The sequence below is a fragment of the Sphingomonas liriopis genome, from assembly GCF_024211255.1.
Taxonomy (GTDB): domain Bacteria; phylum Pseudomonadota; class Alphaproteobacteria; order Sphingomonadales; family Sphingomonadaceae; genus Sphingomonas; species Sphingomonas liriopis.
Map to the genome: position 1 here is coordinate 1 of NZ_JAMLDY010000012.1, position 53721 is coordinate 53721.

A 53721-nucleotide genomic window follows, 5' to 3' on the forward strand; every position below is an offset into this window, starting at 1 on the left:
GGGAACCGGACGAACCCGATCCGACAGCCGGCCGCCGGGGTGGGGGTGGCCACCCCCACCCCGGCTCCGCATCCTACGCGGCAAACCAACTCTACGTCATTCCACTAAGACGAGGGCGAACGGTGTGGGTGGGGGCGATCCGCGGAGCGGAACCCGGGCGCGACAGGAAGCACCGCCGATCCGGCAAGCACAACACCTCTGCGTCCTCCGCGCCTCCGCGCGCAAAAACCCTTTGTTTCTTCGCGGCTTCGCGGCTTCGCGCGAAAACCCCTTATGCCCCGGAATCGAGCGAATAGCCCGCCGAGCGCACCGTGCGGATCAGGTCGGGGCGGTCGCCGATGTTGATCGCCTTCCGCAAACGGCGGATGTGGACGTCGACGGTGCGGCTCTCGATGTCGCTGTCGTGGCCCCAGACCGCGTCGAGCAGGCGTTCGCGGCTGAACACCCAGCCGGGATGCTCTAGGAAATGCTTGAGCAGGCGGAATTCGGTCGGTCCCAGCGGCACGACCTCGCCCGAGCGGCGGACCTTGTGCCCCACCGTGTCCATCTCGATGTCGTCATAGGTCAGCGCCTCGCCGGCCAATGCAGGCCGGACGCGGCGCAGGACGGCGCTGACGCGGGCGACGAGTTCGCGCGGCGAGAAGGGCTTGGTGACGTAATCGTCGGCGCCCGTTTCCAGCCCGCGGATGCGATCCTCCTCCTCGCCGCGCGCGGTGAGCATGATGATCGGCACGTTCTGCGTCTCGGTCATCCGGCGCAGGCGGCGGCAGACCTCGATCCCCGAAAGTCCCTCTACCATCCAGTCGAGCAGGACGATGTCGGGCGCCTTTTCCTTGGCGAGCAGCAGCGCCTCCTCGCCATCGGGGGTGTGCGCGACCTCGAAATCCTCGCGCTTGAAATGATAGATCAGCAGTTCGGCGAGGGCGGCATCGTCCTCGACCAGCAGCATCGATGCGCGGGCCATCAGCGTGTTTCCTTGTCCGGGCCGCCGCGATCGCGGTCGGCCATCTGGGTTCCGGTCGCGGCGAAATAGACCATCTCGGCGACGTTGGTGGCGTGGTCGCCGATCCGCTCGAGGTTCTTGGCGACGAACAGCAGGTGCGCGACCTGGCTGATCGTGCGCGGGTTCTCGACCATATAGGTCACCAGCGTGCGGAAGATGCTGTCGTAGAAATCGTCGAGCGCAGCGTCGCTTTCGACCACGCGCACCGCCGCCTCCGCATCGCGCGCGGCGAAGGCGTCGAGCGCGTGGCGGACCATGTCGCTCGCCATCCGCGCCATCGCCGGCAGCAGCGAGATCGGCTCGATCCGGTGTTCGCCGTCGATGGAGGGCACGCGCTTGGCGATGTTCTTGGCATAGTCGCCGATGCGTTCGACGACGGCGGCGATCTTGAGCGCGGCGACCACCTCGCGCAGGTCGACCGCCATCGGCGCGCGCAGCGCGATGATCCGCACCGCGAGCCGCTCGACCTCCGCCTCGATCGCGTCGATCGCCTTGTCGTCGGCGCGCACCCGCGCGGCAAGTTCGGGGTCGGGGCGGGCGAGCGCCTGCATCGCCTGGCCGATCGCATCCTCGGCGAGGCCGCCCATCTGCGAGATCATGCCGCGCAGCTGCCCGATATCGGCGTCGAACGCCTTGACCGTATGGTCTGCCATTATCCGTACCGTCCGGTGATGTAATCGCGGGTGCGTTCCTCCCGCGGGTTGGTGAAGATGTCGCCCGTCCGCCCGAACTCGACCAGCTGGCCGAGGTGGAAGAAGGCGGTCTGCTGCGAGACGCGCGCCGCCTGCTGCATGTTGTGCGTGACGATCACGATCGCGTAGCGGCCCTTCAGCTCGTGGATCAGCTCCTCGATCTTGGCGGTCGCGATCGGGTCCAATGCGCTGCACGGTTCGTCCATCAGGATGACCTCGGGATCGACCGCGATCGCGCGCGCGATGCACAATCGCTGCTGCTGGCCGCCCGACAAAGCGGTGCCGCTGTCGGTCAGGCGATCCTTGACCTCGTCCCATAAACCGGCGCGGCGCAGCGACTGTTCGACCAGCGCGTCGAGGTCGGCGCGTGCGGTGGCGAGGCCGTGGATGCGCGGGCCGTAGGCGACGTTTTCGTAGATCGATTTCGGGAAGGGATTGGGCTTCTGGAACACCATGCCGACGCGCGCGCGCAGCTGCACCACGTCCATGCCGCTGGCGTAGATGTCCTCGCCGTCGAGCAGGATCTCGCCCGACACGCGCGCGGATGCGACGGTGTCGTTCATGCGGTTCAATGTGCGCAGGAAGGTCGACTTGCCGCAGCCCGAGGGTCCGATGAAGGCGAGGACATTGTCCTGGTCGACGTCGATCGAGACGTGGTCGATCGCCTGTTTGGCGCCGTAGAAGACGCTGACGTCGCGCGCGGAAATCTTGGGGGTCACCAGCGGGTCTCGAATCGGTTGCGGAAATAGATGGCGAGGCCGTTCATCGCGAGCAGCACGACGAGCAGCACGATGATCGCCGCCGAGGTCTTCTCGACGAAGCCGCGATCGACCTCGTCCGACCACAGGAAGATCTGCACCGGCAGCACCGTGGCGGGATCGGTGAGGCGCGACGGCGGTGCGGCGATGAAGGCGCGCATGCCGATCATCAGTAGCGGCGCGGTCTCGCCCAATGCACGCGCCATGCCGATGATCGTGCCGGTCAGGATGCCGGGCAGCGCGAGGGGGAGGACATGGTCGAACACGACCTGCACCGGCGACGCGCCGACCGCGAGCGCGGCATCGCGCACCGACGGGGGGACCGCCTTGATCGCGTTCCTGCCGGCGATGACGATCACCGGCATCGTCATCAGCGCGAGCGTCAGCCCGCCGACCAGCGGCGCCGATCGGGGGAGGTGGAAGGTGCCGAGGAAGACCGCCAGCCCGAGCAATCCGAAGATGATCGACGGCACCGCGGCGAGGTTGTTGATCGATACCTCGATCAGGTCGGTCCAGCGGTTCCGCGGTGCATATTCCTCGAGGTAGAGCGCGGCCAGCACGCCGATCGGGAAGGCGAGGCCGATCGTCACCGCCATCGTCAGCAGCGACCCCTTGAGCGCGCCCCAGATGCCGACCCGCGTCGGATCGGTCGCATCGGCGGTGGTGAGGAAGCCGCGGCTCCATCCGGTCGACAGGACTCCGCGCGCCTGCAGTCGCGCGACCTGCGCCTCGGCGTCGGGGTTGCCGTCGTGCTTGGCGGCGACGTCGATCGCGCTCGCCACCGGCACCGCCAGCGTCGCGCGGCGGTCCAGCAGCGTCGGGTCGCGCTTGATCGCATCGCGTACCGCGAGCCATGCGCCGTCGGACAGCAATGCGGCGCCGTTCGAACCGTAGGCCCGCGTCGCGGCGCGATCGACCGCGGCTTCCAGTCCGGCACCCGCCAGCGCGAGGTCGGCGCCGCGACCCTTCACCTGCGCCGGCGTCACCGCGAGATTCGCCTGCGCGACGTCGATCGGCAACGCGATCCGCGTCTCGCGGAAGCCGCTCGTCCCCTGCCACAGCATGCTGGCGAGCAGGAAGGCGAGGAACCCCGCCGACAGCCACACCGCGGCGAGGCCCGTCAGCCGGAACCGCCGTTCCGCCGCATAGCGCCGCCGCGTGCGGCGATGCACCTCCGCGGCCGTCCAGTCGGTGGGCTGGCGGGGCTCAGTCATACGCTTCCCGATACCGCTTCACGACGGTCAGCGCGACGATGTTGAGCGCCAGCGTGATGACGAACAGGGTGAGGCCCAGCGCGAAGGCGGCGAGCGTCTTGGCGCTGTCGAACTCCGCCTCGCCGGTCAGCAGGTCGACGATCTGCTTGGTGACCGTGGTGGTGCTGGCGAAGGGATTGGCGGTCAGCGTCGCGACGCCGCTCGCCGCCATGACGACGATCATCGTCTCGCCGATGGCGCGGCTGACCGCGAGCAGGATGCCGCCGACGACGCCGGGGAGGGCGGCGGGCAGGATCACCCGCCGGATCGTCTCCGATTGCGTCGCGCCCATCGCGAGGCTGCCGTCGCGCATCGATGCGGGGACCGCGGCGATCGAATCGTCGGCCATCGACGAGACGAACGGGATAATCATGATCCCCATCACCGCGCCCGCCGCCAGCGCGCTTTCCGACGAGGCATTGGCGATGCCGAGCGCGACGCCCAGCTGCCGCACCGCCGGCGCGACGGTCAGCGCGGCGAAATAGCCGTAGACGACGGTCGGCACGCCGGCGAGCATCTCCAGCACCGGCTTCATCCAGCGGCGGGTGGCGGGATGGGCATATTGCGTCAGGTAGATCGCGCTCATCAGCCCGAACGGGATGGCGACCGCCATCGCGATCACCGCGCCGATGAAGAACGTGCCCCAGAACAGCGGCACCGCGCCCAGGCTCGCGCCGGGATCGCTTGGCGAGATCACCTGCGGGCTCCAGTGCGTGCCGAACAGGAAATCGCCGATCGGCACGATTCCGAAGAAGCGCGCGGATTCGTACAGGAGCGACGCGACGATGCCGACCGTGGTCAGGATCGCGATCAACGAAGCGGCGAGCAGCAGCAGCATGACGACGCGCTCGACCTGCGTCCGCGCCGCGAAGGCGGGCCGCACCCGCGTGAAGGCGAGTGCGCCGCATACGCAGGCGAGCAGCAGCGCCACCGCGGTCGCGATCCCGTCGTAGCGTGCCTGCGCCGCGGCGTAGGCGGGGGCGAGCGTCGCGGACAGATCGTGGAACGCGCCATGGCTGCGTCCGGCGGCGAGCGCGCGCGCCTCCGACAGGATCGACGCGCGTTCGAAGCCGGGCGGCGGCAGCGCGGCGGCGGCGGGAGTGGCGATCACCGCATCGGTGACCAGCGCCGGCGCGGTGAGGCTCCATACGGCGAGGAAGATCAGCGGCGGCACCAGCGCACAGATGCCGACGAAATAGCCGTAATGGACGGGCAGCGCCGTGAACCGCGCGACGCCCGGCTTGCGGAACGTCGCCGCCCGCATCCGCGCGGCGAGCCAGCCGATAAGGGCAAGGCCGAATACGACGAAGACGATGGCGAGGTTGCTCATGCGGCGACGCTCGCCAAGAATACCCCGTCACCCCGGACGTGTTCCGGGGTCCACCGGGCCGCAGGCGCCGGACAAGAGGCTCCAGCCGTATGCCCCGCCGCGGAGTGGACCCCGGAACAAGTCCGGGGTGACGGGGAAATTGGGGTGACCGTTCGGCTCACAACGACAACTCCGCCGGATCGAGCGGCGTCTGCCGCGCGATCACCGCCGTCGCCTTCGCGCGCACCGCCGCCGGCGCCGCGATCAGCCCGCGGCGGACCAGCGGCCCATCCGGTCCCCAAGCCCCGGCGTAGAGCTTCAGGAACGTCGCCAGCCCGGGGATCGCGTGCAGGTGCGCCACCTTGACGTAGACGTACAGCGGCCGCGACCCCGGATAGCGGCCGTCGGCGATCGTCGCATAGGTCGGCTTGACCCCGTCGATCGCGACGCCGACGACGCTGCGCGCATTCTGTTCGAGGTAGGAATAGCCGAACACGCCGATCGCATCGGGATTGGCGGCGAGCTTCTGGACGATCAGATTGTCGTTCTCGCCCGCGTCGATATAGGCGCCGTCCTCGCGCACCCGCGTGCATAGCGCCTTGTGCGCGTCGGGATCCGTCGTCGCCAGCGCCTTTGCGTGTGGGTCTACCGCCTCGCACCCGCGGGTCAGGATCAGTTCGGCGAGGGCGTCGCGCGTCCCGCTGGTCGCGGGCGGGCCATAGACCTGGATCGGCGTCGCGGGCAGCGTGGGATCGACGTCGCGCCAGACCTTCGCGGTATTGGGCCGCCCCAGCGGCCGCGCCGCCAGCGCGCGGTACAGGATCGCCGGGGTCAGCATCATGCCCCGCCCGTTCTTCGACTCGGCAAATGCGATGCCGTCGATGCCGATCTGCACCTCCATCACCGCGCCGACGCCGTTGCGCTGGCAGGCGGCATATTCGCCGCGCTTCATCCGGCGCGAGGCGTCCTCGATATCGGGATGGCCCGCGCCGACGCCGGCGCAGAACAGCTTCATGCCGGCGCCCGTGCCGGTCGATTCGATCACCGGCGCGCGCGCATCGGGATTGTCGGCGACGAAGCGTTCGGCGACGAGCGTGGTGAAGGGATAGACGGTCGACGATCCGACCACGGTGATCTGGTCGCGCGTGCCGCCGCCGCCGCCGTTCGCCTGGTCCCGGCAGCCCGCGAGGCACAGCGCCCCGCCGAACAGGAAGCCTAGGAAAAGAGCGCGCATCGGGTCCCCAACGGCGACTCGGGCGTCGCCACGGTCCGCCTGTGTGACGGTTCCGTTACCCTTTGATGACAGCAGCTCCGGCAAGCGCGTCGGCGGGAGGAATCGCGACGGTGACCGTGGTGCCGACGCCGACCTTGCTGGCGATATCGAGCCGGCCGCGATGCCGCTCGACGATATGCTTGACGATCGCGAGGCCGAGGCCCGTGCCGCCGACGCTGCGGCTGCGCCCGGCATCGACGCGGTAGAAACGCTCGGTCAGTCGCGGGATGTGCTGCGGCGCGATGCCCTCGCCCTCGTCGGTGACCGCGAGCTGGAGCAGCCCCGACCGGTTGAGCCCCAGGGTCACCGTCACCGGCGTCCCCGGCCGGCCGTATTTCATCGCATTGCCGATGAGATTGTGGAGCAGCTGCGACAATTGCGCCTCGTCGCCGACGATGGCCGGCAGGGCGGGATCGATGGTGATGCCGACCTCCCCCGCCCGGGGTCCGCGCGCCGCCGCGATCTCCGCCGCGACGTCCTCGAGCAATTCACCGAAGTCGAGCCGTTCGCCGGGCAGCCGGTATTTCTCCGCCTCGATCCGGGAGAGCGAGATGAGATCCTCGACCAGCCGCTGCATCCGCTGTGCCTCGTCGAACATCACCTTCAGGAACCGCGCACGCAGCGCGGGGTCCTCGCCCGCCTCCTCGTTCAGCGTCTCGAGAAAGCCGAGGATCGAGGCGAGCGGCGTGCGCAGTTCGTGGCTGGCGTTGGCGACGAAATCGACGCGCATCTTTTCGGCGGCGTAATTGCCGCTACGGTCGACCAGATGGACGATGCGCGCGCCGTCGCCGGTCTCGCCGGTGCGCATCTCCCAGCGCTGGTCGGGGGTGCCGAGGCCGACCAGCTCGACCGGCCGACCGGGCAGCGGCGCCGCCGATCCCAGCCGGTCGGCGGCGGCGGGGTGGCGGATCGCGACGCGCACGTCTTCGCCGACGATATGACGGCCCAGCACCGCCTTCGCCGCGGCATTGGCGCAGGTGACGATGCCGGCGCGCACCAGCAGCACCGGTTCGGCGATGACGTCGAGCACCTCGCCGAGCAGCAGATTGGCGTCGGGTCCGCTGTGTCCGGCCGCCGCCTGCTCCTGATCGCCGCGTCCCATCGCCGCCAGCGCCGCCGCGACCGCGCCGACGAAGGCGACCGCCGCACCATCGGCTCGCCCGTCGACCAGATACACGCCGACCCCCACGCCAAGTGCGATGCCCAGTGCACCGCTGAACCGTTGGGCGAATCGGGATATCATGCGGCCATGGCTAGCCGAGGATGGGGCGGGCGGGGAGGGGCTTGCTGATTCCGTTGATAGGCCAGGCTGTCATCCAGGTTCGGGTGGTGGGCTGACCGTGCACCACTACCTCGTCACCCCGGACTTGTTCCGGGGTCCACCGGGCCGCTAGCGCATCGCTCGAACTCAAGCCGTTCGCCTCGCCGCACAGTGGACCCCGGAACAAGTCCGGGGTGACGAAGGAAGCGGGAAACCGCCGTGCCAGCCAACAGAGTCCCGCATCGGCACGGCCCGCGCGCTTGCCAGTGGTTAGCGAATATGAAAGGCAGATCGCGCTAGCAGGGGTGCCATGAGCGACGAACCGCCGATCGACGGCCACGACCAGATACCGGCGGACGCCGCGCCCGTGGCGAACCGCCGCCGCGTGCTGATGCTCGGTGCGGTCACCGCGGGCGCGGTCGTGTCGATCCGCCCGGCGCTGGCGCAGACCGCGGGATCGGTGATGAACTGCGAGATACCGGTGCCCGAGCCGGGGCGCGGCGGCTTCATCGATGCGGCGGGCAACATCGTCCCTTCCGGCACCAAGGGTGCCTTCCCGGCGGCCTCGCGTCCGTTCAAGGGCGAAGAGGTCAAGCGCGCACTCGCCGGCGGGCAGCTGCCGGGCACGACCTACGAAAGCAACCGCGCCTACGTCAGCTATATCCGCCGGTTGCAGCGCGGACAGGGTGGCTTCACCTGCTTCGCCTCGTTGCAGATGCCGCGCGGCTGACGCCGGTGCGCTATCGCGCGCCGCCGCCGGAGGCATTGCTGACCGCCGATCTCGACGCCTTCGCCGCGGTGTTCCATCGCCCGTCGGGGATTACCCATCTGCTCGCCAGCCCCGCGCGCGAAATCCTCGCCGCGCTCGTCGACGCGCCGCTCGACCTCGATGGCGTGCTCGCCGCGCTCTCCGATCGGTTCGACATCGCGGACGCGTCGCGCGCGGCGCTGGCGGCGCGGCTCGACGAACTCGTGGGCGTGGGGCTCGTCGAAGCCGCATGAGGCACGTCTTCTGCGTGCGGATCGGCCCGATCGGCTTTCGGGTGGGCAGCGACTGGCGCGCGCCCATCGATGCGCTGTCCGACCTGTATCGCTACTACCCCGCGCCCAACCTGCCCGATTTCACCGTCCGGCTGGAGGCGACGCGGCCGTGGCGGCGCTGGATCCGCCCGTCGATCGCCATCGCGGGCGACTATACGCTGCCCGAAGCGGCACCGCTGCCGCTCGCGCAGGGGCTGCTCGCCGCGGAGATGGCGATGAACCTGCAGCTGGCGCTGGGCGGGCGGCGCTACCTGCTGCTCCACGCCTCCTGCGTCGAGCGCGACGGGCAGGCGGTGCTGATGACCGGCGAATCGGGCGCGGGCAAATCGACGCTGGCGACGCTGCTCGCGGCGAAGGGCTGGCGGTTCATGGGCGACGAATTCGCGCTGATCGATCCCGACACCGGCCTCGTCCACGCCTTCCCGCGGCTCATCAGCCTCAAGAACGCCGGCATCGCCGCCGCGCTCGCTGCGCGGCCCGACGCGCGGTTCGGCCCCTTGCTTAAGGATACGCCAAAGGGCGACATCCGCCACATGGTGCCCGATGCGCTCAGCGTCGGCGCGATGGACGAACCGGCGCGGCCGGCGCTGCTGCTCTACCCGCACTACGGCGCCGCGAGCGAGACGCGCGGCGTGCCGGCGTCCGAATCGTTCGTCCGCCTGACCCAGGCATCGACCAATTACGTCGCGATGGGCGAGGCGGGGTTCGGCGCGCTCGCCCGGCTGGTGCGCGAGACGCCCGCGCACGCGATCGACTATCCCGACGGTGCCGCCGCGGTCGCGCAGGTGGAGGCTTTGTGGCGGACGCGCTGATCCTCGCCCGCGCGCTCGCCGATCCCCAGTCGCTCGCGCTCGACACCGACTGGACCGGCCTCGTCACGATGGCGCGCGCCGAGCAGTTGCTGGGGACGCTGGCGTGGCGGCTCGACGGGCTGCCGCTGCCCGAGGATGTCGCCGTGCTGCTCGCCGATGCGCGCGCCGCGGCGGAGAACGGGCGCCGCGCCGCGTTGTGGGAAGCCGAGATGGCGCGCCGCGCGCTGGCGCCGCTCGGCTGCCCGGTCGTGCTGCTGAAAGGCACCGCCTTCGCCGCCGCCGGCCTGTCGGCGGCCAGGGGGCGGTCGATCGGCGACCTCGACATTTTGGTGCCGCGCGCGTCGCTCGACGCGGTCGAGGCGGCGCTGCTCGCCGCGGGGTGGGAATGGGTGAAGCCCGATCCCTATGACGACGCCTATTACCGCCGCTGGATGCACGAGCTGCCGCCGCTGATCCACCGCGACCGCGACCGGATGATCGACGTCCACCACACGATCCTGCCGCTCACCGCGCGGGTGACGCCCGACGCCGCCGCGCTGCTGGCGGACGCGCGGGCCCTCGGCAACGGGCTGTCGGTGCTGTCGCCGGAGGGCATGATCGTCCACGCCGCCGCGCATCTGTTCGCCGACGGCGATTTGGCGGGGGGCCTGCGCAACCTGTGGGATATCCACTGCCTGCTGTGCGAGGGACTGGAGGACGACCCCGATTTCGCCTTGTCCGTGATCGAAGAGGCGGCGCGCCACCAACTCGATGCGGCGACCGCGCTTGCCCTGCGGCTGACGCACCAGATGTTCGGCACTCCGGTGAAGTCTTATACGCATCCCGCCCGGCTGGACCTGAAGCCCCGGCCGCTCGATCGCCTCTACCGTCGCCGTTTGCTCGCGCGCGACGACTGGGGCCGCCCGACGCGGCCCTTTACCCGGTTCGCCTTCTACGTCCGCTCGCACTGGCTGCGCATGCCGCCCGCGATGCTCGCGCGGCACCTTTGGACCAAGTGGCGGCGCGGGTAGCCCCACACCCTCCGTCACCCCGGACGTCTTCGAGGCCTCTGCGAAACCCTATCCGTGCTCCCGCGCAGGCGGGAGCCCAGGAGCCCCGAGCCCTATAAGCCGTTGCTTTGCTTGGCTCTGGGCTCCCGCTTGCGCGGGAGCACTGGAGGGGGTGCGGACTTCTGCAGAAATCTCGACGTGTTCCGGGGTCCATCCCGCGGCGAGGCGCATGGCCAGAGGCGTGAGCGCAACGCCGGCAGCCCGGTGGACCCCGGAACAAGTCCGGGGTGACGGTTGGCCTTATCGCTCCGCCAACCGTTCCAGCGTCGGGATCAGTTCATCATAGCCGTCGATGACCGCATCGGCCCCCAGTCCCGCCACCGGCTGCATCAGGAAGCCGAACGAACACGCCACCGTCGGCAGCCCCGCCGCCTTGCCCGCCTCGATATCGAAGATCGAATCGCCGATGAACGCCGCCGTCCCGCCGCCGCAGCGCGCCAGCATCTCGTAGATCGGCTTGGGGCTGGGCTTGGCGTTGCCCGGCCCCATCGTGTCGCCGCCGATGATGCAGTCGAACCGCGCCGTCAGGTCGAGCGCGCCCAGCACCTTCCTCGCCAGCCCCTCCAGCTTGTTGGTCACCACCGCCAGCCGCGCGCCCCGCGCCGCCAGCACATCCAGCGCGTCGAGCACGCCCGGATAGGGGCGCGTCAGCACCGCGATATGCTCTTCGTAATAGCCGAGCAGCCGCCGGTGCAGCATGTCGAGCGTCGCCTCGTCGCAGCCGCCGGTCGCCGCCATCCCCTGCGCCAGCATGTGCCGCGCGCCGCCGCCGATCATCGGCTTGACCTGTTCGACGGTCAGCAACGGCCGTCCGACCGATCCCAGCGCATGGTTGACCGCCGCGGCCAGATCGCCGCTGGTGTCGAGCAGCGTCCCGTCGAGGTCGAACCCGACGATGTCGAAGGGCGCGGGCACGGATGAATTCGTCGTCATAGACCCGCGGCGGTGACCGCTCGCTCTGGAAATGGCAAGCCTTCCATGGCAGGCGGCGTTCCCATGACCACTCCTCTCGCCGTCATCATCCTCGCCGCGGGCAAGGGCACGCGGATGAAATCCGACCTGCACAAGGTGCTGCATCCGATCGCCGGCCGGCCGATGCTGCTCCACCTGATCGACAGCCTGAACCGGGCGGGCGCCAGCCGCCGCGTCGTCGTGGTGGGCGCGTCGGGCGAACAGGTCGAGGCGGCGGTGGCGGCGACCGGCGTCGAGATCGCCTGGCAGCGCGAACAGCTCGGCACCGCGCATGCCGCGTTGCAGGCGAAGGAGGCACTGGCCGATTTCGATGGCATCGCGATCGTATGCTTCGGCGACACGCCGCTGCTCGCCACCGACACCGTCGCACGGCTCGCGGCGCGGCTGGAGGCGGCGGATGCGCCAACGGTAGCGGTGCTCGGCTTCCGCCCCGCCGATACGCGCGCGTACGGCCGCGTCATCGCCGACGCCGATGGCACGATCCGCAAGATGGTCGAATACAAGGACGCCGGCGCCGACGAGCGCGCGGTCGACCTGTGCAATTCGGGCGTCACCGCGGTGCGCACGCGCGACCTGTGGCGATTGCTCGAGGCGGTCGGCAACGACAATGCCGCGGGCGAATATTACTTGCCCGACGTGGTGACGCTGGCGATCGCCGGGGGCGGCCGCGCGGTGGCGATCGAGACGGGCGAGGACGAAGTCGCCGGCATCAACAGCCGCGGCGAACTGGCCGCGGTCGAGGCGGGCTGGCAGGCGGCGCGCCGCGCCCGCGCGATGGCCGACGGCGCGACGCTGATCGCACCCGACACCGTGTGGTTCAGCCACGACACGGTGCTCGGCCGCGATGTGGTGATCGAGCCCAACGTCGTTTTCGGTCCCGGCGTGTCGGTCGCCGACGGCGTCGTCATCCATGCCTTCAGCCATATCGAAGGCGCGACGATCGGCGCGCATGCGGAGGTCGGCCCCTACGCCCGCCTGCGCCCCGGCGCGACGCTCGGCACGAAATCGAAGGTCGGCAATTTCGTCGAGATCAAGAAGGCGGTGCTGGGCGAAGGTGCCAAGGTCAACCACCTGTCCTACATCGGCGATGCCGAGGTCGGCGCGAAGGCCAATATCGGTGCCGGCACGATCACCTGCAATTACGACGGCTTCTTCAAATACCGGACGCAGATCGGCGCGGGCGCGTTCATCGGCTCCAACTCCGCGCTCGTCGCGCCGGTATCGGTCGGCGACGGCGCGATCGTCGCGGCGGGATCGGTGCTGACCAAGGACGTCGAAGCGGGCGCTCTGGCGCTCGTCCGCCCGCCGCAGGTCGCCAAGCCCGGCTGGGCGATCCGTTTCCGCGAGACGATGGCGGCGCGTAAACGACAACATTGACATGATATCGCCATATGATATCGCAATATCATGCGAACGTTGATCGACCTTCCTGAAGACGACATGAAGTGGCTCGATCAGCGTGCCGCTGAGCAGGGAAAGTCGCGCGCTGCACTGGTGCGTGAGGCTGTCACGCAATATCGCGCCGAAACGCCCCAGTCCAAGGACATGAGCTGGCTGGACGATGCTTTCGGCATATGGAAGGATCGCACCGATATCGGCGATGCGGTGGAATGGCAGCGCCGCGAGCGCGCGTCGTGGACACGGCCATGGGATGACGATTACGAGGACGTGAAAGCCGAATTTCCCGACCTGTTCGATGCCGAGGACGACCGGCAGCGGCAGATTTATCTTGATATGAAGAGCGGACGTTTGTGACGGCGTTTTCGTTCGACAGCAATATTCTGATCGATGCGCTGAATGGTCACGAAGGGGCGCGCGCGGAAATCGCACGCGCGACGCAACGGCACATCAGTCGGGTAACCTGGATCGAGGTGCTGTCGAAAGTCGAAGATGGCCGATTACCCGTGGTGAGCCGGTTCCTCGATCGTTTTCAGATCGATGAGCTGGATGCCGTCATCGCCCGCCGTGCCGCGGCGTTGCGACGCGAGCGGCAGCGATTGAAGCTCGCCGACTCGGTCATCCTTGCGTCGGCGCAAGAACACGGTCGTATCCTCATAACCCGCAATACCAAGGATTTTCCGGTCGCCATGCCGGGAATCCGTGTCCCCTACACCCTCTGAAGGCAGTCCCAGTCTATGTGTGGAATCGTTGGAATCGTCGGGACGGAAGACGTCGCGGATCGCCTGCTCGACGGGCTCAAGCGCCTCGAATATCGCGGCTATGATTCGGCGGGCATCGCCACCGATCATGACGGCGCGATCGAGCGTCGTCGCGCCAGTGGCAAGCTCGTCAACCTCGCCAGAGAACTCGCCGCACATCCGCTGCCCGGCACCACCGGTATCGCGCATACGCGCTGGGCAACGCACGGCGGCCCGACGACCAACAATGCCCACCCGCATGCGACCGAGGAAGTCGCGGTCGTCCACAACGGCATCATCGAGAATTTCAAACCCTTGCGGGACGAACTGATCGCGCGCGGCCGCGTCTTCACCAGCGAGACCGACACCGAAGTCGTCGCACACCTCATCAGCGAGAAGGTCGAGGCGGGGATCGAACCCGCCGCCGCGGTGCGCGAGGTACTGCCGCGGCTGCACGGCGCGTTCGCGCTCGCGATCCTGTTCCGCAAGCATCCCGAACTGCTGATCGGCGCGCGGCTCGGCTCGCCGCTGGTCGTCGGCCATGGCGACGGTGAGACCTATCTCGGTTCCGACGCGCTCGCGCTCGCGCCGCTGACCCAGCGCATCGCCTATCTGGAAGAGGGCGACTGGGTCGTCTGCACGAAGGACGGCGCGCAGGTCTACGATCGCGACAACCAGGCGGTCGAGCGGCCGGTCACCATCTCCGGCGTCACCGGCGACCTCGTCAGCAAGGGCAATCACCGCCATTACATGCTGAAGGAGATCTACGAACAGCCGATCGTCGTCGCGCAGACGTTGCGTTCGTACCTGCAGCGGATGGAGGAGCGCGTCACGCTGCCGATCCCCGACTTCGACCTCGCCGGGATCAAGCGCGTGACGATCGTCGCCTGCGGCACCAGCTTCTATGCCGGCATGGTCGCCAAATACTGGTTCGAACAATTCGCGCGCGTGCCCGTCGACCTCGATGTCGCATCCGAATTCCGCTACCGCGCGCCGGTGATGGAGCCGGGCGGCCTGATGATCGTCATCAGCCAGTCGGGCGAGACCGCCGACACGCTCGCCGCGCTGCGCCACGCCAAGGCGGAAGGGCAGACGATCGCCGCGGTGGTCAACGTTCCGACCAGCAGCATGGCGCGCGAGGCGGACCTGCTGCTTCCAACCCACGCCGGGCCGGAGATCGGCGTCGCCAGCACCAAGGCGTTCACCTGCCAGCTTGCGGTGCTCGCCGCGCTCGCCGCCAACCTCGCCCGTGCCAAGGGCAAATTGTCGCCAGCCGACGAACGCGCGCTGGTCAAGCATCTGGCCGAGGCGCCCGCCGCGATCAACGGCGCGCTGGCCTATGACGAGGCGATCGAGGCGATGGCGGGCGTCGTCGCCTCGGCGCGCGACGTCCTGTACCTCGGCCGCGGCACCGATTACCCGCTGGCGCTGGAAGGCGCGCTGAAGCTCAAGGAGATCAGCTACATCCACGCCGAAGGCTATGCCGCCGGCGAGATGAAGCACGGCCCCATCGCGCTGATCGACGAGAACGTCCCCGTCATCGTCATCGCCCCCTCCGGTCCGCTGTTCGACAAGACGGTCAGCAACATGCAGGAGGTGCAGGCGCGCGGTGGCAAGGTCGTGCTCATCAGCGATTACGACGGCATCCAGGCGGCGGGCGAGGGCTGTATCGCGACGATCACCATGCCCAAGGTCCACCCGCTGATCGCGCCGCTGGTCTATGCGGTGCCGGTGCAGCTGCTCGCCTATCATGTCGCCGTCGCCAAGGGCACCGACGTCGATCAGCCGCGCAACCTCGCGAAATCGGTGACCGTCGAATAGCCACGCTGCGCACCATCGCGGTCGCCGGCTGCGGGCCGGCAGGGCTCGCGGCGGCGCTGCTGCTCGCGCGCGACGGGCATCGCGTCACCATCGTCGAGCGGTTCGATGCACCGGCGCCGATCGGTTCGGGGCTGATGATCCAGCCGACCGGGCTGGCGGTGCTGCGCGCGCTCGGGCTGGAGGCGACGCTGGTCGCGCGCAGCGCGCGAATCGACCGGTTGTTCGGACAGGCGAACGGCCGCACCGTGCTCGACGTCGCCTATGCGACGCTGGGGCAGGCCGGGCTGTGCGGCTTCGGCGTGCACCGCGCGACTTTGTTCGCGGTGCTGCACGACGCGGTGACCGCGGCGGGCATCCCGATCGAGACGGGGCGGGCGATCGCCGGCAGCGACATGACGAGCGGCAACCGCCGCTGCCTCGTCTTCGCCGACGGCGCGCGCTCCGCGCCGTTCGACCTGATCGTCGATGCGCTCGGCACCCGCACGCCGCTGGCGCCGCCTTGCGGTCGCGAACTCGGTTACGGCGCCGTGTGGGCCAGCCTGCGCGCGGTGCCCGGTTTCGCGGGCGATGCGCTCGAACAGCGCTACCGGCGCGCGAGCACGATGGCGGGGGTGCTGCCGATCGGCCGGTCGCCGGGGGCGGAGGCGGATCAGGCCGCGTTCTTCTGGTCGATCCGCGCGGATCGCGTCGCCGCGTGGCGCGACGCCGGGCTGGATGCGTGGAAGGACGAGGTCCGCGCGCTGTGGCCGGCGACCACGCCGCTGCTCGACCAGATCGCCGAGCGCGATCAGCTGACCTTCGCGCGCTACGCGCACCGCACGCTGCCGACACCGGTCGGACCCGCGATGATCCACATCGGCGATGCCTGGCATTCGGCCAGTCCACAGCTGGGGCAGGGGGCCAATATGGCGTTGCTCGATGCCTATGCGCTGGCCAAGGGACTGCGCGAGAGCGACGACGTTGCGGCCGGCCTCGCCGCCGCGGTCGCGCTGCGCCGCCGCCACGTCCGCCTGTATCAGGCGCTGACCGCATTGTTCACCCCGGTCTATCAGTCCGACAGCCGCCTGCTGCCGTTCGTCCGCGACCGGCTGGTCGGGCCGCTGTCGGGACTGTGGCCGGCGAACCGCATCCAGGCGGCGATGGTCAGCGGCCTGATCGGATCGCCGCTCGCGCCGCTCGCTCTCGCTTCGTCCGGTTTTGTCCGCTAACCACCGTTTTCGAAGGAGAAGACAATCGTGGTCAGCGTCCCCCCTCTCGTCGCCGGGATCGAACTGGGCGGGACCAAGATCGTCTGCCTGCTCGCGCGCGGGCCGGATGATATCGAGGATCGAGTCCAGCTGCCCACGACGCGCCCCGACGAGACGCTCGCCGCCATCGAGACCGTGCTCGACGGCTGGGGCCGCTTCGATGCGCTCGGCATCGCCAGCTTCGGGCCGATCTCGATCGACCATGCGTCCGCCGACTATGGCCATGTCACCTCGACGCCCAAGCCGCATTGGGCGGGGACCGATGTCGCGAAACGCCTCGCCGCGCGCTACGAGGTGCCGACCGGCTTCCACACCGACGTCGTCGGCGCCGCGCTCGCCGAGGCGCGCTGGGGCGCCGCCAAGGGATTGAAGGACGTCGCCTACGCCACCGTCGGCACCGGCATCGGCGTCGGGCTGATCGCCGGCGGCGTGCCGGTCGACGGCCTCACCCACAGCGAATTCGGCCATCTCCGCCCGCAGCGGCTCTCGGGCGACGACTGGATGGGCATCTGTCCCTTCCACGGCAGTTGCCTGGAGGGGCTCGCTGCCGGCCCGGCGATCGGCGCGCGCGCCGGCTGCAGGGGCGAGGAGATCGGCGCCGACGATCCGGTCTGGGATCCGATCGCGCACGTCCTCGGTCAGCTGTGCCACACGCTCGTCCTCACCGGCGTGCCGCGGCGGATCGTGATGGGCGGCGGCGTGATGGTCGGCAACGACCACCTCTTCCCGCGCATCCGCGCCGCGATGGTGCAGAGCCTCGCCGGCTATATCGCGCTTCCCGAGATCGCCGAGCCCGGCTTCGTCGTGCCGCCCGCGCTCGGCGGCAATGCCGGGCCACTCGGCGCGATCGTGCTGGGCGGCCAGGCGCTCGAGGGGCAGCTGAAGGCGTTTACGGCGTCTTAACCGTGTCCGCTTACTCCCTCGTCAACCATAAGAGGGAAGTCTGCACCCATGACCGTCGTCGCCGCCCCGAAGCGCCTCCTGATCGTCGACGACGAGCCGGCGATGCACGACAGCTATGCGCGCAGCTTCGCCGCGCAACGCGGCGCGGCGGAGGATGCGCTGGGCGCGATGGCCGCCGAGCTGTTCGGCGACGACGCCCCCGACGCGGCGGACGAGGCGGAGGCGTTCGACCTCACCCATTGCCACCAGGGCCTCGACGCGGTCGCCGCGGTCGAAGCCGCACTCGCCGCCGGCACGCCCTATGCCGTCGCCTTCATCGACGTCCGCATGCCGCCCGGCATCGACGGGCGCGAGACCGCGCGCCGCATCCGGGCGCTCGATCCCGAGATCAACCTGTGCATCGTCACCGGGTTCAGCGACTTCTCGCCGATCGAGATCAGCAAGGTCGCCGGCCCCGCCGACAAGATCTTCTACATCGCCAAGCCGTTCGAGGTCGCCGAGATCGTCCAGACCGCGACCGCGCTCGCGCACCGGTGGGAGGTCGATCGCGAACTCGCCGCCGCCCGCGCGCAGCTCGCCGCACAGATCGTCCAGCTCGAGGAACAGGGCGCCGAACTCGCCGCCAACGAAAGCCGCGCGATCCACATGGCGACGCATGATTCGCTGACCGACGCGCCCAACCGCCTCGCCTTCCTGCGCGCGCTCGGCGACCGTGCCAAGCGGCCGGGCCTGTTCGCGACCGCGATGTTCGACCTCGACCGGTTCAAGATCGTCAACGACACGCTCGGCCACCTCGCCGGCGACGCGCTGATCCGCGAAGTCTGCTCGATCCTCCACGCCCAGGCGCCCGAGGGCGCGGTCGTCGCGCGGCTCGGCGGCGACGAATTCGGCGTCCTGTTCGACACGCCCGGCGAAGAGGCGGCGGTGATGGCCTGCGACCGCATCGTCGCCGCCTGCGCCGGCACGCATCAGGTGTTCGGCAATTCGGTGCAGAGCGGCGCGTCCGCCGGCGTCGTTGTCGTCGAGGGCGCAGGGGTGTGCGATCCGATCGACGCGCTGCGCCGGTCCGACCTCGCGCTCAACGACGCCAAGCGTACCGGCCGCGGCATCACCCGCCTGTTCGACGAGAGCATGGACGAAGGCATCCGCTTCCGCCGCCGCGTCGAACAGGGCCTGTCGCAGGCGATCGACAAGGGCGAACTCAGCCTTGTCTACCAGCCGATCGTCAGCCGCGGCGAGCTGGAGGTGATCGGGTTCGAGGCGCTGGTGCGCTGGAATACCGAGGAATATGGCCCGATCAGCCCGGCGACCTTCATTCCGATCGCCGAGGAATCGAACGTCATTCACGAACTGGGCGACTGGATCCTCGACCAGGCGCTGGCGATGGTCCAGCGTTTCCCCGGTCAGTACGTCTCGGTGAACTTCTCGCCCCGCCAGTTCCGCCGCAGCAATTTCGTCGGCCACATCATGGAAAGCGTCCAGCGCGCCGGCGTATCGCCCGGCCGCGTCCAGATCGAGATCACCGAAACCGCGATCTTCGACGACGCCGAACGCGCCGCCGAGACGCTGTACAAGCTGCGCCAGATGGGTTTCCGCATTGCATTGGACGATTTCGGCACCGGCTATTCGTCGCTCTACAACATCCGCAAATTCGCGCTCGACAGCCTGAAGATCGACCGCAGCTTCATCGACGGCATGGGCCGCGAGCGCGAAAGCGCCGCGATCGTCCATTCGATCATCCACCTCGGCCGCGCGCTGGGGCTGGAGGTGATCGCCGAGGGCGTCGAGACCGAGGCGCAGGTGCAGGCGCTGCGCCTCGCCGGCGCCAGCCACATGCAGGGCTATTTCTTCTCGCGCCCCGTCGCGCCCGACCTCGCGATCGGCCTCGCCGAACAGCGCTTCCTCGGACAGGACGTCGCCGACGCGCCGCAGAGCAACGGAACCCACGGCTGATGCGCACGCCCCGGTCCCGGACCTGGTTCGGGGGGCGGCGACCGACGGGACCGGCATCGCTCGGTGCCAAGCTGGTCCTGATCCTGACCGCGGTCGGTGTCGCCGGCGCGCTCGGCATCACGCTGTTGCTCGCCAGCGTCATCACCCCCAATTTCAACGCGCTGGAGGCCAAGGCGGTCGGCGGTCACGTCGAGCGTACTCGCGCTGCGCTCGGCGAATATGCCGCCAAGGTCGAGAACGCCGTCCGCGACTATGGCGACTGGACGCAGAGCTACGATTATATGGCGGCGGCACCGTCCTCCGCCCCCGCGGCGACGTTCGAGCGTGACAGCTTCTCGCCGCTCGCGATGACCAACCTCGGCGTGCAGGGCATGGCCTATGTCCGTCCCGACGGCAGCATCCGCATCGCGCGCTGGCTCGATCCCGCGAGCGGCCGCGAACGCGCCGACCTGCGCGCCGCGATGATCGCCACCGCGACGCGCACCGATCTCGCCCGCGTCGTCGGGCGCAGCAATTCGGGCCATTTCTACGCGCGGCTCGGTCCCGTCGTCGCCGCGGTCGGCGTCGCGCAGGTGCGCCGCTCCGACGGCACCGGGTCCCCGCGCGGCTATGTGCTGATGGCGCGCCAGGTCACCTCGCGCCAATTGTCCGACCTGCTCCAGCTCGACGCGCGGATCGACCGTTCGGCGACCGGCGACCGCGAAGCCGTCGTCCCCGGCCGCCAGACGATGGGGATCGCGGTGCCGATCCCCGGCGTCGACGGCCATGCGATCGCCGCCGCGCGCTTCCACATCGTGCGCGACGTGTCGCTGCTCGGCCGCCGCATGCTGCTGCTCGCCGTCGCCGGGTCGACGCTGCTGCTGCTCATCGTCCTCGTCGTGCTGCGCCGGGTCATCGCGCGCCTCGTCCTCGCGCCGTTGCAGCGCGTCGAGCGCCACATGCAGCGCGTGCGCGCCTCGGGTGCGATGGCGCTGCTCGAGGACGATGGCCGCCGCGACGAATTCGGCTCGCTGGGCCGCAGCCTCAACGCCATGCTGTCGCAGCTGAAGGATTTGCGCGAACAGATCGAGGCGCAGAGCTTCGCGCTCGGCCGCAGCGAAAGCGCGGTCGCGGTGATGCACAACGTCCGCAACGCGCTCAACCCGATCAGCACGATCCTCAGCCAGGGCATCGCGCAGGCGCCGCCGATCGACCGCGCCACCGTCGAACGTGCGCTCGCCGAGCTGGGCCGCGACGACCTTCCCGCCGATCGCCGCGCCAAGCTCGCCGCCTTCGCCACCGCCGCGCTGTCCGCCGAGGTGCAGGGGCGCGAGGCGATGCGCGGCGAACTGCAGGTCGGGCGAGAGGCGATGGCGCACGTGCTGGAGATCATCGGCCAGCAGCAGAAACAGGCGCACGAACGCCCCGCCCTCGAACGCTGCGACCTCAGCGAGATCGTCGCGCGCAACGCCGCGATCGCGCGCTATTCCGACGCCGCCTCGATCGCGTTCAGCTTCCCCGCCGAACCGCAATTCGCGCTCGCCAACCGCGTCATCCTCAGCCAGGTGATCGGCAACCTGCTTGGCAACGCCGCCGAGGCGATCGCCGCCAGCGGGCGCGACAGCGGAAGCATCGGCGTCGCCATCCAGCCCGAGGACGACCGCATCGTCGTGCGCATCCGCGACGACGGCGAAGGCTTCGACGCCGCCACCGGCGCGACGCTGTTCCAGCGCGGCTTCTCGACCCGCGAACACAAATCGGGCGGCCTCGGCCTCCACTGGTGCGCCAATGCGATGAACGCGATGGACGGCAGCCTGCGCCTCGACAGCGAGGGCAGGGGCAAGGGCGCCGTCGCGATCCTGACGCTGAAGGCGGCGGAGGCGGTGGAAGTGGCGCAGGCGGCGTAAGGGGGGGCGATCGCGCCAACGCGACGCCCGCTTCAAAAAAAGGGCTTTCTTGGCCTCCAGAACCCTCCCGTCATCCGGGACGTGTTCGGTGGCCACCCCTTCGAGCAAGTAATAGCACGCGCTACACTGCATTGTGCTCCCGCGCAGGCGGGAGGCCAAGGTTCCAAAAACAATCGGACGCTGGTCTGCTGGACTCTGGGTTCCCGCCTGCGCGGGAACCGGCTATATGTTCAGCGTCCGGTGAAAACCCGCTTCCGGTTGCGGTGCTCCAATCGAGCAGTAAGCTTACGGGATGATCGACATGCCCGAGGTTCCTCCTGCATACGAGCAGGTTCTGACGCAGAAGCTGATACATTGCGGCCTGCATCACGGCGGCTTTACCGTGAAATACGAACGTGAACTGCAAAGCGTAGAGATCGTGATCGGCCAAGATGCAGGGGCAGCTACGAAGCACTTTGACTGCATCAGAGAAGCTGCTGGCCACGAGATCGTCACCTTCGAAAACCCGGAATTGCACCAAGCGTATGAGGATCGGGTGTTCAAGGCACTAAGGCCAAAGATACTTGCGGATGCCCGAGCGGAACTCGAAAGACGCGGCGTCCTTCACAGCTTTCCCGAACGATCGAAATTCGCCTCCGACAAGCTATTTGCTGAAGCGTTAGAACGGCAATGCGGCATGAAGCCGGGCTCGTTTTTCGTCGAAAGCCAATCGGGCCTGATTGGCCAGCCTAAGCCGGGACGTCAGAGCAAAGCCGACGAAGAGAGAACGGCCTGCCTCATGGCGGCAATCATGTATGTCAGCGCAAAAGGTGAACCTTTTAAATTCGGTTTTGTAGGTAACGAAGCCATCCCGTCGGAAAGGTAACTTGCTCTTACCGGCTTGAGCGAACGTCGCCTTGATGCCCGATCCGTCCCGACCGCAGACCGGCGCCTTCCTGCCAATATCCACATATGCCTTTGACGCAGCAACGCGATAAGCCGGAGCGTCACCGCCCCGGCTTATCGGTATCGTTCAGTCTGGTCCGGGCCGCCCCGACGGATGGGTGCCATCCGCGTGCGGCTTACTTGCTGCGTTCGACCTGCTCGAAGTCCAGTTCCACCGGGGTGGCGCGGCCGAAGATCGATACCGACACCTTGACCTTCGACTTGTCGAAATCGAGTTCCTCGACGATGCCGTTGAAGCTTGCGAACGGGCCTTCGAGCACCTTGACCGCGTCGCCGATCTCGTAATCGACCTTGACCTTGGTCTTGGGTGCCGCGGCGGCCTCTTCCTTGCTGTTGAGCATGCGCGCGGCCTCGGCCTCGCTGATCGCCTGCGGCTTGCCCATGCTGCCGAGGAAGCCCGTGACCTTGGGCGTGTTCTTGACGAGGTGGTAGACGTCGTCGTTCATGTTGAGCTTGGCCAGCACGTAGCCGGGCATGAACTTGCGCTCGACCGCGATCTTCTTGCCGCGGCGGGCCTCGGTCACCGTCTCGGTGGGGACCTCGATCTGCTCGACCAGCTGCTCGAGGCCGAGCCGCGTCGCCTCCGCCATGATCGCGTCGCGGACCTTGCCCTCGAAGCCCGAATAGGCGTGAATGATGTACCAGCGCGCCATTGTGTACCCTTACTTCGCGAGCTTGAGCAGCGCCTGGACGACCGCGTTGAAGAACGTGTCGACGCCCAGGAAGAACAGCGCGAGGATCGTCGTCATGATGACCACCATGACGCCCGTCATGATCGTCTCGCGCCGGGTCGGCCAGACGACCTTCTTGGTCTCGGCCTGCACCTGACGGATGAATTCGATGGGGGTCGTCTTCGCCACTGTTTTTTCTCAGAACCCGCTGGAATCACGAAAATCCGTATCGCCGGGGCATAAGGCCGCTGCCGCTTCCCTCATGTGGGGAACCGGCGTGGCCCGTCCTTGGCTGTCGGATGGCCTGCGCAGATAGCCGCGCGGGCAGGCAAAGGCAAGGGCGGGGACGGGGGTGGCGAAGAGGGCGGCCGCCCGGCGTCAGTGGCCGTAGCGCTTGATGCCGCGACGGCGCAGTTTCTCGCGCTTGCGACGGCGCAGATGCAGGACGAGTGCGGGCACGCCGACCAAGAGCAGAACGCCGATGATGGCCATTACAAGCGTGTGTCGCGTAGCTTCGTCCATAACCTTCGATATAAACAGGCGTTAGGCCATCGTCACCGGTTACATGACGAAAATTTCATCGTTGCGGCGAACCGGCTGCTCGTTTCGGCGCCGGGAAACTGGCAGGAGTGCACGGACTCGAACCGTGGGCCCTCGGTTTTGGAGACCGATGCTCTACCAACTGAGCTACACTCCTGCAGCGCCGCGCCCTCTACCCGCCCGTTGAAAAAAGGGCAAGACGATCCTGTATCGAGTCGTCACGGGTGACGGCACGGCGCGATCCGATTATGCGAACGGGGGCGTGTAGGACAGGGGAAACTGATGCGCTCGATGAAAATAGGATCGCGCCTGGCGCTGGCGCTTGTCATCCTGCCGCTGACCGGCGCGGCCGATCCTGCGGCCGCGCCCGACTTCGGGGCGAATCTGGAGCGGTTCGCCTATCCGTGGCCGGTGCAGACGATGACGTTCGACGTCGTCGGCCAGCCGGCGACGATGGCGTTCATGGATGTCGCCCCGGCGCGGCCGAACGGGCGCAGCGTCGTGCTGCTGCACGGCAAGAACTTCTGCGGCGCGACGTGGGAGAGTACGGTGCGCGCGCTCACCGACAGCGGCTATCGCGTCCTCGTCCCCGACCAGATCGGCTTCTGCAAATCGGCCAAGCCGCGCGCCGCGCAGTACAGCTTCGAGATGCTGGCGTCGTTCACGCAGCGGCTGATGCAGTCGCGCGGCATCACGCGGGCGTCGGTGGTCGGCCATTCGATGGGCGGCATGCTCGCGATGCGCTTCGCCATCATGTACCCCGCGGCGGTCGAGCGGCTGGTGCTGGTCAATCCGCTCGGGCTCAAGGACCGGTCGGAAGAGGGGCTGCCCTACGTCGACGTCGACACCCTGTGGGCTGGCGAGAGGAAGACGAGCTACGCCAGCATCAAGGCGTATCAACAGCTCAATTATTATCATGGGACGTGGAAGCCCGCCTACGATCGCTGGGTGTGGATGCTCGCCGGCATGTATCAGGGGTCGGGTCGCGATACGGTGGCATTGGCGCAGGCGAAGACCAGCGAGATGATCAAGACGCAGGCGGTCGCGCACGAGCTGTACCGGATCAAGCCGCCGACGACGCTGATCGTCGGCACGCTCGACAAGACCGCCTTCGGCCGCGCGCAGACGCCGCCGGGGCTGCGGCAGTTCCTGCAGGCGATTCCGGTGGTGGCGGGCGAGGCGGTGAAGCAGATGCCGAACGCGACGCTGATCCGCCTCGACGGACTGGGTCATTCGCCGCAGGTCGAGGATCCGGCGCGGTTCGAACGGACGTTGCTGACGACGCTGGCGCCGCGCCGGTAGGGGCGGGAAGGCTTCGCCCCCCCCCACCGTTCGTGCCGAGCTTGTCGAAGCACTGGTCTCCACGAGAACCGTCGCCGCTCGTGAAAGCCAGCCCTTCGACAGGCTCAGGGTGAACGGGTGTGGTGTGGCGCTCGAGCCGCCGGCGGACCGTAAGCTTGCCGCTGACGATGCTTGGAAACCGGCTTTGGGGCCACACGGCTTCAAAGCCGGTTCGTGCTGAGCTTGTCGAAGCACCTGTTACCGCAAGCGACGCCCTCGATCGTGGGGACTGAACAGCACGAACGGGAGCGGCATTCAGGCCGCCAACCCGACGATGCGGCGGTAGGCGGCGTTGTCGTTCGCTGCGCGCAGGCAGGGTGCGGCGGGCAGGGGGAGTGCCACGATCATCACGATGAACCCGATCGCGCCGACCGGCAGCGGTACGAACGCCGCCAGCATGAGAGTCGCCAATCGCGCTTCGGCGAACAGTGCGCCGGGCGGCAGGATCGAGGCGCGCGCGCCGATCCAGGCGGCGATCCCGGCGCCGAATGCGACGATCAGGCCGAGGCTGGCGGGCCATGTCCCGGCCAGCGTCGCGAGGTTGGGCAGGGTCGCCAGCGGAGCGGACCACGGCAACGCGAACGCCACCAGTGCCGCGGCCAATACGGCGACCGGCATGTGCCGCGCCCCACGCTGGCGAATCGCCAGTCCCGCGCAAAGTGGCGCAAGCAACAACCCGACCGGCGCGAGTCCGACCGACAGCCCCGCAGCGATCAGCATGTCGCGCGTCCGCCGCTCGTGCGCGGCGCACAGTGCCGCTACCGAGGCGAGCAGCGCCAGCATGTCGCTCCACCGCCCGCCCGGCAGCAACCCGGCGAGCAGCGCCGCCGCGGCCAGCGCGGCCATCGGCAGGACGGGGGAGGGGGCGGGCCGAAGCGGGTAGGACATCGCCGCCTGATGCACCCGCGCCCGTTGCATCCGGGTTAAGGGACGCCCCGTTGACCGCGCAGGCGACTCTGCGTATAGGCCCGCCCGGTCCGTCGGAGCGATCCGGTGGACATGCTTGAACATTGCTGGATGCAAAAGTCGTGGGGCCGGGGTGACGTGTGTCGTCGCCTACGTCCCTTTTTGTATTCCGAAGTGCTGTGAAGGCTCCAGCAAAGTAACCCACTTAATTGAGGTGAAGGCTTCATGCCGACGATCAACCAGCTGGTCCGCAAGGGCCGCGACCCGCAGAAGGCCAAGTCCAAGGTCCCCGCGATGGAGCAGAACCCGCAGAAGCGCGGCGTCTGCACACGCGTCTACACGACGACCCCGAAGAAGCCGAACTCGGCGCTGCGCAAGGTGGCCAAGGTCCGCCTGACCAACAGCCGCGAAGTCATCAGCTACATTCCGGGTGAAGGCCACAACCTGCAGGAGCACTCGGTGGTCCTGATCCGCGGCGGCCGTGTGCGCGACCTTCCCGGCGTTCGCTACCACGTCCTGCGCGGCGTGCTCGATACGCAGGGCGTCAAGGATCGCCGCCAGTCCCGCTCCAAGTACGGCGCCAAGCGTCCGAAGTAAGCCGGTCGGCCTTCCACGCGGAGGCTCGCCCAACAGGCTGAAGTTAGAAAGGTTTTTGAAATGGCACGTCGTCGTCGCCCGGAAAAGCGTATCATCCTCCCCGATCCCAAGTTCGGTGATGAGGTCCTCTCGAAGTTCATGAATTCGGTCATGCTCGACGGCAAGAAGTCCGTCGCCGAACTGATCGTCTACGGTGCCCTGGAAACCGTCGAGCAGCGCGCCAAGCGCGAGCCGATCGGCGTGTTCCATGACGCGCTCAACAACATCAAGCCCGGCATCGAGGTGCGTTCGCGCCGCGTCGGTGGTGCGACCTACCAGGTCCCCGTCGAGGTCCGCCCGGAGCGCGCCCAGGCGCTGGCGATCCGCTGGCTGATCACGGCCGCGCGTGCGCGCAGCGAGAACACCATGTCGGCGCGCCTGTCGGGCGAGCTGATGGATGCCGCCAACAACCGCGGCAACGCGGTGAAGAAGCGCGAAGACACGCATCGCATGGCCGAAGCCAACCGCGCCTTCAGCCACTACCGCTGGTAAGGCTTGGAAGCCTCGACCTTCTGACCTATATCGTGGGGAGCCGGCGGAAGCTGCGCTCCCCACATCTCTAAGGAAACCACGATCATGGCCCGCAGCCATCCGCTCGATCGCTATCGCAACATCGGCATCATGGCGCATATCGACGCCGGCAAGACGACGACGACCGAGCGTATCCTCTATTACACCGGCAAGTCCTACAAGATCGGCGAAGTGCACGAAGGCACCGCGACGATGGATTGGATGGAGCAGGAGCAGGAGCGCGGGATCACGATCACGTCGGCTGCGACGACGTGCTTCTGGTCGGCCGACGAGGGCAAGGGCCCCGAGCACCGCATCAACATCATCGACACCCCCGGCCACGTCGACTTCACGATCGAAGTCGAGCGTTCGCTGCGCGTGCTCGACGGTGCGGTCGCGTGCTTCGACGGCGTCGCCGGCGTCGAGCCGCAGTCGGAAACCGTGTGGCGTCAGGCCGACAAGTACGGCGTGCCGCGCATGTGCTTCGTCAACAAGCTCGACCGCACCGGCGCCGACTTCTATTTCTGCGTCAACTCGATCATCGAGCGCCTCGGCGCGCGTCCGGCGGTCCTGTATCTGCCGATCGGTATCGAGGGCGGCTTCAAGGGCCTCGTCGACCTGGTCAACAACCGCGCGATCATCTGGCTCGAGGAGTCGCTGGGCGCGAAGTTCGAATATCAGGACATCCCGGCGGACATGGCCGAAAAGGCCGCCAAGTACCGCAGCGAGCTGATCGAGATGGCCGTCGAGCAGGACGATGCGCTGATGGAGGCGTATCTCGAGGGCAACGAGCCGTCGGTCGCCGACCTCAAGAAGCTGATCCGCAAGGGCACGCTCGAGATGGCGTTCGTGCCGATCGTCTGCGGTTCGGCATTCAAGAACAAGGGCGTGCAGCCGCTGCTCGACGCCGTCGTCGACTATCTGCCGAGCCCGCTCGACGTTCCCGCCATCAAGGGCGTGAAGCTCGACGGCGAGACGCCGGACGAGCGTCCGTCGTCGGACACCGAGCCGTTCTCGGCGCTGGCGTTCAAGATCATGAACGATCCGTTCGTTGGTACGCTGACCTTCGCCCGCATCTATTCGGGCAAGCTGGAGACCGCGTCGCAGGTCACCAACTCGGTGAAGGACAAGAAGGAAAAGGTCGGCCGCATGCTGCTGATGCATGCGAACAGCCGTGAGGACATCCAGGAAGCCTATGCCGGCGACATCGTCGCGCTCGCGGGCCTCAAGGATACCACCACGGGTGACACGCTCTGCGCGATGAACGCGCCCATCATCCTCGAGCGGATGGAATTCCCCGAGCCGGTGATCGAGCTGTCGGTGGAGCCCAAGACCAAGGCCGACCAGGAGAAGATGGGCGTCGCGCTCAATCGTCTCGCGCGCGAGGACCCGTCGTTCCGCGTGTCGTCGGATGCCGAATCGGGCCAGACCATCATCAAGGGGATGGGCGAACTCCACCTCGAGATCCTGGTCGACCGCATGAAGCGCGAGTTCAAGGTCGAGGCGAACGTTGGCGCGCCGCAGGTGGCGTATCGCGAATACCTTAAGAAGCCGGTCGACATCGACTACACGCACAAGAAGCAGTCGGGCGGCACCGGCCAGTTCGGCCGCGTCAAGGTCAAGCTGACGCCGGGCGAGCGCGGTTCGGGCTTCGTCTTCAAGGACGAGATCAAGGGCGGTAACATTCCGAAGGAATATATCCCCGCGATCGAGAAGGGTTTCCGCGAGACCGCGGAGACGGGGTCGCTGGTCGGCTTCCCGATCATCGACTTCGAAGTCCTAGTCTATGACGGCGCGTACCACGACGTCGACTCGTCGGCGCTGGCGTTCGAAATCTGTGCCCGTGGCGCGATGCGCGAAGCGGCCCAGAAGTCGGGTATCACGCTGCTCGAGCCGGTCATGAAGGTCGAGGTCGTCACCCCGGAGGATTATCTGGGCGACGTCATCGGCGACATGAACAGCCGTCGCGGCCAGATCCAGGGCACCGACAGCCGCGGCAACGCGCAGACGGTCGAGGCGATGGTGCCGCTGGCCAACATGTTCGGCTATGTGAACGCGCTCCGCTCGTTCACGCAGGGCCGTGCGCAATACTCGATGCAGTTCTCGCACTATGACGAAGTGCCGCAGAACGTTGCTGACGAGGTTAAGGCCAAATTGGCGTGAGGCATGCGGGGCCGAGGTAACTCGGTCCCGAATGCTGGAAGACCAGCTTCCCTGTGTAGGCGGAGAGGGGCTGGCGTTACCGATCATCAACCGCTACAGGGCCGCGTTCGCGTAGCCCGGGCGGCACCGAATTCGAATCAGAAGGTAGGAAAATGGCTAAGGCAAAATTCGAGCGGAACAAGCCGCACCTCAACATCGGCACCATCGGTCACGTCGACCATGGCAAGACGTCGCTGACCGCGGCGATCACCAAGGTGCTGGCAGAGACGACCGGCGGCACCGCGGTCGATTTCGCCAACATCGACAAGGCTCCCGAAGAGCGCGAGCGCGGCATCACCATCTCGACCGCGCACGTCGAGTATGAGACGACGAACCGCCACTATGCGCACGTCGATTGCCCGGGCCACGCCGATTATGTGAAGAACATGATCACCGGCGCCGCGCAGATGGACGGCGCGATCCTGGTCGTGTCGGCGACCGACGGCCCGATGCCGCAGACCCGCGAGCACATCCTGCTCGCCCGTCAGGTCGGCGTGCCGGCGATGGTCGTGTTCATGAACAAGGTCGATCTGGTCGACGACGAGGAAATCCTCGAGCTGGTCGAGCTGGAAATCCGCGAGCTGCTCAGCTCGTACGAATTCCCGGGCGACGACATTCCCATCATCAAGGGTTCGGCGACCTGCGCGCTGTCGGGTTCGAACGACAAGTTCGGCAAGGACGCGGTCACCGAGCTGATGCAGGCGGTCGACGACTACATCCCGCAGCCCGAGCGTCCGCTCGACAAGCCGTTCATGATGCCGATCGAGGACGTGTTCTCGATCTCGGGTCGCGGCACGGTCGTCACCGGCCGCGTCGAGACCGGCATCGTCAAGGTCGGTGAGGAAGTCGAGATCGTCGGCATCCACCCGACCGTCCGCAAGACCACGGTCACCGGCGTCGAGATGTTCCGCAAGCTGCTCGACCAGGGCCAGGCCGGCGACAACGTCGGCGCGCTGATCCGCGGCGTCGCCCGCGACGAGGTCGAGCGTGGCCAGGTGCTCTGCAAGCCGGGCTCGATCAAGCCGCACACCGACTTCCAGTCGGAAGTGTACGTGCTGTCGAAGGAAGAGGGTGGCCGTCACACGCCGTTCTTCGCCAACTATCGTCCGCAGTTCTACTTCCGCACCACGGACGTGACCGGCACTGTCGAGCTGCCCGAGGGCACCGAGATGGTGATGCCGGGCGACAACATCGCCCTCGGCATCAAGCTGATCGCGCCGATCGCCATGGACGTCGGCCAGCGCTTCACCATCCGTGAGGGCGGTCGTACCGTCGGCGCGGGCGTCGTGAGCGGCATCGACAAGTAAGATAACGGATCGGCGCTTCGGCGCCGGCCCGGAACGACAGCGGCCCGGCTCTCCCAAAAAAGGAGAGTCGGGCCGTTGCCTTTTAATGAGGGCTCCTTTAAGGGCGCCCCTCCAGTTTTACTGAGTTGCGGCTCTTTCTCGTCGCCCCCGCTTTTGTGTGGGGGGTCTCATCCCGCCGGTCCAGCACCAGCGGCGCGAGTCCTTCGTTTTGCGCGAAGGAGACGGCCGGGGTCGTGCTCGCATCGCATCGGTAGGGATCATGGACAGCAACATCCGCATTCGCCTCAAGGCGTTCGATCATCGCGTGCTCGACCAGGCGACCGGCGACATCGCCGACACCGCGCGTCGTACCGGCGCGCTCATCCGCGGTCCGATTCCGCTGCCCACGCGCATCGAGAAGTTCACCGTCAACCGCGGCCCGCACATCGACAAGAAGAGCCGCGAGCAGTTCGAGGTGCGCACCTACAAGCGCATGCTCGACATCGTGCAGCCGACCCCGCAGACGGTCGATGCGCTGATGAAGCTCGACCTCGCCGCAGGCGTTGACGTCGAGATCAAGCTGGCGTAATGGCCCGCATCCCGCGGTCGACGTCGAGTCCCGCGGGTTTGCTGTTTCCGCCACGGTGGAACGGCCGGTTTGGGAACTCCGCATCGCGGAGCACCTGACAGATACGAGATACCGCCGGCCCCTCGGGGTCGGGCCAGCGTCTCCCGTCATGTTCCCGGCAACGGGGACGACCAGCCCGGGACGGGGCGACGTAGATACAACACGGGTTGGATGGCGTCCTTTCGGGGGCGTCGCAAGCACGTCGGGGAATGGTCCCGGGCGTGCCTCTGTCAAAGGAGTGCAGGGTCATGCGTACTGGCGTGATCGCGAAGAAAATGGGGATGACCCGCCTGTTCCAGGATGATGGCCGCCACGTGCCGGTCACCGTCCTGCAGCTCGAAGGCTTGCAGGTCATTTCCCGTCGCGAAATGGATCGTGATGGCTATACCGCCGTCCAGCTCGGTGCTGGCGTCGCCAAGGCCAAGAATGTCGCCAAGCCGCAGCGCGGCCACTTCGGCAAGGCCGAAGTCGAGCCCAAGGCGGTCGTCGCCGAATTCCGCGTGACCGAGGACAACCTCCTCGACGTCGGCGCGGAGATTTCGGCTGAGCATTTCGTCGCAGGCCAACTGGTCGATATCCAGGGTCGTACCCAGGGTAAGGGCTTCGCCGGCGGCATGAAGCGCTGGAACTTCGGCGGTCTGCGCGCGACGCACGGCGTCTCGGTCTCGCACCGTTCGCTTGGGTCCACCGGTCAGCGCCAGGATCCGGGTCGCGTCTTCAAGAACAAGAAGATGGCCGGCCACATGGGCGACAAATACCGCACGCAGCAGAACCTCGAGGTCGTCGGTACCGACGCCGAGCGCGGTCTGATCTTCGTGAAGGGTTCGGTCCCCGGCTCGAAGGGCGGCTGGCTGTTCGTCAAGGACGCGGTCAAGGTCAAGGCGCATGCCGAGGCTCCCTATCCCGCCAGCCTGAAGCAGGCTGCCAACAGCAACACCGCAGCCGACACGCCCGTTGAGACGAGCGCGCCGGAAGCGACCGACGGCCAGGAGGGCTGAACGTGAAGGTCAAGATTCAATCCTTCGCCGGCACCCCAGGGGACTCCGGCGCGGCGGACGTCGAGCTCAACGACGAGGTCTTCGGCCTCGATCCGCGCGCCGACATCCTGCACCGCGTGGTCACCTGGCAGCTCGAGAAGCGTCGCGAGACGGCACGTGGCACGCGCGAGCGCGCCGACGTCGCCCGCACCGGCAAGAAGTTCGGTCGCCAGAAGGGCGGCGGTACGGCACGTCACGGCGATCGCCGCGCTCCCGTCTTCATCGGCGGTGGTAAGGCTCACGGCGCCCGCGTCCGCGACTTCAATCCGGGTCTCAACAAGAAGATCCGCGCGCTGGGCCTGAAGATGGCGCTGTCAAGCCATGCCAAGGCCGGCTCGCTGATCGTCATGGACAGCATCGCGGTCGAGAACAACAAGACGAAGACGCTGGTCGGCGATCTCGCCAAGCTCGGCTTCGGCAAGTCGGCGCTGGTCATCGACGGCGACGCCGTCGAGACGAGCTTCGCGCTCGCCGCGGGCAACCTGCACGGCATCAACGTGCTGCCGTCGGCCGGTGCCAACGTCTACGACATCCTGAAGGCTGACACGCTGGTGCTGACCCGCGCGGCGGTCGAGAAGCTGGAGGCGCGCTTCGCCCTCCCGGGAGGGGCCAACTAATGGCTAAGCAGCAGAAGGCCGTCGACAACCGTCACTATGACGTGATCGTCGCGCCGCACATCACCGAAAAGGCGACCTTGCTCTCCGAGCATAACGCCGTCGTGTTCAAGGTCGCGGGCGACGCGACCAAGCCGCAGATCAAGGCTGCCGTTGAGGCTCTCTTCGACGTCACCGTGACCGGCGTGAACACGATCGTCCAGAAGGGCAAGACCAAGAAGTGGAAGGGCGCTCCTTACCAGCGCTCCGACATGAAGAAGGCCATTGTCACCCTGAAGGACGGCCAGTCCATCGACGTGACGACGGGGATCTAAGGGTCATGGCACTCAAGCATTATAATCCGACGACGCCCGCGCAGCGCGGCCTCGTCCTCGTCGACAAGTCGTCGCTCTGGAAGGGCAAGCCCGTCAAGGCGCTGACCGAGGGCAAGCGCAAGTCGGGCGGCCGCAACAACAAGGGTCATGTGACCAGCCGCGGCATCGCGGGCGGTCACAAGCAGAAGTACCGCTACGTCGACTTCAAGCGTCGCAAGTGGGACGTCGAAGGCACCGTCGAGCGGCTCGAGTACGATCCCAACCGCACCGCGTTCATCGCGCTGGTGAAGTATGCCGACGAAGAGCTGGCCTACATCATCGCGCCGCAGCGTCTGGCGCCGGGCGACAAGGTCCTCGCGGCCAAGAAGACCGACACCAAGCCGGGCAACGCCATGGAGCTGGGCCAGGTCCCCGTCGGCACCATCGTCCACAACGTGGAGATGAAGCCGGGCAAGGGTGGCCAGATCGCCCGTTCGGCCGGCACCTATGTGCAGGTCGTCGGTCGTGACCGCGGCATGGTCATCGTCCGCCTCAACTCGGGCGAGCAGCGCTACATCCGTGGCGAGTGCATGGCGACGGTCGGTGCGGTGTCGAACCCGGACAACCAGAACCAGAACCTCGGCAAGGCCGGGCGTTCGCGCTGGATGGGCAAGCGTCCGCTAACCCGCGGCGTCGCCAAGAACCCGGTCGACCATCCGCACGGCGGTGGCGAAGGCCGGACCTCGGGCGGCCGTCATCCGGTTACCCCGTGGGGCAAGCCGACCAAGGGTGCGCGCACCCGTCACAATAAGTCGACCGACAAGATGATCATCCGGTCGCGTCATTCGACCAAGAGGAAGGGCTAACCCATGGCTCGTTCAGTCTGGAAGGGCCCGTTCGTCGAACTGAGCCTTCTGAAGAAGGCGGAAACCGCGCAGGACAGCGGTGGCCGCGCGCCGATCAAGACCTGGTCGCGTCGTTCCACCATCCTGCCGACGTTCGTCGGCCTCACGTTCAACGTCTACAACGGCCGCAAGTTCGTGCCGGTGTCGGTCAATGAAGACATGGTCGGCATGAAGCTGGGTGAATTCGCGCCGACGCGCTACTTCCCCGGCCACGCCGCCGACAAGAAGGGCAAGCGCTGATGAGCAAGCCAGTCTCCCCCCGCAAGGTCGGTGATAAGGAAGCGCTGTCGGTCGGCACGCAGATCCGTGGTTCGGCGCAGAAGCTGAACCTGGTCGCCGCGCTGATCCGCAACAAGCCGGTCGGCGATGCGATGAACATCCTCGCCTTCTCGACGAAGGCGATGGCGGTCGATGCGCGCAAGGTGCTGGCCTCGGCCATCGCCAATGCCGAGAACAACCACAACCTCGACGTCGACGCGCTCGTCGTCGCCGAGGCGTCGGTCGGCAAGTCGATCACCATGAAGCGCTTCGCGACCCGCGGCCGTGGCAAATCCACCCGCATCCTGAAGCCGTTCAGCCGTCTGCGCATCGTCGTGCGCGAGCAGGAAGAAGCATAATGGGTCACAAGAGCAACCCCATCGGCATGCGTCTCCAGATCAACCGGACCTGGGACAGCCGCTGGTTCGCCGAGGGCCATGATTATGGCCAGCTGCTGCTGGAGGATCTGAAGATCCGCGCCTTCATCATGAAGACGCTGCCGCAGGCCGCCATCTCCAAGGTCGTCATCGAGCGTCCGGCCAAGCTGTGCCGCATCTCGATCTTCGCTGCCCGTCCCGGTGTCATCATCGGCAAGAAGGGCTCGGACATCGAGAAGCTGCGCAAGACGATCGGCGCGATGACCAAGTCCGACGTGTCGCTGAACATCGTCGAGATCCGCAAGCCGGAGATCGACGCGAAGCTGGTCGCGCAGGGTATCGCCGACCAGCTCGAGCGTCGTATCGCCTTCCGCCGCGCCATGAAGCGTGCGGTGCAGTCGGCGATGCGCCTGGGTGCCGACGGCATCCGCGTCGCCTGCGGCGGTCGCCTCGGCGGCGCCGAGATCGCACGTTCGGAGAGCTATCGCGAAGGTCGCGTTCCGCTGCACACGCTGCGCGCGAACATCGACTATGCCGAGGCCCAGGCACACACGTCCTATGGCGTGTGCGGCGTGAAGGTCTGGGTCTTCAAGGGCGAGATCCTCGGCCATGACCCGATGGCGCAGGACCGGCTGATGATGGAAGCACAGACTTCCGGCGTCCGTCCGGCCCGCGACGACCGTCGTTAAGGGGCAACAGACATGCTGCAACCGAAAAAGACCAAGTTCCGCAAGGCCTTCAAGGGCCGCATCCATGGCGACGCCAAGGGTGGCACCACGCTCAACTTCGGGTCGTACGGCCTGAAGGCGATGGAGCCGGAGCGGATCACCGCCCGCCAGATCGAGGCGGCCCGCCGCGCGATCACGCGCCACATCCGCCGTCAGGGCCGGTTGTGGATCCGCATCTTCCCGGACGTCCCCGTCTCGTCGAAGCCGGCCGAAGTCCGCATGGGCTCGGGCAAGGGTTCGCCGGAATTCTGGGCCGCCCGCGTCAAGCCGGGTCGGATCCTGTTCGAGCTGGACGGCGTCGAGGGCAAGATCGCCGCGGAGGCGTTCGAGCGCGCCGCGATGAAGCTGCCGATCAAAGTCAAGGTCGTCGCCCGCCTGGGTGACACCAGCCACCTCGGAGGCGAGTAAGATGGCCAAGAGTGATTTCGTCAGCCAGAGCGACGATCAGTTGAGCGAGAACCTCGGCAACCTGAAGCGCGAACAGTTCAACCTCCGCTTCCAGGCAGCGACGAACCAGCTGGAAAAGCCCAGCCGCGTCAAGGAAGTCCGTCGCGACATCGCGCGGATCAAGACCCTCCAGGCGCAGCGCACCAGCGCCGCGGCTGCCAAGTAAGGAACATCAGATGCCGAAGCGCGTGCTGACCGGACTGATCGTGTCCGACAAGGGCGACAAGACGGTGGTCGTGAACGTGGAGCGCAAGGTCAAGCACCCGCTCTACGGCAAGATCATCCGTCGCTCGAAGAAGTACCACGCCCATGACGAGGCGAACGAGTACAAGCAGGGCGAGACCGTGCGCATCGAAGAGACTGCGCCGATCTCGAAGCTGAAGACCTGGAAGGTCGTCGATCGGGTCAACACCCACGCGACGCCCGAGCGGGTCGACGTCGACGCATGATTTCGCCGCCGGCTGCGGCCGGCGGATGAACAGGGCAGGGCTTGCGTCCTGCCAGCGGAGTGGTTACAGGGCCGCTCCCCCGGTGCAGTCCGCTGCGCCGGGGTCGTTATTTTTAGGCGGGGCTGGGTCGGTATCCACCCCATAGACGAGAAGGAAATGGATCGATGATCCAGATGCAATCCAATCTCGACGTCGCTGACAACAGCGGCGCGAAGCGGGTGCAGTGCATCAAGGTGCTGGGCGGCTCGAAGCGTCGCACGGCATCGGTCGGCGACATCATTGTCGTGTCGATCAAGGAAGCACAGCCCCGCGGCAAGGTGAAGAAGGGTGACGTGCATCGCGCCGTCATCGTCCGCACCGCCAAGGACATCCACCGTGCCGATGGCTCGACCATCCGCTTCGACGGCAACGCTGCCGTCCTGGTCAACAAGAACGAGGAGCCGATCGGCACCCGTATCTTCGGCCCGGTCGTGCGCGAGCTGCGTGGCAAGAAGCACATGAAGATCATCAGCCTTGCGCCGGAGGTGCTGTAATGGCCGCCGCGAAGATCAAGAAGGGTGACCGCGTCGTCGTCCTGTCCGGCAAGGACAAGGGCAAGACCGGCACCGTGACGCTGTCGATGCCAAAGGACGGCAAGGTCGTGGTCGAGGGCGTCAACGTCGCCACCCGCCACAGGAAGCCGACCCAGGCGAACCCGCAGGGTGGTCTCGAGAAGATCGAAGCGCCGCTGCACGTCTCGAAGGTCGCGCACGTGACCGCCGACGGCAAGCCGACCCGCGTCCGTTTCGAGACGCAGGATGGCAAGAAGGTCCGCGTGGCCGTCAAGACCGGAGACAAGATCGATGGCTGATGCAGCTTACAAGCCCCGCATGAAGGGCATCTACGAAGAGACGATCATCAAGGCGATGGTCGAGAAGTTCGGCTACAAGAACGTCAACGAGATCCCGCGTCTGGACAAGATCGTCCTGAACATGGGTGTCGGCGAGGCGACGCAGGACAAGAAGCGCGTCGACCAGGCCGCGTCCGAGATGGAGCTGATCGCCGGCCAGAAGCCGGTCATCACGAAGGCGAAGAAGTCGATCGCGCAGTTCAAGCTGCGCGAGGGCATGCCGATCGGCGTGAAGGTCACCCTTCGCCGCGAGCGCATGTACGAGTTCCTGGACCGCTTCATCACGATCGCGCTGCCGCGCGTCCGCGATTTTCGTGGCCTGAACCCGAAGTCGTTCGACGGCCGCGGCAACTATGCCTGCGGCATCAAGGAGCAGATCGTGTTCCCCGAGATCAACTATGACCGCATCGACAAGGTGCGCGGCATGGACGTGATCGTCACCACCACCGCGAAGACCGACGACGAGGCGCGCGAGCTGCTCCGTCTGTTCGGTTTCCCGTTCCCTCAGCCCGAGGCTGAGCAGCAGAAGCAGGCCGCGTGAGCGGTCTGGCTTCCCTGAAGTAAGGAAGAGAGCTTAAGTCCATGGCGAAACTGAGTTCGATCAACAAGAATGAGCGTCGCAAGAAGCTCGTCAAGCAGTATGCTCCCAAGTGGGCGAAGCTGAAGGCGGCGGCGAACGACCAGAGCCTCGACGAGAGCGAGCGTCTGATCGCCCGCCTCAAGATGGCGGAACTGCCGCGCAATTCGAACCCGACCCGGATCCGCAACCGTTGCGAGATCACCGGTCGTCCGCGCGCTTATTACCGCAAGTTCCGCCTCGCCCGCGTGATGCTCCGCGATCTTGCCAACAAGGGCATGATCCCCGGTCTCACCAAGTCGAGCTGGTAAGGATCATACAATGGCAGTGACCGATCCCCTGGGTGACCTGCTCACCCGCATCCGCAACGGCCAGCGCGCGAAGAAGGACTCCGTCCTGTCGCCCGCGTCGAAGCTGCGCATCCGCGTGCTCGACGTGCTGCAGCGCGAAGGCTATATCCGTGGCTACAGCGACGAACAGATGGGCCCGGCCGCCGGCGTCCGCATCGAGCTGAAGTATTTCGAGGGCCAGCCGGCGATCAAGCACGTCGCGCGCGTCTCGAAGCCCGGCCGCCGCGTCTATTCCGGTTCGCAGGAATTGCCCCGCGTCCGCAACGGCCTCGGCATCACCATCGTCTCGACGCCTCGCGGTGTTCTGTCCGACGCGGAAGCGCGCGAGCAGAACGTCGGCGGCGAAGTCCTTGCGGAGGTCTTCTGATGAGCCGCATCGGTAAGAAGCCGGTTCCCGTACCGGCCGGCGTGACGCCGTCGATCGACAAGGGCATCATCAGCGTGAAGGGTCCCAAGGGCACCCTGACCATGCCGATGCGCGACGAGATCAGCTATACGATCGAGGACGGCGGCATTTCGGTGCAGCCGGCCAACGACACCAAGCGCGCGCGCGCCTTCTGGGGCATGCAGCGTACGATGGTGCAGAATCTGGTGACCGGCGTGACCGACGGCTTCACCAAGAAGCTGCTCATCACCGGCGTCGGCTATCGTGCCGCGGCGCAGGGCCGCAACCTCAAGCTGCAGCTCGGCTACAGCCACGACGTCAATATCGACGTGCCGGAAGGCATCGAGGTGAAGACGCCTGACGCGACCACGGTCGAGATCAGCGGCTCCGACAAGCAGAAGGTCGGCCAGCTGGCCGCCGAGATCCGTCAGTGGCGCAAGCCCGAGCCGTACAAGGGCAAGGGCATCAAGTACGACGGCGAGTTCATCTTCCGCAAGGAAGGGAAAAAGAAGTAATGAGCACCAAGGGTCTCTCTCTTTTCGCGAAGCGCCGTCGGCGCAATCGTACCGCGCTGAAGGCGCGTGCCGGCACCCGTCCGCGGCTGTCGGTGCATCGTTCGGGCAAGCACATCTATGCCCAAGTGATCGACGACGTCGCCGGCAAGACCGTCGCGTCGGCCTCCACCCTGGAGAAGGACGTGCGCGACACGTCGGGCGCCAACATCGCGGCAGCGACCGCGGTCGGCACCCGCGTGGCGGAAGCGGCGAAGGCGGCGGGCGTGACGCAGGTCGTGTTCGATCGCGGCGGCTTCCTGTTCCACGGCCGTGTCAAGGCGCTGGCGGAAGCCGCGCGTGAAGCCGGATTGGAGTTCTAATAATGGCTGACGAGAACAACGTGCAGCCGGCAGCGGCTGAAGGCGCTCCCCAGGAGGCCGCTGCGGCGCCCCAGGGTGGCCAGCAGGGCGGTTACGGTGGCGGCGGTCGCGGCGGTCCTCCCCGCGGCGGTCGTGGTGGCGGCGGTGGCGGTCGTGGTCCCGGTGGCCCCGGCGGCAACCGTGGCGGTCGTGACGGCGGTCGCGGTCGCGACAACCGCGGTCGTGGTGGCCCCGGCCAGGACGACGGCGGCGAAGAGCTGATCGAGAAGCTGGTCCATATCAACCGCGTCTCGAAGACGGTGAAGGGCGGCAAGCGCTTCGGCTTCGCGGCGCTGGTCGTCGTGGGCGACGGCAAGGGCCGCGTCGGCTTTGGCCACGGCAAGGCGCGCGAAGTGCCGGAAGCCATCTCCAAGGCGACTGCGGCCGCGAAGAAGGCGATGGTCCGCGTTCCCCTGAAGGACGGCCGTACGCTGCATCACGACGGCAACGGCCACTTCGGTGCCGGTCGCGTGACGCTCCGTTCGGCGCCGCAGGGCACCGGCATCATCGCGGGTGGCCCGATGCGCGCCATCTTCGAATCGCTCGGCGTCGCCGACGTGGTGACCAAGTCGATCGGCACGTCCAACCCGTACAACATGATCCGTGCGACCTTCGAGGCCCTGGGCGAGCAGACCTCGCCCAAGGCGGTCGCGCAGCGTCGTGGCAAGAAGATCGCCGACCTGCTCGGCCGCGGTGGGTCGCAGACCGCCGAGGCGGACGCTGCGGCGCTCGTGGAGTAATCGACATGGCAACCGTCAAGATCAAGCAGACCGGCTCGCCGATCCGCCGGACCAAGGATCAGCGCGCGACGCTGATCGGTCTCGGCCTCAACAAGATGCACAAGGTCTCGGAGCTGGAAGACAGCCCCGAGGTCCGCGGAATGATCCGCAAGGTGCAGCATATGGTCGAGGTGCAGGGCTGACCCCTGCTCCGCCATCCCGGCTTTCGCCGGGGTGACGATCATAGTGACAAATACGGGGAAGGGGGCTAAGCGGCCCCCTTCCTTTTTCCAGTTTCCACAGCCCGGCGTTTGTCGGGAGCGCGACAAAAGCGAAAGCGAGTGCATATCATGAAGCTCAACGAACTCCGCGACAACCAGGGTGCCCGCAAGTCCAAGATCCGCGTCGGACGCGGTATCGGCTCGGGCAAGGGCAAGACCGGCGGCCGCGGCCAGAAGGGCCAGAAGAGCCGCGAGGGCGTCAGCATCGCCGGCTTCGAGGGCGGCCAGATGCCGCTCCACATGCGTCTGCCGAAGCGCGGCTTCAACAACATCTTCGCCAAGGATTATGCCGAGGTGAACACCGGCGCGATCCAGAAGGCGATCGATGCGGGCAAGCTGTCCGCCGAGGGCACGATCGATCAGGCGGCGCTGAAGGCGGCCGGCCTCGTCCGTGGCGGCAAGGACGGCGTCCGTCTGCTTGCCAAGGGCGAACTGACCACCAAGCTGGCGTTCCACGTCGCGGGCGCATCGGCTGGCGCGAAGGCGCAGGTCGAGAAGACCGGCGGCTCGCTCGATATCCCGGTCGTCGTTCCCGCCGCCGAAAAGGCCGCCGCCAAGAAGGGCGTGCAGTACAAGGCGCGCCAGGAAAAGAAGGCGTCGTTCAAGGCGTAAGCCGCTTTCCTCAATTCCTTCGTCATGCCGGACTTGTTCCGGCATCCACCGATCCGCAAGCGTCTTAGCCGGCGGGTACGCGGCGCGGTGGACCCCGGAACACGTCCGGGGTGACGAGGGAATTTGGGAAAGGTCGTCCCCGCACAAAGGACGAGCGAACACGCCGGACCGATTAGACAAGGCGCTCCCAGCGCCTATATGAGCGGCGGGGCGGTTCAAACGCATCCCGCCGTTTTTGTTTCCAGGATACACGCATGGCATCCGCAGCCGACCAGATGGCGCAAAGCATCAGCCTCGCGAAGTTCGCGCAGGCGACCGACCTCAAGAAGCGGCTGTGGTTCACGATCGGCGCGCTGATCGTCTTCCGGCTGCTGAGCTACGTGCCGCTGCCGGGGATCGACCCGACCGCGCTCGGCCTGCTGAGTCAGCGCACCACAGGCGGCGTGCTCGATTTCTTCAACACCTTCTCGGGCGGGTCGCTCAGCCGCATGTCGCTGATCGCGCTCGGCGTGATGCCCTATATCACCGCCTCGATCGTCGTGCAGCTGTCGACCTCGCTGTCGCCGCAGCTCGCCGCGATCAAGAAGGAAGGCGAATCGGGCCGCAAGAAGCTCAACCAGTACACCCGCTACGGCACCGTCGCGCTGACCGCGATCCAGGGCTATTTCATCGCCGTCGGGCTGGAGGCGCTCAGCGCCACCAACGGCGTCGCCGCGGTGATCGAGCCCGGCATGACCTTCCGCGTCGCCGCGGTCATCAGCCTCATCGGCGGCACGATGTTCCTGATGTGGCTGGGCGAGCAGATCACGAGCCGCGGGATCGGCAACGGCGTTTCCCTCATCATCATGGCGGGCATCGTCGCGCACCTGCCGACGACCTTGGTCAATCTGCTCGAGGGCGGCCGGTCGGGGTCGATCGACGCGGTGCGCCTGATCGGCATCATCATCGCGGTCGTCGCGCTGATCCTGTTCATCTGCTTCATGGAGCGCGCGCAGCGTCGCATCCTGATCCAGTATCCCAAGCGCCAGACGCAGCGCGGGATGCAGGCGGATCGCAGCCACCTGCCGCTCAAGATCAACACCGCGGGCGTCATCCCGCCGATCTTCGCCTCGTCGCTGCTGCTGATGCCGCTCACCATCTCGCAGTTCGCCGGACAGCGCGTCGCGGGCGAATCGAAGTGGGGCGATTTCATCATCACCCTCAACCAGTATCTGGCGCACGGGCAGCCGGTGTACATGGCGCTCTACGCCGCGGGCATCATCTTCTTCTCGTTCTTCTACACCGCCGTCGTCTTCAACCCCGAAGAGACCGCGGACAATCTGAAGCGCTATGGCGGGTTCATCCCCGGCATCCGCCCGGGCAAGAATACCGAGAACTATTTCGATTACGTCCTGACGCGCATCACCGTGATCGGTGCGGCGTATCTGACGATCATCTGCCTGTTGCCCGAATATCTGGTGTCGGCGCTGTCGATCCCCTTCTACCTTGGTGGGACTAGCCTGTTGATCGTGGTCAACGTAACGATGGACACGGTGACGCAGATCCAGAGCCACTTGCTGGCGCACCAGTACGGTGACCTCATCAAGAAGGCGAAGCTGAAGGGCGGGCGTCTCCGTTAAGCCTGATAACGAGCCAACAGGGAGTGCTCGCGTGAACATCATCCTTCTCGGGCCGCCGGGGGCGGGCAAGGGCACCCAGGCGCAGCGGCTGATGGCCACGCGCGGCATGGTGCAGCTGTCGACCGGCGACATGCTGCGCGCCGCGGTGAAGGCGGGTTCGCCCGTCGGGCTGCAAGCCAAGGCGGTGATGGAGGCGGGCGAGCTGGTTTCGGACGAGATCGTTTCGGCGCTGATTGGCGAGCGGCTCGACCAGGGCATCGGTGGCGGCGCGATCTTCGACGGCTATCCGCGCACCGCCGCGCAGGCCGAGGCGCTCGACCAGCTGCTCGAACAACGCGGGCTTAGCCTCGATCACGTCATCGAGCTGGAGGTCGACGAGGCCGCGCTGATCGAGCGCGTCGAGGGCCGCTACACCTGCGCCAAGTGCGGCGAGGGCTATCACGACCGCTTCAAGCACCCCAAGGTCGAGGGCGTCTGCGACGTCTGCGGCTCGACCGAGTTCAAGCGCCGTCCCGACGACAATGCCGAGACGGTGCGCACCCGCATGACCGAATACCGCGCCAAGACCGCACCGATTCTGCCGATCTACCAGACGCGCGGGCTGGTGCAGCAGGTCAACGGCATGGCGGATATCGACCATGTCAGCCAGGCGATCGCGACGATCCTGGACGGGTAGGCTTGGGCTGAAAGAGCGGGCACCCGTTCTAATCCGTCATCCCGGCGAACGCCGGGACCCATGGTGACAGTGAACACGCGGTGGCGCGCTGCCATCGGCCTATCGCGTCCATGGGTCCCGGCGTTCGCCGGGATGACGAACGTACAGCGTGGTCGAAATTTCGTGTCTCGTCCGACACATCTCACGACAACCATGACGCGTTTGTCATGTCGCGGTCATCGCCGCGCTACCCGCCATCGCCTATCCCCACATCACGGTCGAACCACGGCCGGCAGGTTTGCAAGATCGGTACCCGACACTCCCGGGGGTGCCGTAGGGGCCGGCGGAAGGGATGCTTTCCGCCGGCCTTTCCTGTAGATGACGAGGCATGAGCGAGACGCCGTGAGCCGCAAGATCCTGATCGTCGAGGATGACAGCTCGACCGCCGCCTATCTCGCCAAGGGCCTGGCCGAGGCCGGCTATGCGGTGGAAACCGCGCGCGACGGCCGCGACGGCCTGTTCCTCGCCAGCGAAGGCATCTTTGACCTCGTCATCGCCGACCGCATGCTGCCGGGGCTCGACGGCCTGTCGATGGTCAGCGCGATCCGTGCCGCGGGCATCGCGACGCCGGTGCTCGTCCTGTCCGCGCTCGCCACCGTCGACGATCGCGTCGACGGGCTGAAGGCGGGCGCCGACGATTACCTCTGCAAGCCCTTCTCCTTCGCCGAGCTGTCCGCGCGCATCGAGGCGCTGGTGCGCCGCTCCGACCGCGCCGCGACCGAGCCGACGCGGACGCGGCTCGCGGTCGGCGACCTCGAGATCGACCTGCTCGCCCGCGCCGTCACCCGCGCCGGCCGGACGATCCCGCTCGGCGCGCGCGAGTTCAACCTGCTCGAATTCCTCGCCCGCCATGCGGGCCAGGTCGTCACCCGCACGATGATGCTGGAGAAAATCTGGAACTATCATTTCGATCCGGGTTCGAACGTCGTCGACGTCCATATCGGCCGCCTGCGCCGCAAGCTGGAGGACGGTTTCGCCTCGCCGATCCTGCACACGGTGCGCGGCGCCGGATATCGGCTCGCCGCCGATCCCGCCTGACGGATCGCTTTTGGGCGCGCGTTTCGGCGGCGAGGCGATAAGACGGGGCATGCGCCTGTCCGTCACCGCTCGTATCGCGCTGCTGTCGATCACGCTGGCACTCGTATCGAACCTCGTCCTCGTCGGCTTCGTCTGGCGGCAGACCGATGCCGCGGTGATCGGCACCGTCCGGCGCGAGACGATCGAGCAATCCGATGCGATGCGCGCGATCTATCGCGTCGGCGGCTTGACCGCGGTGGCCGACGCGATCCGCCATGCCCGCGCGGCGGGCGACACCTCGCTGCTGCTCGCCATCCTGAACCGCGATGGCGCCCGCGTCGTCGGCTTCGCGCCGGCGCGGATCGCCATTCCGCTCGTCCCCAGCGCGTTCCGCGTCGCCGATATCGATGCGAGCGCGGCGACCAGCGACATCGGTTACTCGCTCCACCCGATCGGCGATCACTGGCTGCTCACCGGGCGCCGGCTCGACCTCGTCGAGGCGGAGCGGCGCGCGATCGAGGGCGCGCTGGCGGTCGCCGTGCTGCTGTCGCTCGTGCTGGGCGTCGGCGCGGGGCTGGTGCTGGCGCGCTACGTCGGGCTGCGGCTCAACCGCATCGCCGCGGTGATCGAGGCGGCGGGGGAGGGCGATCTTTCGCGCCGCGTGCCGGTCGCCCCCGCGCGCCGCGACGCGTTCGACCGGCTGGGGCATCAGCTCAACCTGATGCTCGGCAAGCTCGAACGCGTGATGGTCGAGCTGCGCGTCGTCACCGACAGCCTCGCGCACGACCTGCGCTCGCCGCTCGCGCGGCTCAGGACCAAGACCGAACAGGCGGTGCTGATCGCCGACCCGCAGGCGCGTGAGGCGGCGCTGGGCGGGCTGCTGGTCGAGACCGACCTCGTCATGCGGATGCTGACGATGGTGATCGAGATCAGCCGTTCCGAATCGGTGTCGCGCGACCGCTTCACGCTGGTCGAGCCCGCCGAACTGGTCGAGGAGATCGCCGACCTGTACGAACCGGTGGCGGAGGAGGCCGGGCTCGACTTCACCGTCGCGATCGACCCCGCGGCACCGGCGATGCGGCTGCACCGCGAATTGCTCAGCCAGGCGGTCAGCAACCTCATCGACAATGCGCTGAAGCATGCCGCCGGCGGGGGCGTGGTGACGCTGCGCCTGATTGCGCACCCGCGCGAGATCGCGATCCAGGTCGAGGATCGCGGCGCCGGCATCGCCGAGGCCGATCGCGCGCAGGCGCTCAAACGCTTCGGCCGGCTCGACGCGGCGCGTACCACGCCGGGGGCGGGGCTGGGCATGGCGCTGATCGAGGCGGTGGCGCGGCTGCACGACGGCCGGTTCGAGCTCGGCGACAATGCGCCCGGGCTGGTCGCGCGCATCGTCCTGCCGGTGTGAAGCGACGGGATTCGTCGCATTTTCGCCCCACCTGATGGTTAACCTCTTGCTAGCACCCTCACGCTAGTATGTCGGCAGGATGCGGCCGGGGGGCCGCGGATGAGGGGCTTTTCGCCGGAAACGGCCAGAAGGAGCGTTATGCTGGGGGTGATCGTCTTTACCTATGGCATGCTGACCAGCTTCGTGTTGCAGGGCGCGACCCGCAACGCGCGACTGAAGCGGCCCAATCCGCCGATGCTGCAATATGTCGGCTATGTCCTGTGCGGCCTGTCCGCCGGCCTGTCGGCGATGCTGCTGCTGATGGCGTTCACCGCGAAGGCCCCGTTTCCGCTGATGTGAGCTGGGCGTTGGAAACGCCCGGGTCACGCCTGGCGACGGGCGGGTGAGACTCAACGTACTTCGACAGGCTCCGCACGAACGGGGTCGGTGCGTTCAGGGTGGCCTGAGCCCGGCTCCACCGCTCCAACCGTTGGCCCTGAGCTTGTCGAAGGGCAGGTGAGTTGCGTTGCGTCGGGAACGGGGACTGCTCTTACGAAGCCCGCCGCGCGATCAGCGCCGCGTCGATCCGCGCGACCAGTTCGGTCAGCGGGGGTGGCGACCAGGGCGTACGCGCCAACGACGATGGGGCCTGCACCTTCTGGGCGATACGGCTATAGGCGTGGTTCGACAGGGCCATGATCTCGTCCTCGACTGAGGCCCGATCATGCCGCCCGCCTGCCTACCAAATGGTTAACAATGGTGAACATCTGCGGCCAAGTCGTTGGCGTCACCGCGTTATTTCCGTCAGTTCGGTGAATCGATGACCCCGCTCAACCTGTTCGGCCTGTTCGCCATCCTGTTCATGCTGCTGTGCTACCTGATGGAGGAGCGTTCGCCGTGGTGGACGCTCGGCTTCGCCTTCGGCTGCCTGCTCAGCTCCGCCTATGGCTTCCTGCAGGGGGCGTGGCCGTTCGGCGCGGTCGAGCTGCTGTGGACCGCCATCGCGATCCGGCGCTGGTGGCTGGCGCTGGCGCGGCAAAAGGCCGGATCGGGCGTGATTGACCCTGCCGCGAATCGGACATAGCCTCCGGCACACCCCCGAGTAGCGCGTTCCCTCTCGTTCGAAGGAACTTCGATGATCCGATATCCGCATGCCGTCCTCGCCGCCGCCGGGCTGATCGCCGTACCCGCCGCCGCGCAGATAGCACCCTTGTTCACCGGCACGTGGAAGGCCGATATCGCCACCGCCAAGCTGCCGGCGAAGCCCGACGTCTTCGAGCTGAAGGACGGCCGCTACACCTGTTCGAGCTGCGTGCCCGCGATCGCGGTGAAGGCGGACGGCACGCCGCAGGCGGCGACCGGCCACGATTACTGGGATCATATCGCGGTCAAGGCGGTCGATCCCACCACGATCTCCTACAGCTTCTACCGCGCCGGCAAGCTGACGAGCGCCAACACCGATACGGTATCGGCGGACGGCAACACGCTGACCAGCCGCTGGCGGTCGAGCGACAACGTGAAGAAGCTGGAACAGTCGGGCACCTCGACCGAGACGCGGATCGCGCCCGCCGCGCCGGGCGCACACGCCGCATCGGGAAGCTGGAAGCCGGCGGAGATCAAGGCGGTCAGCGATTCGAACCTCATCATCCAGATCAAGGAGACGCCCGCGACGTTCAGCTGGACGCAGCCGAGCGGCGAGACCTACACCGCCAAATTCGGCGGTCCCGCCGTGCCATTCGTCGGCGATCCGGCGAAGACGATGGTCAAGGTGCGCCGGATCGACGCCCGCACCGTCGAGGAAACCGACACGCGCGCCGGCAAGGTCGTCATCGTCTACACGCTGACGCTGCAACCCGATGGCCAAACGCTGGGCGTCAAGGTCGACAACCGCAAGGACGGCACGAAGACCGAATTCACCGCGCACCGCCAATAGGGCAGGGCGCAGCCGCAACAGGCGTCGCGCCGACGTACGCGGCGGGGGAACCCGTCGCTTGACACGGCGTTTGCGCGCGCCTACCTGCACTCCTCTCCGAAATACCGGCTTCCGGCGACGCTCCTTTGCGTTCGTCGCGCTTTGCGTAGATGCAAGGAATGGCAGCGGGTGTTGGTCGGAGGATGCGACGAGATGGGGGTCGTGCGGCCATGCCGAACCCCGTGGAGCTTAGGAGAAACATTTCATGGCACGTATCGCGGGTGTCAATATCCCGACCAACAAGCGCGTGGTGATCGCGCTGACCTATATCCACGGCATTGGTCTGACCAAGTCGAAGGAAATCACGGCCAAGCTGAACATCGCGCCCGAGCGTCGCGTTCAGGACCTGACCGATCAGGAAGTGCTGCAGATCCGCGAGACGATCGACGCCGACCACACGGTCGAGGGCGATCTGCGTCGCGAGACCGCGATGAACATCAAGCGTCTGATGGATCTGGCCTGCTATCGCGGCCTGCGTCATCGCAAGGGCCTGCCGGTCCGCGGCCAGCGCACGCACACCAATGCGCGCACCCGCAAGGGCAAGGCCAAGCCGATCGCCGGCAAGAAGAAGTAAATCGTCCGGGGGACGATTTACTCCGCCGGAGGCTCCCGACGTTCGCCGTCGATCCTCTGGCGTTTCAGCTAATTAGGTCAGGAATCATCCATGGCACGTGAACCGCAGCGTATTCGCCGTCGCGAACGCAAGAACATCACCGCCGGCGTCGCGCACGTGAACGCCAGCTTCAACAACACCATGATCACCATCACCGATGCACAGGGCAACGCGATCTCGTGGTCGTCCGCCGGCATGATGGGCTTCAAGGGCAGCCGCAAGTCGACCCCGTACGCCGCCCAGGTGGCCGCGGAAGACGCCGGCAAGAAGGCCGCCGAGCACGGCGTCCGCACCCTCGAAGTCGAAGTCAAGGGTCCGGGTTCGGGCCGCGAATCGGCGCTGCGCGCGCTGCAGGCGGTCGGTTTCCAGATCACCTCGATCCGCGACGTCACCTCGATCCCGCACAATGGCGTGCGTCCGTCGAAGCGTCGCCGCGTCTGATTACCCGCGCGCCGGCTGACGAGCCGGTGCGTCTTTCTCCCGGCCGGAACCGCCCCCGTTCCGGCCCAAATTAGGGGACACCTGTGTCTGTCAATGCAAAGAACTGGCAGGAACTGAAGAAGCCCAACGGCCTTGAGAAAAAGGGCGGCGACGGCAAGCGGAAGGCGACCTTCGTCGCCGAGCCGCTGGAGCGTGGCTTCGGCCTGACGCTCGGCAACGCGCTGCGCCGCGTGCTGCTCTCCTCGCTGCAGGGTGCGGCCGTGACCTCGATCAAGATCGAGAACGTGCTGCACGAATTCTCGTCGCTGGCCGGCGTCCGCGAGGACGTCACCGACATCGTCCTCAACGTCAAGCAGATCGCCATCCGCATGCAGGGCGAGGGGCCGAAGCGCCTTCAGCTCTCCGCCACGGGTCCCGGCGAAGTGAAGGCCGGCGACATCGCCGTGTCGGGCGACATCGAGGTGATGAACCCCGAGCTGGTGCTGTGCCACCTCGACGAAGGCGCGACGCTCAACATGGAGCTGACCGCCGACATCGGTAAGGGCTACGTTCCCGCGACCGCCAACCGCCCGGCCGATGCGCCGATCGGCCTGATCCCGGTCGACGCGCTCTATTCGCCGGTGCGCCAGGTGTCGTACAAGGTCGATCCGACCCGCGTCGGACAGGACCTCGACTACGACAAGCTGACGCTGACGATCGAAACCGACGGCACCGTGACGCCCGAGGACGCGGTGGCCTATGCCGGCCGCATCCTGCAGGACCAGCTGGCGCTGTTCGTCCACTTCGACGATTCGGCGATCACCCGCTCGTCCGCTCCGATCGGCCAGGCGGCCGCTCCGGCGGCTGGCGGCGAGACCGCGGGCGACACGCAGCAGATCAACCGTTACCTCCTCAAGAAGGTCGACGAGTTGGAGCTGTCGGTGCGTTCGGCGAACTGCCTGAAGAACGACAACATCATCTACATCGGTGACCTGGTCGGCAAGACCGAGGCCGAGATGCTTCGGACCCCGAACTTCGGCCGCAAGTCGTTGAACGAGATCAAGGAAGTGTTGTCCTCGATGGGGCTGCGTCTCGGGATGGAAATCCCGGGCTGGCCGCCCGAGAACATCGAAGAGATGGCGAAGAAGCTCGAGCAGGAGATTATGGGTTAAGCCGCACCGGGATAGCCCCGCTATCCCGGAGACGGCGCAAGACCGGCCGACGGGCAGGGGAGCGACGCAGTCGCAACCCTGACCCGTTCGACGTGACCGGTGCGGCTTCGCCGCACCGCCACCCGGCCACCAAAAGACACCCCTCACGGGCGTGACTTTTGTGACTTTCCAAAGGGCGAACGGCGGTGGCCCTTCCACAACACCGCCTGGATCGGGGTACCTCATACGGCCCCCCTACGAACGAAGGAATTACCCATGCGTCATCGCGTCGGCGGCCGTAAGCTGCAGCGTACCTCGGCCCATCGTCTGGCCCTGTTCCGCAACATGTCGGCCGCGCTCATCAAGCATGAGCAGATCACCACCACCGTCGCCAAGGCGAAGGAACTGCGCCCCTACGTCGAGAAGCTCATCACGCTGGCGAAGAAGGGCGGCCTGTCCAACCGTCGTCTCGCGCATGCCCGCCTGCTCGACGACGCGCAGCTGGTGAAGCTGTTCGACGTCCTCGCGGAGCGCTACGCGACCCGCAACGGCGGCTACACCCGCATCATCAAGGCCGGCATCCGTGCATCGGACGCCTCGCCGATGGCGATCATCGAGTTCGTCGACCGCGACGTCTCGGCGAAAGGCCAGGATTCGGGTCCGGTCCAGTCGGACGAGGACTTCGACGAGGCGGCATAAGTCGCAGCGTGGCTGCGACGAGGCTCAAGCCTCGTCCGGCCGGCGTCGCTACGGGGACGTCCGGCGACACGGCTTCGCCGGGTCGCTGACATACGGGAGGCCGCGCCAGCGATGGCACGGCCTCTTGTCGTTTGGATCACCCGGCGCATGGCGCCTCCAGCCCTCCCTCCCTCCGGCCGTTCGTGCTGAGCCTGTCGAAGCACAGGTGAGACTCAGGCCCTTCGACAGGCTCAGGGCGAACGGGGAGGGATGCGCGCGCGCCACCGGCGGGCTTGGCCTGCACGGACGCCGCCGCTAAGGCCGGCGCCATGCAGCATACCGACACCATCCTGATCGTCGACTTCGGCAGCCAGGTGACCCAGCTCATCGCCCGCCGCGTTCGCGAAGCCGGCGTCTACAGCGAGGTCGCCCCCTTCCAGTCTGCCGAGGCGGCGTTCGAGCGATTGAAGCCCGCCGGCATCATCCTGTCGGGTGGCCCCGCGTCGGTCACCGCGGAGAACAGCCCGCGCGCGCCGCAGGCGTTCTTCGAGGCGGGCATCCCCATCCTCGGCATCTGCTACGGCCAGCAGGTGATGAGCGCGCAATTAGGCGGCAACGTCGTCGTCTCGGGCGACGGCGGCGAGTTCGGCAAGGCGTTCGTCGACGTGAAGAGCCATTGCGCGCTGTTCGACGGCCTGTGGGCCGAGGGCGAGCGGCATCAGGTGTGGATGAGCCACGGCGACAAAGTCGACGCGATCCCGCCCGGCTTCGTCCCCGTCGCCACGTCGGAGGGCGCGCCCTATGCAATCGTCGCCGACGAGGCGCGCCGCTTCTACGGCGTCCAGTTCCACCCGGAGGTCGTCCACACGCCCGACGGCGGCAAGTTGATCGCCAATTTCGCCCGCCATGTCTGCGGCCTGCCCGGCGACTGGACGATGGCCGAGTTCCGCGATGCCAAGATCGCCGAGATCCGTTCACAGGTGGGCAAGGGCAAGGTGATCTGCGGCCTGTCGGGCGGCGTCGATTCGTCGGTCGCCGCGCTGCTGATCCACGAGGCGATCGGCGACCAGCTGACCTGCGTCTTCGTCGATGGCGGCATCCTGCGCGCCGGCGAAGCCGAGCAGGTCGTCGGCCTGTTCCGCGGCCATTATAACATCCCGCTCGTCCATGTGCAGGCGCAGACGCTGTTCATGAACGGCCTCGCCGGCGTCACCGACCCGGAGGCGAAGCGCAAGTTCATCGGCAAGACCTTCATCGACGTCTTCGAGGCGGAGGCTAAGAAGATCGGCGGCGCGGAGTTCCTCGCGCAGGGCACGCTCTATCCCGACGTGATCGAGAGCGTGAGCTTCACCGGCGGCCCGTCGGTGACGATCAAGAGCCACCATAATGTCGGCGGCTTGCCCGAACGCATGAATATGAAGCTGGTCGAACCCTTACGCGAACTGTTCAAGGACGAGGTGCGTGCGTTGGGCCGCGAATTGGGCTTGCCAGACGTCTTCGTCGGCCGCCATCCGTTCCCCGGACCCGGCCTCGCGATCCGCATCCCCGGCGAGGTGACGCAGGAACGCTGCGACATCCTGCGCAAGGCGGATGCCGTGTATCTCGAGGAGATCCGCAACGCAGGGCTCTACGATGCGATCTGGCAGGCGTTCGCGGTACTGCTGCCGGTACGCACCGTCGGCGTGATGGGCGACGGCCGCACCTACGACCACGTGCTGGCGCTGCGCGCGGTGACCTCGACCGACGGGATGACCGCGGAGGTGTTCGACTTCCCCAGCGACTTCCTGCCGCGCGTCGCGACGCGGATCGTCAACGAGGTGAAGGGCGTCAACCGGGTCGTCTACGACTATACGTCGAAGCCGCCCGGGACGATCGAATGGGAATGAGTCAGGCGGGGTGGTTCACCACCGCCTGATCCGGTCGACGTCGGCGGTCAGCAGCCTGGCCTCCGCCTCGAGGCCATCGGCGTCGTCCTCGCTTGTCGCATCGACGACGACGTCGCGTTCCGACACGTAGCGCCGCCGCCGCACGGGGGTGTCCGGCAGGCGGTTGTGCGTGTCGATCGGCATGCGGATACTCGGCATCGTCGGCGCTCCGGTCAGCAGTTGCGGACCCATTTGGTGCGGGTCACCGTGCCCGACACCATGCGCTTGCCAAAGACGCCGCGCATCCGTTCGGCATCGGCGCCGTTCATGAAGACGACGCGGGTGCCGCCCGACAGGATCGTCTCGATCGCGCTGATCGCGGCGCCGTGCTTCTGGGCGCTGGCGCGGACTTCGGTCTCGCTGGCGGTAACGTTGAGGGCTCGCGACATGATGGTCTCCAAATGGCAGGGGGATTGCCGGCGCGTGTCGCCGCCGGCCGGACGGGGTCAGGCCTTGGGCGCGGCGCTCATGTCGGCGAGCAGGCGCTCGACGCGGGCGAGGCCGGCATCGCTGGCGATCGCAAGGTCGAGCGGGCGGGCATCGAGCTGCGGTTCGGTCGCGTTGAGGAACGCCATCACCCGCTCGCGGTTGCGCAGCACATCCCACGCCAGCGCGGTCACGCGCGCCTGCCGTGCCGCTTCCAGCCGCGGCATCGCGACGCGTGCAGGGCGGAAGACGCGGCTGCGCTTGACCGGAGCGGGCGCGCCGTCGTCGCCGGAGGTGGCGGTCGGTTGCGTCGTACCGCTCAACTGACGCGCGCCATCGGCAGCGGTAGACCGCCGTTGGTGGCGCGCAGCCGCGCGATGCGGGCGGCGTAGCCGGCGGCGAGGCCGCGATGCGACGCGCGGGCTTCGCGCGATGGGGCGTCGGTGGACGCCGACAGCGCCACCTGATGACGCAGGTAGAGGTAGTTGAGGTCCATGACGATGCTCCCGGCCGTAAGCGGGAGCGCACAAGGTCTCTCAGCCGCTGGCGCCTACGAACGGTTGCCAGCGATATGTCCGATATAGCGACTGGCGGCGAAATTGAAAGGAGCATGCACGGGGCAGGGCTTCTCGTCCGGCATTCGCTATCCCGGTCGGGACGATCCCCGCGTCACAGCGACGATGCGACGACATAGCCACCCACGACGATCACCATCACCGCAAAGCCGCGTTCCAGCACATTCTTGCGGGTGCCGAGCGTCCGTCCGAGCGCGATGCCCGCGCCCGTGCCGCTCGCGCCGCCCGCGACCAGCAGCGCCGTCACGCCCCAATCGACCAGCCCCGAGGCGGCGTAGGACGTTGCGGTCGTCAGCCCCAGCGCGCCGACGACGACCAGCGAGGTGCCGATCGCATAGGACAGCGGCATCGCG

The 53721-nt window shown here is 67.3% G+C and carries 68 protein-coding genes and 1 tRNA gene (1 of these 69 only partly in view); 51 read left to right on the forward strand and 18 right to left on the reverse strand.

The window, feature by feature from the left end; all coding sequences use genetic code 11:
• Positions 1 to 271 precede the first annotated feature (271 nt).
• The 7 genes from phoB to M9979_RS10905 all read right to left on the reverse strand — a co-directional run bounded on the left by phoB (position 272) and on the right by M9979_RS10905 (position 7531).
• Complete coding sequence (gene phoB / locus M9979_RS10875) at positions 272 to 964, reverse strand: phosphate regulon transcriptional regulator PhoB (RefSeq protein ID WP_254289388.1); 693 nt, start codon at positions 962 to 964, stop codon at positions 272 to 274.
• Entirely contained in the window at positions 964 to 1656 is a 693-nt protein-coding gene (gene phoU / locus M9979_RS10880) for a phosphate signaling complex protein PhoU (protein WP_254289389.1), read from the reverse strand. Before phoU ends, phoB begins: the two co-directional genes overlap by 1 nt.
• Positions 1656 to 2417 (reverse strand): phosphate ABC transporter ATP-binding protein PstB, encoded by a 762-nt coding sequence (pstB, locus tag M9979_RS10885; protein ID WP_479725611.1) that lies wholly within the window; start codon positions 2415 to 2417, stop codon positions 1656 to 1658. Before pstB ends, phoU begins: the two co-directional genes overlap by 1 nt.
• Positions 2411 to 3667, reverse strand: a complete 1257-nt coding sequence (gene pstA, locus M9979_RS10890; RefSeq protein ID WP_254289391.1) for a phosphate ABC transporter permease PstA — start codon at positions 3665 to 3667, stop codon at positions 2411 to 2413. Before pstA ends, pstB begins: the two co-directional genes overlap by 7 nt.
• Entirely contained in the window at positions 3660 to 5036 is a 1377-nt protein-coding gene (pstC, locus tag M9979_RS10895; protein WP_254289392.1) for a phosphate ABC transporter permease subunit PstC, read from the reverse strand. Before pstC ends, pstA begins: the two co-directional genes overlap by 8 nt.
• A 157-nt stretch (positions 5037 to 5193) precedes the next feature.
• Positions 5194 to 6249 (reverse strand): substrate-binding domain-containing protein, encoded by a 1056-nt coding sequence (locus M9979_RS10900; protein WP_254289393.1) that lies wholly within the window; start codon positions 6247 to 6249, stop codon positions 5194 to 5196.
• Positions 6250 to 6304: 55 nt separating this feature from the next.
• Complete coding sequence (locus tag M9979_RS10905; RefSeq protein WP_254289394.1) at positions 6305 to 7531, reverse strand: ATP-binding protein; 1227 nt, start codon at positions 7529 to 7531, stop codon at positions 6305 to 6307.
• A gap of 328 nt (positions 7532 to 7859) precedes the next feature.
• Between M9979_RS10905 and M9979_RS10910 the strand changes: the two genes are divergently transcribed.
• The 4 genes from M9979_RS10910 to M9979_RS10925 are packed head-to-tail and all read left to right on the forward strand — an operon-like array spanning position 7860 to position 10412.
• Positions 7860 to 8279, forward strand: coding sequence for a hypothetical protein (locus M9979_RS10910; RefSeq protein ID WP_254289395.1), 420 nt, complete (start codon positions 7860 to 7862; stop codon positions 8277 to 8279).
• 5 nt (positions 8280 to 8284) lie between these two features.
• Entirely contained in the window at positions 8285 to 8551 is a 267-nt protein-coding gene (locus tag M9979_RS10915) for an HPr-rel-A system PqqD family peptide chaperone (protein ID WP_254289396.1), read from the forward strand.
• Positions 8548 to 9402: an HprK-related kinase A gene (locus M9979_RS10920; RefSeq protein WP_254289397.1), complete on the forward strand. Its 855-nt coding sequence runs from the start codon at positions 8548 to 8550 to the stop codon at positions 9400 to 9402. Before M9979_RS10915 ends, M9979_RS10920 begins: the two co-directional genes overlap by 4 nt.
• On the forward strand, positions 9387 to 10412 hold the full coding sequence (locus tag M9979_RS10925; RefSeq protein WP_254289398.1) for a nucleotidyltransferase domain-containing protein: 1026 nt from the start codon (positions 9387 to 9389) through the stop codon (positions 10410 to 10412). Before M9979_RS10920 ends, M9979_RS10925 begins: the two co-directional genes overlap by 16 nt.
• A gap of 279 nt (positions 10413 to 10691) precedes the next feature.
• Here M9979_RS10925 and M9979_RS10930 read toward each other — a convergent pair whose 3' ends face one another.
• Positions 10692 to 11384: an HAD-IA family hydrolase gene (locus M9979_RS10930; RefSeq protein WP_254289399.1), complete on the reverse strand. Its 693-nt coding sequence runs from the start codon at positions 11382 to 11384 to the stop codon at positions 10692 to 10694.
• Positions 11385 to 11447: 63 nt separating this feature from the next.
• Here M9979_RS10930 and glmU point away from each other — a divergent pair, with 63 nt between their 5' ends.
• The 9 genes from glmU to M9979_RS10975 all read left to right on the forward strand — a co-directional run bounded on the left by glmU (position 11448) and on the right by M9979_RS10975 (position 22236).
• Entirely contained in the window at positions 11448 to 12800 is a 1353-nt protein-coding gene (glmU, locus tag M9979_RS10935) for a bifunctional UDP-N-acetylglucosamine diphosphorylase/glucosamine-1-phosphate N-acetyltransferase GlmU (RefSeq protein WP_254289400.1), read from the forward strand.
• 30 nt (positions 12801 to 12830) lie between these two features.
• Positions 12831 to 13178, forward strand: a complete 348-nt coding sequence (locus M9979_RS10940) for a ribbon-helix-helix domain-containing protein (RefSeq protein WP_277998520.1) — start codon at positions 12831 to 12833, stop codon at positions 13176 to 13178.
• Positions 13175 to 13543, forward strand: a complete 369-nt coding sequence (locus tag M9979_RS10945) for a PIN domain-containing protein (protein ID WP_254289401.1) — start codon at positions 13175 to 13177, stop codon at positions 13541 to 13543. Before M9979_RS10940 ends, M9979_RS10945 begins: the two co-directional genes overlap by 4 nt.
• Before the next feature lie 15 nt (positions 13544 to 13558).
• Complete coding sequence (gene glmS / locus M9979_RS10950; protein ID WP_254289402.1) at positions 13559 to 15382, forward strand: glutamine--fructose-6-phosphate transaminase (isomerizing); 1824 nt, start codon at positions 13559 to 13561, stop codon at positions 15380 to 15382.
• A 14-nt stretch (positions 15383 to 15396) separates the two neighbouring features.
• Positions 15397 to 16590: an FAD-dependent oxidoreductase gene (locus M9979_RS10955; protein ID WP_340689067.1), complete on the forward strand. Its 1194-nt coding sequence runs from the start codon at positions 15397 to 15399 to the stop codon at positions 16588 to 16590.
• A gap of 27 nt (positions 16591 to 16617) precedes the next feature.
• Positions 16618 to 17532 carry an ROK family protein gene (locus tag M9979_RS10960; RefSeq protein ID WP_254289403.1) on the forward strand — a complete coding sequence of 305 codons (915 nt, stop codon included), beginning with the start codon at positions 16618 to 16620 and terminating at the stop codon, positions 17530 to 17532.
• Positions 17533 to 17580: 48 nt separating this feature from the next.
• Positions 17581 to 19485 (forward strand): EAL domain-containing protein, encoded by a 1905-nt coding sequence (locus M9979_RS10965; protein ID WP_254289404.1) that lies wholly within the window; start codon positions 17581 to 17583, stop codon positions 19483 to 19485.
• Positions 19485 to 21371: an ATP-binding protein gene (locus tag M9979_RS10970; RefSeq protein ID WP_254289405.1), complete on the forward strand. Its 1887-nt coding sequence runs from the start codon at positions 19485 to 19487 to the stop codon at positions 21369 to 21371. Before M9979_RS10965 ends, M9979_RS10970 begins: the two co-directional genes overlap by 1 nt.
• A gap of 292 nt (positions 21372 to 21663) precedes the next feature.
• A complete protein-coding gene (locus M9979_RS10975; RefSeq protein ID WP_254289406.1) occupies positions 21664 to 22236 on the forward strand; it encodes a hypothetical protein in 573 nt (190 codons plus the stop codon).
• A 196-nt stretch (positions 22237 to 22432) separates the two neighbouring features.
• Here M9979_RS10975 and nusG read toward each other — a convergent pair whose 3' ends face one another.
• The 3 genes from nusG to M9979_RS10990 all read right to left on the reverse strand — a co-directional run bounded on the left by nusG (position 22433) and on the right by M9979_RS10990 (position 23684).
• A complete protein-coding gene (gene nusG / locus M9979_RS10980) occupies positions 22433 to 22969 on the reverse strand; it encodes a transcription termination/antitermination protein NusG (RefSeq protein WP_037534189.1) in 537 nt (178 codons plus the stop codon).
• A gap of 9 nt (positions 22970 to 22978) precedes the next feature.
• Entirely contained in the window at positions 22979 to 23176 is a 198-nt protein-coding gene (gene secE / locus M9979_RS10985) for a preprotein translocase subunit SecE (protein ID WP_017979500.1), read from the reverse strand.
• A gap of 432 nt (positions 23177 to 23608) precedes the next feature.
• A tRNA-Trp gene (locus M9979_RS10990) sits at positions 23609 to 23684 on the reverse strand.
• Between the two features lie 125 nt (positions 23685 to 23809).
• Between M9979_RS10990 and M9979_RS10995 the strand changes: the two genes are divergently transcribed.
• On the forward strand, positions 23810 to 24829 hold the full coding sequence (locus tag M9979_RS10995) for an alpha/beta fold hydrolase (protein WP_254289407.1): 1020 nt from the start codon (positions 23810 to 23812) through the stop codon (positions 24827 to 24829).
• A gap of 294 nt (positions 24830 to 25123) precedes the next feature.
• On the opposite strand, the gene M9979_RS11000 is transcribed toward M9979_RS10995, so the two are convergent.
• The gene (locus M9979_RS11000; RefSeq protein WP_254289408.1) at positions 25124 to 25756 is read right to left on the reverse strand and encodes a hypothetical protein; all 633 of its coding nucleotides are present in this window, start codon (positions 25754 to 25756) and stop codon (positions 25124 to 25126) included.
• A 243-nt stretch (positions 25757 to 25999) separates the two neighbouring features.
• Between M9979_RS11000 and rpsL the strand changes: the two genes are divergently transcribed.
• The 30 genes from rpsL to M9979_RS11150 all read left to right on the forward strand — a co-directional run bounded on the left by rpsL (position 26000) and on the right by M9979_RS11150 (position 45968).
• Entirely contained in the window at positions 26000 to 26371 is a 372-nt protein-coding gene (gene rpsL, locus M9979_RS11005) for a 30S ribosomal protein S12 (protein WP_010185487.1), read from the forward strand.
• A 60-nt stretch (positions 26372 to 26431) separates the two neighbouring features.
• The gene (rpsG, locus tag M9979_RS11010) at positions 26432 to 26902 is read left to right on the forward strand and encodes a 30S ribosomal protein S7 (protein ID WP_254289409.1); all 471 of its coding nucleotides are present in this window, start codon (positions 26432 to 26434) and stop codon (positions 26900 to 26902) included.
• An 84-nt stretch (positions 26903 to 26986) separates the two neighbouring features.
• Positions 26987 to 29083: an elongation factor G gene (gene fusA, locus M9979_RS11015; RefSeq protein WP_254289410.1), complete on the forward strand. Its 2097-nt coding sequence runs from the start codon at positions 26987 to 26989 to the stop codon at positions 29081 to 29083.
• 152 nt (positions 29084 to 29235) lie between these two features.
• A complete protein-coding gene (gene tuf / locus M9979_RS11020) occupies positions 29236 to 30429 on the forward strand; it encodes an elongation factor Tu (RefSeq protein WP_037534177.1) in 1194 nt (397 codons plus the stop codon).
• 259 nt (positions 30430 to 30688) lie between these two features.
• Entirely contained in the window at positions 30689 to 30997 is a 309-nt protein-coding gene (gene rpsJ, locus M9979_RS11025) for a 30S ribosomal protein S10 (RefSeq protein ID WP_007406109.1), read from the forward strand.
• Between the two features lie 287 nt (positions 30998 to 31284).
• Complete coding sequence (gene rplC / locus M9979_RS11030) at positions 31285 to 32034, forward strand: 50S ribosomal protein L3 (protein ID WP_254289411.1); 750 nt, start codon at positions 31285 to 31287, stop codon at positions 32032 to 32034.
• Between the two features lie 2 nt (positions 32035 to 32036).
• A complete protein-coding gene (gene rplD / locus M9979_RS11035) occupies positions 32037 to 32690 on the forward strand; it encodes a 50S ribosomal protein L4 (protein WP_254289412.1) in 654 nt (217 codons plus the stop codon).
• Positions 32690 to 33001 (forward strand): 50S ribosomal protein L23, encoded by a 312-nt coding sequence (locus M9979_RS11040; RefSeq protein ID WP_017979492.1) that lies wholly within the window; start codon positions 32690 to 32692, stop codon positions 32999 to 33001. Before rplD ends, M9979_RS11040 begins: the two co-directional genes overlap by 1 nt.
• A 5-nt stretch (positions 33002 to 33006) precedes the next feature.
• Positions 33007 to 33846 carry a 50S ribosomal protein L2 gene (gene rplB / locus M9979_RS11045; protein ID WP_254289413.1) on the forward strand — a complete coding sequence of 280 codons (840 nt, stop codon included), beginning with the start codon at positions 33007 to 33009 and terminating at the stop codon, positions 33844 to 33846.
• A gap of 3 nt (positions 33847 to 33849) precedes the next feature.
• Positions 33850 to 34125, forward strand: a complete 276-nt coding sequence (gene rpsS / locus M9979_RS11050; RefSeq protein WP_254289414.1) for a 30S ribosomal protein S19 — start codon at positions 33850 to 33852, stop codon at positions 34123 to 34125.
• Positions 34125 to 34502: a 50S ribosomal protein L22 gene (rplV, locus tag M9979_RS11055; protein ID WP_254289415.1), complete on the forward strand. Its 378-nt coding sequence runs from the start codon at positions 34125 to 34127 to the stop codon at positions 34500 to 34502. The genes rpsS and rplV overlap by 1 nt, the downstream gene beginning before the upstream one ends.
• On the forward strand, positions 34502 to 35209 hold the full coding sequence (rpsC, locus tag M9979_RS11060) for a 30S ribosomal protein S3 (protein ID WP_037534164.1): 708 nt from the start codon (positions 34502 to 34504) through the stop codon (positions 35207 to 35209). The genes rplV and rpsC overlap by 1 nt, the downstream gene beginning before the upstream one ends.
• 12 nt (positions 35210 to 35221) lie before the next feature.
• Complete coding sequence (gene rplP, locus M9979_RS11065; RefSeq protein ID WP_254289416.1) at positions 35222 to 35656, forward strand: 50S ribosomal protein L16; 435 nt, start codon at positions 35222 to 35224, stop codon at positions 35654 to 35656.
• A 1-nt stretch (position 35657) separates the two neighbouring features.
• Entirely contained in the window at positions 35658 to 35861 is a 204-nt protein-coding gene (rpmC, locus tag M9979_RS11070) for a 50S ribosomal protein L29 (protein ID WP_254289417.1), read from the forward strand.
• A gap of 10 nt (positions 35862 to 35871) precedes the next feature.
• The gene (rpsQ, locus tag M9979_RS11075; RefSeq protein WP_037534161.1) at positions 35872 to 36144 is read left to right on the forward strand and encodes a 30S ribosomal protein S17; all 273 of its coding nucleotides are present in this window, start codon (positions 35872 to 35874) and stop codon (positions 36142 to 36144) included.
• A 164-nt stretch (positions 36145 to 36308) separates the two neighbouring features.
• Positions 36309 to 36677 (forward strand): 50S ribosomal protein L14, encoded by a 369-nt coding sequence (gene rplN, locus M9979_RS11080; RefSeq protein WP_017979484.1) that lies wholly within the window; start codon positions 36309 to 36311, stop codon positions 36675 to 36677.
• Entirely contained in the window at positions 36677 to 36994 is a 318-nt protein-coding gene (rplX, locus tag M9979_RS11085) for a 50S ribosomal protein L24 (RefSeq protein ID WP_254289418.1), read from the forward strand. Before rplN ends, rplX begins: the two co-directional genes overlap by 1 nt.
• Positions 36987 to 37574 carry a 50S ribosomal protein L5 gene (gene rplE, locus M9979_RS11090; protein WP_254289419.1) on the forward strand — a complete coding sequence of 196 codons (588 nt, stop codon included), beginning with the start codon at positions 36987 to 36989 and terminating at the stop codon, positions 37572 to 37574. Before rplX ends, rplE begins: the two co-directional genes overlap by 8 nt.
• A 41-nt stretch (positions 37575 to 37615) precedes the next feature.
• Positions 37616 to 37921 carry a 30S ribosomal protein S14 gene (gene rpsN / locus M9979_RS11095; protein WP_254289420.1) on the forward strand — a complete coding sequence of 102 codons (306 nt, stop codon included), beginning with the start codon at positions 37616 to 37618 and terminating at the stop codon, positions 37919 to 37921.
• Between the two features lie 10 nt (positions 37922 to 37931).
• Positions 37932 to 38327, forward strand: coding sequence for a 30S ribosomal protein S8 (gene rpsH, locus M9979_RS11100; protein WP_037534152.1), 396 nt, complete (start codon positions 37932 to 37934; stop codon positions 38325 to 38327).
• Entirely contained in the window at positions 38327 to 38860 is a 534-nt protein-coding gene (gene rplF / locus M9979_RS11105) for a 50S ribosomal protein L6 (protein ID WP_230629385.1), read from the forward strand. The genes rpsH and rplF overlap by 1 nt, the downstream gene beginning before the upstream one ends.
• Positions 38860 to 39219, forward strand: a complete 360-nt coding sequence (gene rplR, locus M9979_RS11110; protein WP_254289421.1) for a 50S ribosomal protein L18 — start codon at positions 38860 to 38862, stop codon at positions 39217 to 39219. Before rplF ends, rplR begins: the two co-directional genes overlap by 1 nt.
• Before the next feature lie 2 nt (positions 39220 to 39221).
• The gene (gene rpsE / locus M9979_RS11115; protein WP_254289422.1) at positions 39222 to 39998 is read left to right on the forward strand and encodes a 30S ribosomal protein S5; all 777 of its coding nucleotides are present in this window, start codon (positions 39222 to 39224) and stop codon (positions 39996 to 39998) included.
• Positions 39999 to 40003: 5 nt separating this feature from the next.
• The gene (rpmD, locus tag M9979_RS11120) at positions 40004 to 40180 is read left to right on the forward strand and encodes a 50S ribosomal protein L30 (protein ID WP_230629390.1); all 177 of its coding nucleotides are present in this window, start codon (positions 40004 to 40006) and stop codon (positions 40178 to 40180) included.
• A 147-nt stretch (positions 40181 to 40327) separates the two neighbouring features.
• A complete protein-coding gene (gene rplO / locus M9979_RS11125) occupies positions 40328 to 40870 on the forward strand; it encodes a 50S ribosomal protein L15 (protein ID WP_254289423.1) in 543 nt (180 codons plus the stop codon).
• 254 nt (positions 40871 to 41124) lie between these two features.
• Positions 41125 to 42489, forward strand: a complete 1365-nt coding sequence (gene secY / locus M9979_RS11130; protein ID WP_254289424.1) for a preprotein translocase subunit SecY — start codon at positions 41125 to 41127, stop codon at positions 42487 to 42489.
• A 31-nt stretch (positions 42490 to 42520) separates the two neighbouring features.
• Complete coding sequence (locus tag M9979_RS11135; protein ID WP_254289425.1) at positions 42521 to 43165, forward strand: adenylate kinase; 645 nt, start codon at positions 42521 to 42523, stop codon at positions 43163 to 43165.
• Between the two features lie 381 nt (positions 43166 to 43546).
• Positions 43547 to 44242 carry a response regulator transcription factor gene (locus M9979_RS11140; RefSeq protein ID WP_340689065.1) on the forward strand — a complete coding sequence of 232 codons (696 nt, stop codon included), beginning with the start codon at positions 43547 to 43549 and terminating at the stop codon, positions 44240 to 44242.
• A 49-nt stretch (positions 44243 to 44291) separates the two neighbouring features.
• Positions 44292 to 45629, forward strand: a complete 1338-nt coding sequence (locus M9979_RS11145) for a sensor histidine kinase (protein WP_254289427.1) — start codon at positions 44292 to 44294, stop codon at positions 45627 to 45629.
• A gap of 138 nt (positions 45630 to 45767) precedes the next feature.
• Entirely contained in the window at positions 45768 to 45968 is a 201-nt protein-coding gene (locus M9979_RS11150; protein WP_254289428.1) for a hypothetical protein, read from the forward strand.
• Between the two features lie 190 nt (positions 45969 to 46158).
• On the opposite strand, the gene M9979_RS11155 is transcribed toward M9979_RS11150, so the two are convergent.
• Positions 46159 to 46305, reverse strand: a complete 147-nt coding sequence (locus M9979_RS11155; protein WP_254289429.1) for a hypothetical protein — start codon at positions 46303 to 46305, stop codon at positions 46159 to 46161.
• Between the two features lie 123 nt (positions 46306 to 46428).
• Between M9979_RS11155 and M9979_RS11160 the strand changes: the two genes are divergently transcribed.
• The 7 genes from M9979_RS11160 to guaA all read left to right on the forward strand — a co-directional run bounded on the left by M9979_RS11160 (position 46429) and on the right by guaA (position 52328).
• Complete coding sequence (locus tag M9979_RS11160; RefSeq protein WP_254289430.1) at positions 46429 to 46692, forward strand: hypothetical protein; 264 nt, start codon at positions 46429 to 46431, stop codon at positions 46690 to 46692.
• Positions 46693 to 46743: 51 nt separating this feature from the next.
• Entirely contained in the window at positions 46744 to 47541 is a 798-nt protein-coding gene (locus M9979_RS11165) for a hypothetical protein (RefSeq protein ID WP_254289431.1), read from the forward strand.
• A 244-nt stretch (positions 47542 to 47785) separates the two neighbouring features.
• Positions 47786 to 48154, forward strand: a complete 369-nt coding sequence (gene rpsM / locus M9979_RS11170; protein WP_037534131.1) for a 30S ribosomal protein S13 — start codon at positions 47786 to 47788, stop codon at positions 48152 to 48154.
• Positions 48155 to 48244: 90 nt separating this feature from the next.
• On the forward strand, positions 48245 to 48634 hold the full coding sequence (gene rpsK / locus M9979_RS11175) for a 30S ribosomal protein S11 (RefSeq protein ID WP_007405180.1): 390 nt from the start codon (positions 48245 to 48247) through the stop codon (positions 48632 to 48634).
• 83 nt (positions 48635 to 48717) lie between these two features.
• The gene (locus tag M9979_RS11180) at positions 48718 to 49785 is read left to right on the forward strand and encodes a DNA-directed RNA polymerase subunit alpha (protein WP_163959463.1); all 1068 of its coding nucleotides are present in this window, start codon (positions 48718 to 48720) and stop codon (positions 49783 to 49785) included.
• 255 nt (positions 49786 to 50040) lie between these two features.
• Positions 50041 to 50463 carry a 50S ribosomal protein L17 gene (gene rplQ, locus M9979_RS11185; protein WP_254289432.1) on the forward strand — a complete coding sequence of 141 codons (423 nt, stop codon included), beginning with the start codon at positions 50041 to 50043 and terminating at the stop codon, positions 50461 to 50463.
• A gap of 308 nt (positions 50464 to 50771) precedes the next feature.
• The gene (gene guaA, locus M9979_RS11190; protein WP_254289433.1) at positions 50772 to 52328 is read left to right on the forward strand and encodes a glutamine-hydrolyzing GMP synthase; all 1557 of its coding nucleotides are present in this window, start codon (positions 50772 to 50774) and stop codon (positions 52326 to 52328) included.
• A gap of 15 nt (positions 52329 to 52343) precedes the next feature.
• Here guaA and M9979_RS11195 read toward each other — a convergent pair whose 3' ends face one another.
• The 5 genes from M9979_RS11195 to M9979_RS11215 form a co-directional block, all read right to left on the reverse strand.
• The gene (locus tag M9979_RS11195; RefSeq protein WP_254289434.1) at positions 52344 to 52526 is read right to left on the reverse strand and encodes a hypothetical protein; all 183 of its coding nucleotides are present in this window, start codon (positions 52524 to 52526) and stop codon (positions 52344 to 52346) included.
• A gap of 14 nt (positions 52527 to 52540) precedes the next feature.
• On the reverse strand, positions 52541 to 52756 hold the full coding sequence (locus M9979_RS11200) for a hypothetical protein (protein WP_254289435.1): 216 nt from the start codon (positions 52754 to 52756) through the stop codon (positions 52541 to 52543).
• 57 nt (positions 52757 to 52813) lie between these two features.
• On the reverse strand, positions 52814 to 53116 hold the full coding sequence (locus M9979_RS11205; protein WP_254289436.1) for an antitoxin Xre/MbcA/ParS toxin-binding domain-containing protein: 303 nt from the start codon (positions 53114 to 53116) through the stop codon (positions 52814 to 52816).
• Positions 53113 to 53289, reverse strand: coding sequence for a hypothetical protein (locus M9979_RS11210; protein ID WP_254289437.1), 177 nt, complete (start codon positions 53287 to 53289; stop codon positions 53113 to 53115). Before M9979_RS11210 ends, M9979_RS11205 begins: the two co-directional genes overlap by 4 nt.
• 173 nt (positions 53290 to 53462) lie before the next feature.
• Positions 53463 to 53721: the final stretch of a sulfite exporter TauE/SafE family protein gene (locus tag M9979_RS11215; RefSeq protein ID WP_254289438.1), read on the reverse strand. 521 nt of this gene lie beyond the right edge of the window; only the last 259 of its 780 coding nucleotides appear in the window; the start codon falls outside the window, past its right edge — the gene reads right to left on this strand; the stop codon is at positions 53463 to 53465.

Bases quoted from the DNA above. Each gene is read 5' to 3' on its own strand.
- glmS (WP_254289402.1), top strand. From the start codon at position 13,559: ATGTGTGGAATCGTTGGAATCGTCGGGACGGAAGACGTCGCGGATCGC.
- guaA (WP_254289433.1), top strand. From the start codon at position 50,772: ATGCAGCATACCGACACCATCCTGATCGTCGACTTCGGCAGCCAGGTG.
- rpsQ (WP_037534161.1), top strand. From the start codon at position 35,872: ATGCCGAAGCGCGTGCTGACCGGACTGATCGTGTCCGACAAGGGCGAC.
- rplO (WP_254289423.1), top strand. From the start codon at position 40,328: ATGAAGCTCAACGAACTCCGCGACAACCAGGGTGCCCGCAAGTCCAAG.
- M9979_RS11155 (WP_254289429.1), bottom strand. From the start codon at position 46,305: ATGGCCCTGTCGAACCACGCCTATAGCCGTATCGCCCAGAAGGTGCAG.
- rpsL (WP_010185487.1), top strand. From the start codon at position 26,000: ATGCCGACGATCAACCAGCTGGTCCGCAAGGGCCGCGACCCGCAGAAG.
- fusA (WP_254289410.1), top strand. From the start codon at position 26,987: ATGGCCCGCAGCCATCCGCTCGATCGCTATCGCAACATCGGCATCATG.
- M9979_RS11200 (WP_254289435.1), bottom strand. From the start codon at position 52,756: ATGTCGCGAGCCCTCAACGTTACCGCCAGCGAGACCGAAGTCCGCGCC.
- rplC (WP_254289411.1), top strand. From the start codon at position 31,285: ATGCGTACTGGCGTGATCGCGAAGAAAATGGGGATGACCCGCCTGTTC.
- M9979_RS10905 (WP_254289394.1), bottom strand. From the start codon at position 7,531: ATGATATCCCGATTCGCCCAACGGTTCAGCGGTGCACTGGGCATCGCA.
- rpsG (WP_254289409.1), top strand. From the start codon at position 26,432: ATGGCACGTCGTCGTCGCCCGGAAAAGCGTATCATCCTCCCCGATCCC.
- M9979_RS10975 (WP_254289406.1), top strand. From the start codon at position 21,664: ATGATCGACATGCCCGAGGTTCCTCCTGCATACGAGCAGGTTCTGACG.
- pstC (WP_254289392.1), bottom strand. From the start codon at position 5,036: ATGAGCAACCTCGCCATCGTCTTCGTCGTATTCGGCCTTGCCCTTATC.
- rplR (WP_254289421.1), top strand. From the start codon at position 38,860: ATGAGCACCAAGGGTCTCTCTCTTTTCGCGAAGCGCCGTCGGCGCAAT.
- M9979_RS10930 (WP_254289399.1), bottom strand. From the start codon at position 11,384: ATGACGACGAATTCATCCGTGCCCGCGCCCTTCGACATCGTCGGGTTC.
- pstA (WP_254289391.1), bottom strand. From the start codon at position 3,667: ATGACTGAGCCCCGCCAGCCCACCGACTGGACGGCCGCGGAGGTGCAT.
- rplE (WP_254289419.1), top strand. From the start codon at position 36,987: ATGGCTGATGCAGCTTACAAGCCCCGCATGAAGGGCATCTACGAAGAG.
- M9979_RS10970 (WP_254289405.1), top strand. From the start codon at position 19,485: ATGCGCACGCCCCGGTCCCGGACCTGGTTCGGGGGGCGGCGACCGACG.
- rplB (WP_254289413.1), top strand. From the start codon at position 33,007: ATGGCACTCAAGCATTATAATCCGACGACGCCCGCGCAGCGCGGCCTC.
- secY (WP_254289424.1), top strand. From the start codon at position 41,125: ATGGCATCCGCAGCCGACCAGATGGCGCAAAGCATCAGCCTCGCGAAG.
- M9979_RS11160 (WP_254289430.1), top strand. From the start codon at position 46,429: ATGACCCCGCTCAACCTGTTCGGCCTGTTCGCCATCCTGTTCATGCTG.
- M9979_RS11150 (WP_254289428.1), top strand. From the start codon at position 45,768: ATGCTGGGGGTGATCGTCTTTACCTATGGCATGCTGACCAGCTTCGTG.
- rpsH (WP_037534152.1), top strand. From the start codon at position 37,932: ATGGCAGTGACCGATCCCCTGGGTGACCTGCTCACCCGCATCCGCAAC.
- rplV (WP_254289415.1), top strand. From the start codon at position 34,125: ATGAGCAAGCCAGTCTCCCCCCGCAAGGTCGGTGATAAGGAAGCGCTG.
- rplX (WP_254289418.1), top strand. From the start codon at position 36,677: ATGGCCGCCGCGAAGATCAAGAAGGGTGACCGCGTCGTCGTCCTGTCC.
- rplP (WP_254289416.1), top strand. From the start codon at position 35,222: ATGCTGCAACCGAAAAAGACCAAGTTCCGCAAGGCCTTCAAGGGCCGC.
- rpsM (WP_037534131.1), top strand. From the start codon at position 47,786: ATGGCACGTATCGCGGGTGTCAATATCCCGACCAACAAGCGCGTGGTG.
- phoB (WP_254289388.1), bottom strand. From the start codon at position 964: ATGGCCCGCGCATCGATGCTGCTGGTCGAGGACGATGCCGCCCTCGCC.
- nusG (WP_037534189.1), bottom strand. From the start codon at position 22,969: ATGGCGCGCTGGTACATCATTCACGCCTATTCGGGCTTCGAGGGCAAG.
- rpmC (WP_254289417.1), top strand. From the start codon at position 35,658: ATGGCCAAGAGTGATTTCGTCAGCCAGAGCGACGATCAGTTGAGCGAG.
- glmU (WP_254289400.1), top strand. From the start codon at position 11,448: ATGACCACTCCTCTCGCCGTCATCATCCTCGCCGCGGGCAAGGGCACG.
- M9979_RS10900 (WP_254289393.1), bottom strand. From the start codon at position 6,249: ATGCGCGCTCTTTTCCTAGGCTTCCTGTTCGGCGGGGCGCTGTGCCTC.
- M9979_RS11040 (WP_017979492.1), top strand. From the start codon at position 32,690: ATGGCTAAGCAGCAGAAGGCCGTCGACAACCGTCACTATGACGTGATC.
- M9979_RS11210 (WP_254289437.1), bottom strand. From the start codon at position 53,289: ATGGACCTCAACTACCTCTACCTGCGTCATCAGGTGGCGCTGTCGGCG.
- M9979_RS10920 (WP_254289397.1), top strand. From the start codon at position 8,548: ATGAGGCACGTCTTCTGCGTGCGGATCGGCCCGATCGGCTTTCGGGTG.
- rplN (WP_017979484.1), top strand. From the start codon at position 36,309: ATGATCCAGATGCAATCCAATCTCGACGTCGCTGACAACAGCGGCGCG.
- rplF (WP_230629385.1), top strand. From the start codon at position 38,327: ATGAGCCGCATCGGTAAGAAGCCGGTTCCCGTACCGGCCGGCGTGACG.
- rpsN (WP_254289420.1), top strand. From the start codon at position 37,616: ATGGCGAAACTGAGTTCGATCAACAAGAATGAGCGTCGCAAGAAGCTC.
- M9979_RS11195 (WP_254289434.1), bottom strand. From the start codon at position 52,526: ATGCCGAGTATCCGCATGCCGATCGACACGCACAACCGCCTGCCGGAC.
- M9979_RS11145 (WP_254289427.1), top strand. From the start codon at position 44,292: ATGCGCCTGTCCGTCACCGCTCGTATCGCGCTGCTGTCGATCACGCTG.
- rpsE (WP_254289422.1), top strand. From the start codon at position 39,222: ATGGCTGACGAGAACAACGTGCAGCCGGCAGCGGCTGAAGGCGCTCCC.
- M9979_RS10910 (WP_254289395.1), top strand. From the start codon at position 7,860: ATGAGCGACGAACCGCCGATCGACGGCCACGACCAGATACCGGCGGAC.
- rpsC (WP_037534164.1), top strand. From the start codon at position 34,502: ATGGGTCACAAGAGCAACCCCATCGGCATGCGTCTCCAGATCAACCGG.
- phoU (WP_254289389.1), bottom strand. From the start codon at position 1,656: ATGGCAGACCATACGGTCAAGGCGTTCGACGCCGATATCGGGCAGCTG.
- M9979_RS10940 (WP_277998520.1), top strand. From the start codon at position 12,831: ATGCGAACGTTGATCGACCTTCCTGAAGACGACATGAAGTGGCTCGAT.
- M9979_RS10965 (WP_254289404.1), top strand. From the start codon at position 17,581: ATGACCGTCGTCGCCGCCCCGAAGCGCCTCCTGATCGTCGACGACGAG.
- M9979_RS10995 (WP_254289407.1), top strand. From the start codon at position 23,810: ATGCGCTCGATGAAAATAGGATCGCGCCTGGCGCTGGCGCTTGTCATC.
- rpsJ (WP_007406109.1), top strand. From the start codon at position 30,689: ATGGACAGCAACATCCGCATTCGCCTCAAGGCGTTCGATCATCGCGTG.
- rpsK (WP_007405180.1), top strand. From the start codon at position 48,245: ATGGCACGTGAACCGCAGCGTATTCGCCGTCGCGAACGCAAGAACATC.
- rplQ (WP_254289432.1), top strand. From the start codon at position 50,041: ATGCGTCATCGCGTCGGCGGCCGTAAGCTGCAGCGTACCTCGGCCCAT.
- rpmD (WP_230629390.1), top strand. From the start codon at position 40,004: ATGGCAACCGTCAAGATCAAGCAGACCGGCTCGCCGATCCGCCGGACC.
- M9979_RS11165 (WP_254289431.1), top strand. From the start codon at position 46,744: ATGATCCGATATCCGCATGCCGTCCTCGCCGCCGCCGGGCTGATCGCC.
- rpsS (WP_254289414.1), top strand. From the start codon at position 33,850: ATGGCTCGTTCAGTCTGGAAGGGCCCGTTCGTCGAACTGAGCCTTCTG.
- M9979_RS11000 (WP_254289408.1), bottom strand. From the start codon at position 25,756: ATGTCCTACCCGCTTCGGCCCGCCCCCTCCCCCGTCCTGCCGATGGCC.
- tuf (WP_037534177.1), top strand. From the start codon at position 29,236: ATGGCTAAGGCAAAATTCGAGCGGAACAAGCCGCACCTCAACATCGGC.